Source organism: Acetobacteroides hydrogenigenes (assembly GCF_004340205.1).
Taxonomy (GTDB): Bacteria; Bacteroidota; Bacteroidia; order Bacteroidales; family ZOR0009; genus Acetobacteroides; species Acetobacteroides hydrogenigenes.
On sequence record NZ_SLWB01000007.1, the window covers coordinates 57,672 to 114,645 of the forward strand.

The 56,974-nt window shown below is 41.7% G+C and carries 57 protein-coding genes (1 of these 57 running past the window's edge); 38 read left to right on the plus strand and 19 right to left on the minus strand.

Going from position 1 to position 56,974, the window contains the following annotated elements:
- Together CLV25_RS08570 and CLV25_RS08575 are read left to right on the plus strand one after the other, a co-directional pair.
- Positions 1-1,381, plus strand: partial view of a M3 family metallopeptidase gene (locus tag CLV25_RS08570; RefSeq protein ID WP_243649610.1) — the 3' portion only. 689 nt of this gene lie to the left of the window's left edge; 1,381 of the gene's 2,070 nt are visible here — the last part of the coding sequence; the start codon falls outside the window, past its left edge; its stop codon occupies positions 1,379-1,381.
- Positions 1,382-1,629: 248 nt separating this feature from the next.
- Entirely contained in the window at positions 1,630-2,067 is a 438-nt protein-coding gene (locus tag CLV25_RS08575; protein WP_131839232.1) for a hypothetical protein, read from the plus strand.
- Here the strand turns inward: CLV25_RS08575 and CLV25_RS08580 are convergent, their stop codons facing one another.
- Both CLV25_RS08580 and cas6 read right to left on the minus strand, forming a co-directional pair.
- Entirely contained in the window at positions 2,068-2,850 is a 783-nt protein-coding gene (locus tag CLV25_RS08580; protein ID WP_131839233.1) for a sulfite exporter TauE/SafE family protein, read from the minus strand.
- Between the two features lie 102 nt (positions 2,851-2,952).
- Positions 2,953-3,798: a CRISPR-associated endoribonuclease Cas6 gene (gene cas6 / locus CLV25_RS08585; RefSeq protein ID WP_131839234.1), complete on the minus strand. Its 846-nt coding sequence runs from the start codon at positions 3,796-3,798 to the stop codon at positions 2,953-2,955.
- A gap of 255 nt (positions 3,799-4,053) precedes the next feature.
- Here cas6 and CLV25_RS08590 point away from each other — a divergent pair, with 255 nt between their 5' ends.
- The 3 genes from CLV25_RS08590 to CLV25_RS08600 all read left to right on the plus strand — a co-directional run bounded on the left by CLV25_RS08590 (position 4,054) and on the right by CLV25_RS08600 (position 6,633).
- Complete coding sequence (locus tag CLV25_RS08590) at positions 4,054-4,395, plus strand: hypothetical protein (protein ID WP_131839235.1); 342 nt, start codon at positions 4,054-4,056, stop codon at positions 4,393-4,395.
- 7 nt (positions 4,396-4,402) lie between these two features.
- Entirely contained in the window at positions 4,403-5,437 is a 1,035-nt protein-coding gene (locus CLV25_RS08595; RefSeq protein WP_131839236.1) for a CobW family GTP-binding protein, read from the plus strand.
- 275 nt (positions 5,438-5,712) lie between these two features.
- Positions 5,713-6,633, plus strand: a complete 921-nt coding sequence (locus tag CLV25_RS08600) for an RluA family pseudouridine synthase (RefSeq protein ID WP_131839237.1) — start codon at positions 5,713-5,715, stop codon at positions 6,631-6,633.
- A 130-nt stretch (positions 6,634-6,763) separates the two neighbouring features.
- Here CLV25_RS08600 and CLV25_RS08605 read toward each other — a convergent pair whose 3' ends face one another.
- On the minus strand, positions 6,764-8,167 hold the full coding sequence (locus CLV25_RS08605; protein ID WP_131839238.1) for a DUF3858 domain-containing protein: 1,404 nt from the start codon (positions 8,165-8,167) through the stop codon (positions 6,764-6,766).
- 1,108 nt (positions 8,168-9,275) lie between these two features.
- Here CLV25_RS08605 and CLV25_RS08610 point away from each other — a divergent pair.
- The 9 genes from CLV25_RS08610 (at position 9,276) to CLV25_RS08650 (ending at position 16,510) form a co-directional block, all read left to right on the plus strand.
- A complete protein-coding gene (locus CLV25_RS08610; RefSeq protein WP_131839239.1) occupies positions 9,276-9,902 on the plus strand; it encodes a hypothetical protein in 627 nt (208 codons plus the stop codon).
- A 426-nt stretch (positions 9,903-10,328) separates the two neighbouring features.
- Complete coding sequence (locus CLV25_RS08615; protein WP_207895610.1) at positions 10,329-10,874, plus strand: tyrosine-type recombinase/integrase; 546 nt, start codon at positions 10,329-10,331, stop codon at positions 10,872-10,874.
- A gap of 12 nt (positions 10,875-10,886) precedes the next feature.
- The gene (locus CLV25_RS08620; RefSeq protein WP_131839241.1) at positions 10,887-11,384 is read left to right on the plus strand and encodes a hypothetical protein; all 498 of its coding nucleotides are present in this window, start codon (positions 10,887-10,889) and stop codon (positions 11,382-11,384) included.
- A gap of 149 nt (positions 11,385-11,533) precedes the next feature.
- Positions 11,534-12,235, plus strand: a complete 702-nt coding sequence (locus CLV25_RS08625) for a hypothetical protein (protein WP_131839242.1) — start codon at positions 11,534-11,536, stop codon at positions 12,233-12,235.
- A gap of 165 nt (positions 12,236-12,400) precedes the next feature.
- Positions 12,401-13,510, plus strand: a complete 1,110-nt coding sequence (locus tag CLV25_RS08630) for a tetratricopeptide repeat protein (RefSeq protein ID WP_131839243.1) — start codon at positions 12,401-12,403, stop codon at positions 13,508-13,510.
- 218 nt (positions 13,511-13,728) lie between these two features.
- Positions 13,729-14,064: a hypothetical protein gene (locus CLV25_RS08635; protein WP_131839244.1), complete on the plus strand. Its 336-nt coding sequence runs from the start codon at positions 13,729-13,731 to the stop codon at positions 14,062-14,064.
- Between the two features lie 201 nt (positions 14,065-14,265).
- Positions 14,266-14,967 (plus strand): hypothetical protein, encoded by a 702-nt coding sequence (locus tag CLV25_RS08640; RefSeq protein ID WP_131839245.1) that lies wholly within the window; start codon positions 14,266-14,268, stop codon positions 14,965-14,967.
- A gap of 167 nt (positions 14,968-15,134) precedes the next feature.
- The gene (locus CLV25_RS08645) at positions 15,135-15,758 is read left to right on the plus strand and encodes a hypothetical protein (RefSeq protein ID WP_131839246.1); all 624 of its coding nucleotides are present in this window, start codon (positions 15,135-15,137) and stop codon (positions 15,756-15,758) included.
- A 167-nt stretch (positions 15,759-15,925) separates the two neighbouring features.
- The gene (locus CLV25_RS08650) at positions 15,926-16,510 is read left to right on the plus strand and encodes a hypothetical protein (RefSeq protein WP_131839247.1); all 585 of its coding nucleotides are present in this window, start codon (positions 15,926-15,928) and stop codon (positions 16,508-16,510) included.
- A gap of 341 nt (positions 16,511-16,851) precedes the next feature.
- Here the strand turns inward: CLV25_RS08650 and CLV25_RS08655 are convergent, their stop codons facing one another.
- From CLV25_RS08655 to CLV25_RS08665, 3 genes are all read right to left on the minus strand, one after another.
- On the minus strand, positions 16,852-17,106 hold the full coding sequence (locus CLV25_RS08655; protein WP_131839248.1) for a hypothetical protein: 255 nt from the start codon (positions 17,104-17,106) through the stop codon (positions 16,852-16,854).
- Positions 17,106-17,471, minus strand: a complete 366-nt coding sequence (gene trxA, locus CLV25_RS08660; protein ID WP_131839249.1) for a thioredoxin — start codon at positions 17,469-17,471, stop codon at positions 17,106-17,108. Before trxA (CLV25_RS08660) ends, CLV25_RS08655 begins: the two co-directional genes overlap by 1 nt.
- 254 nt (positions 17,472-17,725) lie before the next feature.
- A complete protein-coding gene (locus tag CLV25_RS08665; protein ID WP_131839250.1) occupies positions 17,726-18,739 on the minus strand; it encodes a dipeptide epimerase in 1,014 nt (337 codons plus the stop codon).
- 406 nt (positions 18,740-19,145) lie between these two features.
- On the opposite strand from CLV25_RS08665, the gene CLV25_RS08670 reads away from it, so the two are divergent.
- Both CLV25_RS08670 and CLV25_RS08675 read left to right on the plus strand, forming a co-directional pair.
- Positions 19,146-21,761: a sensor histidine kinase gene (locus CLV25_RS08670; protein ID WP_165877040.1), complete on the plus strand. Its 2,616-nt coding sequence runs from the start codon at positions 19,146-19,148 to the stop codon at positions 21,759-21,761.
- Positions 21,762-21,819: 58 nt separating this feature from the next.
- Positions 21,820-22,467: a response regulator transcription factor gene (locus CLV25_RS08675; protein ID WP_131839252.1), complete on the plus strand. Its 648-nt coding sequence runs from the start codon at positions 21,820-21,822 to the stop codon at positions 22,465-22,467.
- A gap of 842 nt (positions 22,468-23,309) precedes the next feature.
- Here CLV25_RS08675 and CLV25_RS08680 read toward each other — a convergent pair.
- On the minus strand, positions 23,310-24,005 hold the full coding sequence (locus tag CLV25_RS08680) for a Crp/Fnr family transcriptional regulator (RefSeq protein ID WP_131839253.1): 696 nt from the start codon (positions 24,003-24,005) through the stop codon (positions 23,310-23,312).
- Positions 24,006-24,162: 157 nt separating this feature from the next.
- Between CLV25_RS08680 and trxA (CLV25_RS08685) the strand changes: the two genes are divergently transcribed.
- The 6 genes from trxA (CLV25_RS08685) (at position 24,163) to CLV25_RS08710 (ending at position 27,963) form a co-directional block, all read left to right on the plus strand.
- Positions 24,163-24,462 (plus strand): thioredoxin, encoded by a 300-nt coding sequence (trxA, locus tag CLV25_RS08685; RefSeq protein ID WP_131839254.1) that lies wholly within the window; start codon positions 24,163-24,165, stop codon positions 24,460-24,462.
- A gap of 4 nt (positions 24,463-24,466) precedes the next feature.
- A complete protein-coding gene (locus CLV25_RS08690; RefSeq protein ID WP_131839255.1) occupies positions 24,467-24,865 on the plus strand; it encodes a DUF302 domain-containing protein in 399 nt (132 codons plus the stop codon).
- A 522-nt stretch (positions 24,866-25,387) separates the two neighbouring features.
- Complete coding sequence (locus tag CLV25_RS08695; RefSeq protein WP_131839256.1) at positions 25,388-25,762, plus strand: hypothetical protein; 375 nt, start codon at positions 25,388-25,390, stop codon at positions 25,760-25,762.
- A 355-nt stretch (positions 25,763-26,117) separates the two neighbouring features.
- Positions 26,118-26,951: a metallophosphoesterase family protein gene (locus tag CLV25_RS08700; RefSeq protein ID WP_131839257.1), complete on the plus strand. Its 834-nt coding sequence runs from the start codon at positions 26,118-26,120 to the stop codon at positions 26,949-26,951.
- A gap of 14 nt (positions 26,952-26,965) precedes the next feature.
- Positions 26,966-27,583 (plus strand): hypothetical protein, encoded by a 618-nt coding sequence (locus CLV25_RS08705; RefSeq protein ID WP_131839258.1) that lies wholly within the window; start codon positions 26,966-26,968, stop codon positions 27,581-27,583.
- A gap of 101 nt (positions 27,584-27,684) precedes the next feature.
- Positions 27,685-27,963 carry a putative quinol monooxygenase gene (locus CLV25_RS08710; protein ID WP_131839259.1) on the plus strand — a complete coding sequence of 93 codons (279 nt, stop codon included), beginning with the start codon at positions 27,685-27,687 and terminating at the stop codon, positions 27,961-27,963.
- A 95-nt stretch (positions 27,964-28,058) separates the two neighbouring features.
- On the opposite strand, the gene CLV25_RS08715 is transcribed toward CLV25_RS08710, so the two are convergent.
- Together CLV25_RS08715 and CLV25_RS08720 are read right to left on the minus strand one after the other, a co-directional pair.
- Positions 28,059-28,541, minus strand: coding sequence for a ferritin (locus CLV25_RS08715; protein ID WP_131839260.1), 483 nt, complete (start codon positions 28,539-28,541; stop codon positions 28,059-28,061).
- Between the two features lie 185 nt (positions 28,542-28,726).
- Positions 28,727-28,915, minus strand: coding sequence for a hypothetical protein (locus CLV25_RS08720; protein WP_131839261.1), 189 nt, complete (start codon positions 28,913-28,915; stop codon positions 28,727-28,729).
- Between the two features lie 360 nt (positions 28,916-29,275).
- Here CLV25_RS08720 and CLV25_RS08725 point away from each other — a divergent pair, with 360 nt between their 5' ends.
- Together CLV25_RS08725 and CLV25_RS08730 are read left to right on the plus strand one after the other, a co-directional pair.
- The gene (locus CLV25_RS08725) at positions 29,276-30,496 is read left to right on the plus strand and encodes a metallophosphoesterase family protein (RefSeq protein ID WP_131839262.1); all 1,221 of its coding nucleotides are present in this window, start codon (positions 29,276-29,278) and stop codon (positions 30,494-30,496) included.
- Complete coding sequence (locus CLV25_RS08730) at positions 30,496-33,570, plus strand: AAA family ATPase (RefSeq protein ID WP_131839263.1); 3,075 nt, start codon at positions 30,496-30,498, stop codon at positions 33,568-33,570. The genes CLV25_RS08725 and CLV25_RS08730 overlap by 1 nt, the downstream gene beginning before the upstream one ends.
- A 491-nt stretch (positions 33,571-34,061) precedes the next feature.
- On the opposite strand, the gene CLV25_RS08735 is transcribed toward CLV25_RS08730, so the two are convergent.
- A complete protein-coding gene (locus CLV25_RS08735; RefSeq protein WP_131839264.1) occupies positions 34,062-34,547 on the minus strand; it encodes a hypothetical protein in 486 nt (161 codons plus the stop codon).
- Between the two features lie 14 nt (positions 34,548-34,561).
- Positions 34,562-35,095 carry a glycoside hydrolase family 108 protein gene (locus CLV25_RS08740; RefSeq protein WP_131839265.1) on the minus strand — a complete coding sequence of 178 codons (534 nt, stop codon included), beginning with the start codon at positions 35,093-35,095 and terminating at the stop codon, positions 34,562-34,564.
- Positions 35,096-35,431: 336 nt separating this feature from the next.
- Between CLV25_RS08740 and CLV25_RS08745 the strand changes: the two genes are divergently transcribed.
- The 3 genes from CLV25_RS08745 (at position 35,432) to CLV25_RS08755 (ending at position 38,117) form a co-directional block, all read left to right on the plus strand.
- The gene (locus CLV25_RS08745; RefSeq protein ID WP_131839266.1) at positions 35,432-35,995 is read left to right on the plus strand and encodes a hypothetical protein; all 564 of its coding nucleotides are present in this window, start codon (positions 35,432-35,434) and stop codon (positions 35,993-35,995) included.
- Positions 35,996-36,188: 193 nt separating this feature from the next.
- Positions 36,189-36,536 carry a hypothetical protein gene (locus CLV25_RS08750; RefSeq protein WP_131839267.1) on the plus strand — a complete coding sequence of 116 codons (348 nt, stop codon included), beginning with the start codon at positions 36,189-36,191 and terminating at the stop codon, positions 36,534-36,536.
- Positions 36,537-36,776: 240 nt separating this feature from the next.
- Entirely contained in the window at positions 36,777-38,117 is a 1,341-nt protein-coding gene (locus tag CLV25_RS08755; RefSeq protein WP_131839268.1) for an amino acid permease, read from the plus strand.
- 233 nt (positions 38,118-38,350) lie between these two features.
- Here the strand turns inward: CLV25_RS08755 and CLV25_RS08760 are convergent, their stop codons facing one another.
- Positions 38,351-38,719 carry a hypothetical protein gene (locus CLV25_RS08760; RefSeq protein ID WP_131839269.1) on the minus strand — a complete coding sequence of 123 codons (369 nt, stop codon included), beginning with the start codon at positions 38,717-38,719 and terminating at the stop codon, positions 38,351-38,353.
- A gap of 946 nt (positions 38,720-39,665) precedes the next feature.
- Here CLV25_RS08760 and CLV25_RS08765 point away from each other — a divergent pair.
- The 4 genes from CLV25_RS08765 to CLV25_RS08780 all read left to right on the plus strand — a co-directional run bounded on the left by CLV25_RS08765 (position 39,666) and on the right by CLV25_RS08780 (position 44,042).
- Positions 39,666-40,649, plus strand: coding sequence for a M28 family metallopeptidase (locus CLV25_RS08765; protein WP_131839270.1), 984 nt, complete (start codon positions 39,666-39,668; stop codon positions 40,647-40,649).
- A gap of 76 nt (positions 40,650-40,725) precedes the next feature.
- Positions 40,726-41,568 carry a hypothetical protein gene (locus tag CLV25_RS08770; protein ID WP_131839271.1) on the plus strand — a complete coding sequence of 281 codons (843 nt, stop codon included), beginning with the start codon at positions 40,726-40,728 and terminating at the stop codon, positions 41,566-41,568.
- Between the two features lie 18 nt (positions 41,569-41,586).
- On the plus strand, positions 41,587-42,555 hold the full coding sequence (locus tag CLV25_RS08775; RefSeq protein WP_131839272.1) for a hypothetical protein: 969 nt from the start codon (positions 41,587-41,589) through the stop codon (positions 42,553-42,555).
- 200 nt (positions 42,556-42,755) lie between these two features.
- Entirely contained in the window at positions 42,756-44,042 is a 1,287-nt protein-coding gene (locus tag CLV25_RS08780) for a DEAD/DEAH box helicase (RefSeq protein WP_131839273.1), read from the plus strand.
- Positions 44,043-44,211: 169 nt separating this feature from the next.
- On the opposite strand, the gene CLV25_RS08785 is transcribed toward CLV25_RS08780, so the two are convergent.
- Positions 44,212-44,886 carry a toxin-antitoxin system YwqK family antitoxin gene (locus CLV25_RS08785; protein WP_131839274.1) on the minus strand — a complete coding sequence of 225 codons (675 nt, stop codon included), beginning with the start codon at positions 44,884-44,886 and terminating at the stop codon, positions 44,212-44,214.
- A 329-nt stretch (positions 44,887-45,215) separates the two neighbouring features.
- On the opposite strand from CLV25_RS08785, the gene CLV25_RS08790 reads away from it, so the two are divergent.
- From CLV25_RS08790 to CLV25_RS08815, 6 genes are all read left to right on the plus strand, one after another.
- Positions 45,216-46,595, plus strand: a complete 1,380-nt coding sequence (locus CLV25_RS08790) for a tryptophanase (RefSeq protein ID WP_131839275.1) — start codon at positions 45,216-45,218, stop codon at positions 46,593-46,595.
- Between the two features lie 178 nt (positions 46,596-46,773).
- A complete protein-coding gene (locus CLV25_RS08795; RefSeq protein WP_131839276.1) occupies positions 46,774-48,156 on the plus strand; it encodes an MATE family efflux transporter in 1,383 nt (460 codons plus the stop codon).
- A 50-nt stretch (positions 48,157-48,206) separates the two neighbouring features.
- Positions 48,207-49,085 carry a YicC/YloC family endoribonuclease gene (locus CLV25_RS08800; protein WP_243649611.1) on the plus strand — a complete coding sequence of 293 codons (879 nt, stop codon included), beginning with the start codon at positions 48,207-48,209 and terminating at the stop codon, positions 49,083-49,085.
- A gap of 48 nt (positions 49,086-49,133) precedes the next feature.
- Positions 49,134-49,685: a guanylate kinase gene (gmk, locus tag CLV25_RS08805; RefSeq protein ID WP_243649612.1), complete on the plus strand. Its 552-nt coding sequence runs from the start codon at positions 49,134-49,136 to the stop codon at positions 49,683-49,685.
- 9 nt (positions 49,686-49,694) lie between these two features.
- Positions 49,695-50,273 (plus strand): nicotinate (nicotinamide) nucleotide adenylyltransferase, encoded by a 579-nt coding sequence (gene nadD, locus CLV25_RS08810; protein WP_131839278.1) that lies wholly within the window; start codon positions 49,695-49,697, stop codon positions 50,271-50,273.
- A gap of 24 nt (positions 50,274-50,297) precedes the next feature.
- Complete coding sequence (locus CLV25_RS08815) at positions 50,298-50,786, plus strand: flavodoxin domain-containing protein (protein WP_131839279.1); 489 nt, start codon at positions 50,298-50,300, stop codon at positions 50,784-50,786.
- Positions 50,787-50,795: 9 nt separating this feature from the next.
- Here CLV25_RS08815 and CLV25_RS08820 read toward each other — a convergent pair whose 3' ends face one another.
- From CLV25_RS08820 to CLV25_RS08845, 6 genes are all read right to left on the minus strand, one after another.
- Positions 50,796-51,344 (minus strand): 2'-5' RNA ligase family protein, encoded by a 549-nt coding sequence (locus CLV25_RS08820; protein ID WP_131839280.1) that lies wholly within the window; start codon positions 51,342-51,344, stop codon positions 50,796-50,798.
- A 97-nt stretch (positions 51,345-51,441) separates the two neighbouring features.
- Positions 51,442-51,618, minus strand: a complete 177-nt coding sequence (locus CLV25_RS08825; RefSeq protein ID WP_131839281.1) for a histone H1 — start codon at positions 51,616-51,618, stop codon at positions 51,442-51,444.
- Between the two features lie 245 nt (positions 51,619-51,863).
- Positions 51,864-52,484 (minus strand): TetR/AcrR family transcriptional regulator, encoded by a 621-nt coding sequence (locus CLV25_RS08830; RefSeq protein ID WP_131839282.1) that lies wholly within the window; start codon positions 52,482-52,484, stop codon positions 51,864-51,866.
- A gap of 95 nt (positions 52,485-52,579) precedes the next feature.
- Positions 52,580-53,176: a TetR/AcrR family transcriptional regulator gene (locus CLV25_RS08835; protein ID WP_131839283.1), complete on the minus strand. Its 597-nt coding sequence runs from the start codon at positions 53,174-53,176 to the stop codon at positions 52,580-52,582.
- Positions 53,177-53,428: 252 nt separating this feature from the next.
- Positions 53,429-54,316 (minus strand): uroporphyrinogen-III synthase, encoded by an 888-nt coding sequence (locus tag CLV25_RS08840; protein WP_131839284.1) that lies wholly within the window; start codon positions 54,314-54,316, stop codon positions 53,429-53,431.
- A 34-nt stretch (positions 54,317-54,350) separates the two neighbouring features.
- Positions 54,351-55,475 (minus strand): lipid II:glycine glycyltransferase FemX, encoded by a 1,125-nt coding sequence (locus CLV25_RS08845; RefSeq protein ID WP_131839285.1) that lies wholly within the window; start codon positions 55,473-55,475, stop codon positions 54,351-54,353.
- 904 nt (positions 55,476-56,379) lie between these two features.
- Between CLV25_RS08845 and CLV25_RS08850 the strand changes: the two genes are divergently transcribed.
- Positions 56,380-56,877, plus strand: coding sequence for a hypothetical protein (locus tag CLV25_RS08850; RefSeq protein WP_131839286.1), 498 nt, complete (start codon positions 56,380-56,382; stop codon positions 56,875-56,877).
- Positions 56,878-56,974 lie beyond the last annotated feature (97 nt).

Below are 56,974 nucleotides of genomic sequence, written 5' to 3' on the forward strand. Positions count from 1 at the left end.
GTCGATGCCCAGCTACATGGCTTTCATGAAGTATGCCGATAAGCGCGAGCTACGCGAAAAGCTCTTTAAGGCCTACGGATCGCGAGGTTTTCAGGATAACAAGTATAACAACCAGCAGATCGTTGCCAAAACGGTGAACCTTCGCCTCGAAATGGCGCAGCTGCTAGGCTATAAGAGCTATGCCGACTACGTTTTGGAGGAGCGCATGGCGCAAAGTGCCGATAAGGTAAACGGCCTGCTCAAGCAGCTGCTCAACGCCTCGCTGCCTGCCGGTAAGAAGGAGGTTGAAGAGGTTGCCCAATTCGCTAAGGAGAGCGGCGCCAGCTTCGAGCTGCAGCGTTGGGATTGGACCTACTACTCCGAGAAGCTAAAGGATAAGAAGTATAGCGTAAGCGATGAGCTTATCAAGCCCTACTTCCAGCTCGAGAAGGTTCGTGATGGTGTTCTAAACCTTGCTAGCAAGCTCTACGGTATTACGTTTAAGAAGAATGCTGGCATTCCTGTTTACAACAAGGATGTTGAAGCTTACGAGGTTTACGATAAGGACGGAAAGCTCCTTTCGGTGCTCTATATGGACTATTACCCTCGTGCCAGCAAAAACGGTGGTGCCTGGATGACCAACTACCGCTCGCAGTACAACGACGGTAAGAAGGATGTTCGTCCGGTGGTTTCGCTGGTGTTCAACTTCAACAAGCCAACCGAAAGCCGCCCATCGCTGCTTACCTTTGGCGAGCTGGAAACCTTCCTGCACGAGTTTGGCCATGGGCTGCACGGCATGTTTGCCAACGGCAAGTACGCAAGCCTTTCGGGTACCAGCGTGTACCGCGACTTTGTAGAGCTACCATCGCAAATCATGGAGAACTGGGCTGTTGAGAAGGAATTCCTTGATTCGTTCGCCTGCCATTACCAAACTGGCGAAAAGATACCTCAAGATCTGATCAATAAGATTAAGGAAAGTTCCAACTTCCAAGCAGGATACGCTTCACTTCGCCAGCTGAGCTTCGGGTTGCTCGATATGGCATGGCACTCGCAAGTAGCGGCTTTCACCGGAAGCGTGATCGACTTCGAGCGCACCGCAACAAGCGCAACCGATATTCTTCCTGCTGTTGATGGTACAGCCATTTCTTCGGCATTCTCGCATATTTTTGCCGGAGGTTATGCTGCAGGTTACTATGGCTACAAGTGGGCCGAGGTGCTCGACGCCGATGCCTACTCGCTCTTCAAGAAAAACGGAATCTTCGATACCAAAACGGCTCAGTCGTTCCGCGATAACATCCTTTCGAAGGGTGGAACCCTGCATCCGATGAAGCTTTACGTAAAGTTCAGAGGACAGGAGCCAACTATTGATGCTCTGTTGGAGCGAAGCGGTTTAAAGAACTAGAAGGCTTTTATTGCATAAGCTAGGCATCTGATGTAGTTCTACTTACATTAGATGCCTTTTTTGCGTATAATCAGTTACTAATTCTGCGAAAAGTGTTGGTTTTGCTAACAGCTTAACGTGTAATTTTTGGTTTCTGTCAATCTTCGTTAATATTGATGTTTTGCTGGTATTCTTAGCTTTTAATTTGATTGCCGATTCATTAATACTTCTTCCTTTGCATTAGATAATAAAAGAAAGGCGCTAAAATTATGAAGTGGTTTCTTATTCCTTTTCTAGCATCGCTCTTCAGCGTTTTTGTGCTGATGGCGCTTTTTATTACTAACGATGAAGAAATCTTACGTACATACGATAATCTTAGTAAAGCTAACGAGGATGGCCTAGTAAAAGATGGGCTAATACCAACTTCCATTAATCCTACAGCTACCAAAATCAGTATCTCTTTCATGCCCGATTCAACACGTGCCTATATTTCGTTTCGGTATAAGGGCAAGTATCCGCTCGATGCCAATAAGTGGATTTACAGCATAAACGAAAACGTTCAGAGCATGTTTTGTAAAGCCCGGCGGCATTTCAACCGGCAGGTGTTCGAGGGTTCCTTAAGCTACTTCGAGTTGCAGGATAACTGTGGACATAGAATGTATCTTGCAATTGATAAGGACTCCCGTGTTGCCTATTTGGCTCAGTAGCTACTTTACGATCTGAGCAAGAGATTGCAGGCTTACAATTCCGAATGTTTGAGCAATAGATACCGTTATAAGAATAATCATAATCCATCGTATAAAGTTTGAGCCATACTTAATAGCCCATCGCGAGGCAACGTATGCTCCAATTACATTTCCAATGGCATGTATTAGGCCGTACTTCCAATTTACCTGATCGTTTAGAATAAACACAACAAGAGAGAAGGGAACGTAGCAAAGCACAATTAGGTTTTTTATTCCGTTAGCCTTTACCAAATCGAGTCCAGAACCAAGCACAGCGGCTGCAAGAATAAAGTAGCCAACACCTACGTGCAAGAACCCTCCATATATGCCAATAAGGAAGAATAGCAAGTAGCTTTTAACCGATATGGGCTTATTGGTAAGGGCAGAATTTCCCTTTAGCCATTTTTCCGGTTTAAAGATTAGCATAATCAGCATTAAGAGCATGATTATGCCAAAGCTGATCTCAAAGATGTGCTGGTTGATATTGACCCCAATACTGGCTCCCACAATCGATCCGATAGTTGTGGGTATGGCGAGCTTTAATCCTTTGTCGGTGTCAATTATTTTTTGCTTGCGGAAGTTGCCTACGGCTACGAGGTTCTGAATAATTACAGCAATACGATTTGTGCCGTTTGCAACCGCAGGTGGTAGCCCCAAAAACATGAAAAGCGATAGCGAAATAATGGTTCCTCCACCTGCAAGCGTATTGATAAAACCAACAAGCAGGCCAGATGTAATAAGCGCTATGGCGGTCGTAATGCTCATCCTATTTTTGTTACTGCAAATTAGCAGAATTGGTGCTACGAAGAAACGAATATTGCGTCAAAAAAAGGTTGAAAGCATTATGGATGTGTGGCGCTTTTTGCATTAATCCAGCTGTGCCGATGCTTTTTTAAGTGGAGAGGCAACTTCCCCGTTCATGTCCAGTATGGGAGTTAGCTTCTTATCGGTGGCGTATAAAATATCGCAGAAACCAAATCCAAGATGATTCTTATCTCCAAATCCTATTTTATATCCAACCTCGAGTAGCTCTTTGGGGGCTTCGATGGTGAAGCGGTATAGGTAGCCCTTTACCAGCTCTCTTTGCTGCCCATTTATGCCAAGCAGCTTCGATTTTGGTTCGGTAAGGAGCTCGATGGAGGTGTATATGTTGTGATCTTCAAGGGGGTAATCTGTGTATTTCTGGTATTTGTCTATCAGATTCTTTGCAAACAGCTCGTTGTAATCCGTATCGACAGGCGATAGAAAATTTACATACCTAGAGTTTCCGTAGCTCCGTAGTACAATAGGCGATCGGGCAATAAACTGCATCTTATTGCTAAACTTGGGGCTAAAGAGCTTCTCGATTCCCACAACTTTAAGTCGGATTTTGGAAGCGGAATCTCCAAGCTTGAATATCAAATTTTCGAACGCGTAGTATACGAATTCCTCGGTACAGCAGTTGTACAGGAACGATATGGTTAGCTCTATTGTATCAGAGAGGATGAGCATCCTATCCCCATAAATTTTTCGATCAACAACGATTATATTCGAGAAATTAAAAAAAGGCGAATGGTTTTTGTAGGGGATGTCGTTGTAATTTAGCCATTTCTTAAAGTTGTAGCTGTCTTCTGTAAGAATGTCATATATCAACCGAGATACTTCTAGCTGGTAGTTGAGTGGAAGAATACTTCCGAAGTTGTGGTCTACTTGAAGTTTTAGTCTAAACCGCATTTTTTTGGTTGTAAGTGTATTTTTATAGCTTTAACGGCTGTATTCTTATGTTAAAGAATAATGCTGATTTCTGTTAATGTCACAAATCTAAATAAAATAAGGCTAGATTGGTTAAATGTCGTGGATAAATATTTCACATCTTTTCGATAAAATAGTGCTAAAGGCAAAAAAGTGCTGATGAGGATGGGTTATTGAGGATAATATTTTAGAGGCTTATTACCATTTGCTACATTTGTGGCACGAAATAGACGAATGATGAATAACGCTGATAAACTGTTGATTTATTGGATAGGGCTCGGGGTTCTTGCTTGTGGGGCTATTATGCTTTTCAGCACAACGGCAGGCCGAATTGCGATGAATTTCCTATTCCTTTTCTACGTGCTGGTAAGAGTTGGGTACTACCGAAAAATTTGGAAAGGCCCATTTAAAAGCGCCGACAAGCAGCGATTGGTACTTTTGGCAGTGCTGTCGGTATGTGTTCTTCTTAATTTCTTGGGCTTACAGGAATCCTACTTCTTGCTAATCTTCATTCTAATGCTGGAGTATCTTATAGTAGCTAGCAGAGATAGGCAGGAGAAACGAACCGACGAAAAATAATCAAAGCATGAGCAAAATCCCTGTTACCATTATATCTGGCTTTTTGGGTTCGGGAAAGACCACCCTTTTGAATAGTATCATTAAAAAGTATAACGACACCCGTTTCGCCATTATCGAAAACGAGTTTGGCGATATCAACATAGATGCCGAACTTGTTGTTGGTGCCGATAAGGGAAACGTTTTCGAGCTATCGAATGGCTGTATTTGCTGTTCGATGAACGACGATTTGTATACAACCCTAGAAGAGCTGCTACGTATTCGAGGCCGCTTCGACAGGCTGATTGTAGAGACAACCGGCATTGCCGATCCGCTCACCGTTATAAAGGCTTTTGTTGCGGCCCCAGAGGTAGCCGACAACTTCGACATTGATGCTGTAATCTGCGTAGTGGATGCGCCAATAATAGAGGAGCTGCTAGAAGAGCAGGAGGAGGCATCGCGCCAGCTGGTAATGGCCGATGTTATAATCATCAATAAGGTAGACTGTGTTACACCGGGCTATTTAGATTCTGTAAAGCTGGTTATGTCGCGTTTTAATCCATCGGCGTTGCTGCATGCAACATCGTTTGGCGAAATCGGCAGCATCGATATGCTCGGTATAAACGCTTTTACCGGGAGGCAGATTGAGCAGTCGACGCTTAAGTTTGCTAACGTAGTGCCCTTAAAGGGGCTCTCCAAGATGGGCGGTTTTACGGCAACCCTGGCCAAAAAGGCGTTGATGCACGATATCCAGTCGCATGCCTACTCCTTTGAGGGCAATTTCGATTTCGACCGATTCTCGTTGTGGATGGAGTCGTTCTTCTACTTTAGCAGCTCTAAGGTTTTTAGGGTAAAGGGGATACTCTCTTTTGCCAACCATGCCAATAGGGTGATCTTCCATTCGGTTCGTGGCGCCTTTATGCTAGAGGAGGGCGAGGCCTGGAAGGAGGACGAGGCAAGAGAAAGCCGCATTGTGTTTATTGGGAAGCATATCCAGAGAGAAGAGATAGGCGCAGCGCTTTCGATGCTATTGGTAAAGGAGGATTTGGCTTGCTCGAAAGAATGATGCTCCTCCTTTTTGGATGTGTAGCCTACTAGGGACTCCGATCGGATAGTCCTCGTTCTAACAGAACCGTGGCGAAGCCAATTTTTTTCAGCTTCGCTATGGTGATTATAGAAGATGGCTGCTAGAGGTTTTGGAACTTGATCGCCGTCGTTTAATCAGCGGATATGGGGGACGTTTCTTAAATCTTAAAGGTGAAATATTGGGAGCGACACCGAGTTTGAAGAAGTTGCAGCTTTTCTGCTACCTTTGTACCTTAAATAACATCAACAGCAAGTATGACAAGCAAGGCTCGTAAAAATCCTGCGAAGGACAAGGCAACGGCAAAATCCACCATTCAGGTTTACACGGTAAAGGAACCGACAAATATTCTTTCATTCATCCAGCAAATACATTCAGGGAAAAGCCGATCGGCGGTTAAGTCGATGCTCAAGCACCGTCAGGTGGCCGTAAACGATGTGCAGGTTGCTGTAGATACCACCCCGCTTTCGGTTGGCGATGTGGTTACCATTAACACCGGATTTGTACCCGAGAAGCTAACCCATCCCTTGCTAAAAGTCGTTTACGAAGACGAGCATCTTATTGTTGTCGATAAGAAAGCCGGGCTGCTTTCGGTAGGAACCGATCGTGAGCGCGAGCAGACGGCCTACGCTATACTAAAGGCTTACGTAAAATCGGCAAGTGAGCACAACAAGATATTTGTACTCCATAGGCTCGACAGGGACACCTCCGGGGTTATGATGTTTGCCAAGAGTAAGGAGGTTCAGGAGCAAATGCAGCGAAACTGGAACGATGCTGTTACCGATCGTCGCTACGTGCTGGTTGTTGGTGGAAAGGTGGAGAAGAACGAGGGCCAGATTACCACTTGGCTTACCGATGGTAATGCCTTTGAAACGAAGTCGAGCTTTACACCAAACGGCGGACAACGCTCTACAACCTACTACAGGGTACTGCACCGAGCATCTCAGTATACCATGCTAGAGGCAACACTCGATACCGGGCGTAAGAACCAGATCCGCGTTCATATGAAGGATTTGGGGCATAGCATTGTTGGCGATAAGAAGTATGGAGGTGTAAAAAGCCCTTTCGAGCGCCTTGGCTTACATGCACATATTCTAGAGTTTGTACATCCCATAACCGGTCAAAAGCACCGATTTGAGTCGCGTATTCCTCGTCAGTTTACCGATCTTTTTAGGTAGGGAGAGACTCTCAATACACAATACACAAGATACAGAAGACGATTGAGTATTGAATGCTTTGGGAAACGATAGTAAGAGGAGGGCCGCAAAGAATTACTTTGCGGCCCTCCTTCTATTTTGACGCTTATGGCTAGTTCTCCTCTTTTATTAGAATTGCTTTGCTATTATCGGCTGCGCTCATCTTTTTGTAAAAGTCGTACATCTCGTTATACCTCGATGCAGGAAACTTTCCTTCGTTTAGCTGTATGCTCCTTGTTACCCGAAGCACTCCATTTTCCGCTTTACAGCAGAGCTTGTAGCTGCCAAAGTCGGTTGCAACATTAGTTTCAGCAGGAAGCGCCTCAAGCTTAAAGCCGGAAGGTATCTTATATTCGAGTGTGTCTATGCTTGTAGAACCTATTCCTATCTCAATATCTGCCTGTCGTTTTTCTATTTTAGGAAGAATACTGGTCCTTTCGAGTGCAACTATAGGAATAAAGATACGCTTTCCAACAACAGAGCCGTACTTGTTGGCGCTAAGCGAGTAGCTCTCCTCTATATTCATCTCGGGCGTATTCGTATTCTTGTAGGCAATGTTGGTCAGAATAGGATTGGAGAAGGGTAGCTCTTCCAGGATATCCTTTCGTTGATCTTCGGCGCTTGCCTTTAGCCTTTTAAAGTATTGTTCGCCAATCGTATTCTTTGCCTCGGTTCTAATTTTTCCGTTGATATTTCCTTGGCTGTCGATGTCGAAACGGATGCTGCGTTGCTGCACGTTTTGGCGGTTGCTATACTTCGGCGTCCTAACCAGCTTTCCGCCTGCTTCTGATATAAGAAGAACATCGCAATCGCTATCGCCCGATGGGAGAAAGCCGAGATTCTTCTCCGGAGAGGTGCAGTCCATCCAAAGGGTATCCTTGTTGTTGGGGATGCAAAGAATAACGTGGTTGAAGTAGTTTTGTGGGAACGAGCGATCGATGTGCCCGTTGTTGCTGAATGCGTGTATTAGAGTTAGGTAGGCTGTGACCTCGGCCTGCTTAAAAAGAACATACGCAAAATTGGCGAGGGCCTTACAGTCTCCAAATCCGGTACGCTCAACCACCCCAGCCTTAAAGGGCTGCCAACCTCCAATTCCGAGCTGAATGCTCACGTAGCGGGTGTTTTTGTCGAGATAGCTACGAATGGCTTCTGCAACTTCGTTTAGAGGCTTACCGCGCAGCAGAGCAAGCTGTGCTTGAAGGGCGGGACTAATCTCATCGCGCCCTTTATAAAGGCTAAAGATGCTCGATCCGAATTCGTCCCATGTTGATTGCTTGCCGGTAAAGCCATCGTAGTTTAGCTTATCGGTGGCAAATCTTATCATGGGGGTATAGGATTCGAGTTCTGGCGATGCTATCTCGTGCTCTATTGGCCTAAGGTTGTTTACCGCGTAGTAAATTGTTTTTATGCCATTGGCTTCGTTTGCGATAACATTTCCCTTAATATTATAGGTTTTATAGCGAACGTCAAGGTTTGAAGGGTACTCGATTTTAACAGATGAATGCTGAACTGCCATTTCATCTTCGATTAAATGATTGGAAACACTTTGCGCTTTGCCGCATGGAAAGACGTATTTGGCAACTGTTGTGCGTATGATTTATTTTCAGAATAATACTGGATCGATGGCGTAGCGAAAGGATAGGCCAAAGCCAACATCTGCCATAAATCAGCAGCTAGCAGCTGTAATAATATGCATTAATCAATGTAGAATAACTATCAATACTAATGCAATTATATCGGATATAGTAAGGCAAATTACTCTACATATATTTGCCCTATACGATTGCATATATAGGCTGCTTAAGCCTAGAATATGCATCATGTTTATAACACTACTTATACTAGTTGCTAATAGTTAACATACGTTTAGCTAAATCATTTGTTGTTGAATGGTTTGATCTTTATAGTTGTATTAAAATGCAGTAATATAGCTATATGATAGCTTATTTAGTATTAACAGTAAGTAGCTGAATGGTTTTTGTAGGCAAAAAATGGAGCATTTTGTATTCATTTTGTTTCATCTTGTATTAAAGATGAAGCATATTGTATTAAAGATGCTCCATCTTGTATCCATTTTGTTCCATCTTGTATTCAAAATGCTCCATTTTGTATGCTTTTTATGGTATAAATGGTAAAGTTTGATATATTTTATGCTTGTGCATGCCTATATTTGACCTGGTTTGTGGCATTTTGTATTCGAGATGCTCCATCTTGTATCCAAAATGCTTCATCTTGGATACAAGATGAAGCACAACCGATACATTTTGCTCCATAATAAATCGATTTTATTACAAAACGTATAGGTTCTATTCCATTTATATGTCGAGATGCTATGTGTTGAATAAAAAACAGTAAAAAATGGTGATGGTTTTATCTTTTACCTTACCACTTATCCCTAAAAATCGACCACTTATCGGCAAAATTCGACCACTTATAAAAAAAGTTGTGCTTTTTTGAAAAAAATATAATAATTAGTATTTAACTTTATAGTGCTGATGCTAGCGTAGCATTATCTATGTAATTAATATGAGTTTTTATGATGCTAACATGTATTTTGATACTATAGCAAAAGAAAGTATAGTTTCAGAACATGCTGGTAATATCTAACCCTAAAATTTTTTCGTATGAAAAAAATTGAACTCATAATTAGTCATGGGTCCCTTAAGGATAACGACGTAATACCGTTTACCGAAAACGTACTACAAAACCTTAAGGGAAATGCGCTGTTTACGCTTACAACCGAGCGCTTGGATACGGTACGTGCTAAGCTTACCGACTACCAAACCAAGCTTGGTAAAAGCAAGGATGGTTCGAAGCTGGATACGATTCAGAAAAACGAATCGAAAGCCGAGCTAACATCGCTGCTCGACGATCTGGCTTTAGATCTGTGCATTCAGGCTAACGGCGACCGTGCAAAGCTGGCCACAACCGGCTTTACCTTGATTAAGGATCCCGAGAGGGGTAAGCAACCCGATAGGCCAACCGACTTTAAGGTTGAGTACGGCAAAAACGATGGGGAGCTAATCTTTTCGGTAGCGGCTTGTAAGGAAGCCCGCGTTTATGTGTTCTACTTTAGTTCTGCTCCTGCGGCGCAGGCCGATTCCGCTTCGTGGCAATCGGTAGTGTCGACTACACGTAAGGTAACCATTACCGGATTTACCCGTGGTGTTGAATACTACTGCCGATGCGCCTACCAGGGTAGCGATCAGAAGCCCGTGTTCAGCGAAACACTACGTATCATTGCCCGCTAGGGCATTGTAGCATTCTTCCACCTACTAGCATCAGCATTAAGGAGCGGGTACCCAACGGTATCCGCTTTTTTTTTGTTGGGTAGCTAGCTAGCCATTGCTTTGCTTACGAAGCTCCAATTTCTTTGGATGGTATTGCCTTGTTTGGTTGAGGCTGAACCCATAGCCGTCAAGCTGAGAGTTGTAAGTACTATGTTTTAGAAAGGGAAGCACAGATGTCAAGTGCCTTCGCATGATTGAAGCTGCTTATCTCCTCCCTTGGAGGGTAATGTCATTAAGTTAAGCATCTAACTTCCTTTATTACAATAAAACGTACTTCTCCTTACTTTTTTGCTCAAACAAAAAAGTAGGAATAGGCTGTTGTTTCAGCAATAAACCATTCGAGGCTCGAAGCTGGAGCGGCCAAGGCCCGAGCACAAGCTGCCCAACGTGCTGAGCAAGGAGGAGGTGGCGGCCATACTCAGCGCATCGCCCAACCTAAAGCACCGCACCATGCTTAGCCTGATATACGCCTGCGGGCTAAGGCGCAGTGAGCTGCTAGCGCTTACTCCTAGCAGCATCGACTCGAAGCGGCACATGCTCGTAATCCTCTATGCAAAGGGCAAAAAGGATAGGATGGTTCCCATATCGGATAAGGTAATTGGCATGCTCCGGGAGTACTACAAGGCGTATCGGCCAAAGGTTTGGCTGTTTGAAGGGCAGGAGCCTGGCGAGCCCTACTCGGAGACAAGCCTTCAAAAAGTGTTAAAGTTTAGCTTAAACTTGGCGAATGTTAACAAACCTGCTACCTTGCACTGGTTGCGGCACAGCTATGCAACCCATCTGCTCGAATCGGGAACCGACTTAAGGTACATCCAGGAGCTGCTGGGCCATAAGAGCAGCCGTACAACAGGCGCTATAAATCATTGCCGCATAGAGCCTAACGGCATGATGTGCACCCTGAATGCGGCAACAATTCATAGCGCCTACCGTTAGCGGTAAGCAAAGATGAAAAAACTTAGTTTGTTAATATTCGGATTGTCTTTTTTGCCTAGTCTTTTAATGTCACAAGACTTTGTTGGCTATTATTGGACACCGAAGTTAGAACTTAACTTTTTTAGGACAAAAATTGCTCTTTATAATGATTCAACATTTTATTGGAATTATTGTGGAGACTTAGTATTTGAGGAATTGTCAGGTAAATATCATAAACACAAAAACATTATAATTCTTGACATTAAACCAAAATATGACACAGTTAAATCTCCTAACGCTGAATTATATGCTCACGGGATAGATACCACATTTCTTCCATCATCTCCAATTATCTACGATAAAAATGAGAATATTACAAGGAGATATCTTATCAGAAGAAATTGTTTGATTCCAATTTTAAAAAACGGGAAAAGACAACGTAGAGCAAAACTAGTGAAAGTTGATAAAGAGAATTGGAAACATAGAGTTGGTGTATGGATTGAATATCCAGACAGCACAAAAAATAAATAGCCTACCGCTAACACACGGTATAGTCAACAAGCGGGTGAAGTGGTAAGTGATAGCTTGCTACGCCGCAGCAGCCGTAGTGCAGGCTGAGAAAACGGAAACCCGCAAGCGCTTGTTGCCCATACCGCCAAACGTTACAAGTAATTTTAAAAATGAAACACATAATTGTATTGATAGGATTTATTCTGAGTAGTAAAAGCTCTGAAATGTTGATTACCACAACGAAAACATATGGTTTAACAGGTAATGTTGAATATGTTTCTGAGAAAATAGAGAAAGTTACCCTTGCTAAAGATTGGAATTATACAATTGATACTAAAGAACCCTATTGTTTTATCTCGAATAAGTATTTTAACAGAAATGGGGTGGTTGATTCTGTTGTATATTTAAATAAGGATAGCATATTGCTTTCTAAGGTGTTGTATAATTATAATAATGATGATAATAAAGGAATATTTTCTATACAATACAACAATATAGGAAAGAAAATATATGAGAATATCTGTGTAAATCAAGAGGATAGTATTGCATATTTTAAAACAATAAATGCAGATAATAAAGATATTGAATCAAAATCATGGACGAAAATTGTAAACAATAAAACAGTTTGGCAGAAGTCTGAAAATGTAAAAAGTAAGCTCATCTCTGAGTGGATTTATAAAATCGACAATAATGGTCAAGATATTGAGATCAAGACGAAAAATAGTTTTGATAAAAAACAAAATATTAATATTGTAAAAATTAAATACATTGAATATGACAAATGTGGAAATTGGACGAAAAGAATTGAGTTTAACGATTCTGACAAGAATGCTAGTTTGGTTAAAACTAGACTAATAAAGTATTATGAATAAAAAACTACTTGTAACATACGGTATAGTCAATAAGCGGGTGAAGTGGTAGGCGGTAGTTTACTGCGCCGCAGCAGTTGCAGTGCAGGCTGAGAGAACGGAAGCCCGCAAGCGCTTGTTGCCCATACCGCCATACGTTAGCACCAATTTAAAAAAACGACGACAACTATGAATAAAATCATTACGATAATCATTTTGGTAATTTTTAAGTTGACAGTTTTTGCTCAAGATAAAATTACCGATGAACTAAAGACTTTATCGGACAGCAAACAGTTTGATAAGATAATTGAACAGTATGCTTCAAATGCTAAGGAGTATTCAGCAAAGGCTTTATACTACATTGGACAAGCATACTACATGAAAGAAGATGATAACAATTGCATTAAATTTATGGACTTGTCCATAACTAAAGATTCAACAGACCCAGCACCTTATTACATTAAGGCTTCCACATTAAACTATATGCGCAAATATAACGATGCAATAAAGTGTTTTCAAATAGCAATAAAATTAAAACCTAATGATGCCGAATTTTATAGTGGACTAGGCGACTCATATTATCAACTCGAAAATTATGATTTAGCAGTCGAATCATATAAAAAAGCTACAGAACAAAAAAATTGTCAAGAGAGGCCTTTTTCAATGATAGCACAAATCTATTATGATACAAAGCAAAATGAAAAGGCATTAGACGCATTTTACATTGCTAAATCAAAAATCGACAATGAATCCGATTTATACATTAATGCCCTATTTAATATTGGTCTACTTGAATCACTAAAAGGAAATTATGACAAAGCAGAGCCAGCCTTTATTGAACTTATCCAATTAGATTCAACTGATTATCATTCTTACGCAAAACTTATTCAAGTTTACTATCATCGCAAAGAATATGATAAGGCAAAGCTATACAAAGACAAACTATATAAAGCTCATGATAAAGGAGAACTAAAAGACAATATGAAAGATATGTTTTGCTTTGACCAATTTAAATGGGATAACTTTTTGATTCAGGTTTTTGAGCGTTATGAAAATGTCAATAAAGGTAAAATTTACAATAAACATCTATTTTATGTAATTAACAATGCGGGTGATATTATATTAAGAGTCCAAACGGAATTTTCTCCAATATCTATTGAATTGGGTGGCCCAAAATATTTACTGTGTGCTAATAAAGGGGATACACATTATAATTCAGGAATAGGATTCAGTGATGACTTAAAATATGATGACTTAAAATCGGCTGCAATTAAATTGTTTGAAAAGTACATGAAATAAAAACTGGTGCTAACACACGGTATAGTCAACAAGCGGGTGAAGTGGTAGGCGGTAGCTTACCGCGCCGCAGCAGCCGAAGTGCAGGTTGAGAGAACAGAAGCCCGCAAGCGCTTGTTGCCCATACCGCTAAACGTTAGCAATAACCGAATAGATAAACAAACAACCATCTATACATGAAGACAGAAATGAATAATTTTAAGTTCAACATCATTATTTTTATGATAATAGGACTAATTTCTTCCTGTAGCAATGACATTAGATTTGAAAAGCAAAGATGGGAGCAGAAAGACGATCTCGCTAACTATTCATACAGAGATAGAATGCTGAATGACCTGACACATAATTATAAACTTAAAGGAATTTCATTCAGACAACTCAGATCCTTAATTGGAAAACCTGATGGAAAAACGGTAGGAGACAGTTGTTTGTTTTATTATAATATCAGAGTTGATTACGGGCATGATATTGATCCTGTATATGTAAAGTATCTGGAGTTTAATATCAACAGTGATAGTCTTGTAACTGAGTTTGAAATTAAAGAGATAAAACATTAATGTGATAAAACGGCTATTGCTAACACACGGTATAGCCAACAAGCGGGTGAAGTGGTAGTCGGAAACTTACAATACCGCAGCAGCCGCAGTGCAGGCTGAGAGAACGGAAGCCCGCAAGCGCTAGTTGCCCATACCGCCAAACGTTAGACGTTATAAATGAAACTTGCTCCTAAGTGTAAAAAATGAATTAAAATAAGCTCTATGTTTGAAAGATTATTTGGTAAAAAGGACTCTAAAATGGACTCGACTACAACCTTGAAAAAAGGAGAGAAGTTTGTAGCATTTGAGGATAATACAGGTTATAAAATCCTTAGACAATTATCTCCTGAATTGCAAGATCTTCTTGATAAATCTCCCTTAAAATTAATGCAAACTCAATTGTTCATGCATTATTGGGATTCTAAAATGAAGGAAGAAAACATTAATGATCCGACATGGCAAAATCAAGCGATCTACTTTTGGAAAGCCGAGGAACCATTTGAAAAGAAATCTTTACCCCCTTTTTTCGAAGAATATGAAAAAAAATTCTTTGTAATTATTAAAGAGTCGCCGTACATTAAATTTATGAGTGCTAAAGCAATACCTTGGTTCGGAATGCCTGGTATGGGAGATAAGATTTGGGGAAACCGAGGTGGTAAGGATATTACTATTAAAGAATTGGCTAATGAGAATATTATTGAATTTATCAATTTTGTTGATTTAGTTGAGAATAATATTAGCATACTTAGTCAAAGTGGGGAATATTATTTTCTTGTCGATGATAGAATTGTAAGATTTGATAAAGGCGACTTCTTTATTAAGGACAAACGGATTCCACTGAGTCTTGCTTATAAGATTGGAGGAGTGCATATAGTTAAGAAAGTTGAAAATAAAGAGGATCATAGTCGATTTATGCCTAAATAATAAATAATTACAACGCCTAACACAGGCTCATAAGAAATTGGGGTTTAAGTGGTTGGGCGTGCGTCGCTCTCGCTTGCAAGCTTTCTGCACGGTTGATAGGGAAGCGTCCACGTAATCCCCAACTGCTTATAGCCTCGTCCGTTAGGGGCAATAAAAGAAAAGAAAAAATGAAAGTCATTGTAATACTTCTTCTCTTTCTTACAAGTGTTTCGTGTGAGACTCAATGTGAAAATAAGTATGATGAGTTTTATGCCGCATTAAACGAAGTTCTAAGAGTAAATTATAAAGGAAGGGTTATCATAAGCAATCTTCTAAAAACGGAGAGCAAAGATTATTTCGAGAAATACATTGATGATAAAGGAGATACTAATATAATACGCTTGCAAATACCTGAGTTTACTGTTTCGTACGGCGAATCATTTTTTTTAGATATTTATCGCAGGGGTATAATTGATAGTAATGATGTAGTTTATATGCATTCCCAAATTGACACATTAAAAAAAATCAAACTTGAACAGAAGATGGTGAAAAACATGCTAGTAGATGCAAAAGTCCTTTTCAATGTAATTGACAACTTTCATGGAGATGAAGCAATGGCAATGGAGAAACAATATAACACTTCTGGGTATGTAATGGTGTCTAAGCCTGTTTTTTCAAAAGACATGAACACTATATTATTTGATATAAACTATTATTGTGGAAATCTTTGTGGCCATGGTATAACATACATTTTAAAGAAAAAAAGGAATAAATGGACTATAATTGGAAGTGAAACAAAATGGATAAGATGAATTAAATTACTGCCCCTAACATACGGTATAGTCAACAAGCGGGTGAAGTGGTAAGCGGAAACTTAAAGCGCCGCAGCAGCCGCAGTGCAGGCTGAGAGAACGGAAGCCCGCAGGCGCTTGTTGCCCATACCGCCAAACGTTGTGTGGCATAAAAAATAGATGATGATATGAGACTTATTATAATAGTATTATTATCATTAATAATGATAAGTTGTACAGAAAAGGACAAGGATAAGTACGATGACTTATACGAAGTAATTGATGAAATGCTAAGATTTAACAATTACGATGCAGATATTGTGATCTTAGAACTTAAGAAAGTTCATAAGGGTAACGACATGGTTGCTCCTATGAATTTTATTACATATAATAAAGATTTTATAATTAGTTTGTATAAGGACAAATTACTAGACTCTACTGATATTGATTTTATGTATAACCAAATAGATACATTAAAAGATTACACTCTTGATTCTACTAAAATATTTAAACGTACATTAAGTGAGTCAGTCTTGATATCACTATTCAAAAAATATGGTTCTTATGGTACATATGATTACCTAATGGATAAGTACAATGCACGATGCTTCATGAGAATATCAATGCCGATCATTTCAAAAGACAGGAATAAAATGATATTAGATGTTGAAACTTATTGTGGACCCACAACTGGAGGCGGATTGACTTATTTATTAGAAAGGAAAAATGGAAAATGGAGAATTATATTTTGTAGAGGAAACTGGGTAAGTTGAAAAATTTACGCTACACAACACACGGTATAGTCAACAAGCGGGTGAAGTGGTAGGCGGTAGCTTACAGCGCCGCAGCAGCCGCAGTGCAGGCTGAGCGAATACAATATCAGTATCACCGATTATTCCGATTAAGGGATTTGCGGATAGGTTTTTCGGTTAGATCAACGTAATCCGATAAATTGGTGGTTTAAGCATGGTCGTAAATGGTAGAGGATGTGGTACTGCTAGGTTCTTTTGCCGTTTTGCTTACCTGTAAAATCCTTTTAAAGAATTGTTTTATAAAATAAGTAAAGGCCCCTAGCAAACGCTAGGGGCCTTTTTTACGAATGCTTTTCTGTCGGTTAGCGCTTGGGCTTGTACTTTCGTACCTCTATACGAGGTTTGCTGTCCGACGAATGCCTCGAAGGTGTTCCGCAACCGGCTGCTCCACAAAGTGAAATATTGAAGATAGCCTGCAGCAGAAGGATAAGGCCTACAAAGATGTAGATGCTATCCTTAATGTAGATGCCGTATGATAGGCTGGTAAGCCCCATTGCCAGCTGTAGCAGCCGGGCAATGTGCCAGTTTGTTAGAAGAAGCTTTGCTAGCCTATCCATTACTCTGCAACCTCTACGCTAAAGATTTCCTTAAACGCCTCCTTAAAGGAGTTCTTAGGGAGTGCCCCTGCAGCCATTTGGGGTTGTCCCTCTAGCGGAATAAAGAGGATGGAAGGGATGCTTCGTATGCCGAAGACCCCGGCAAGCTCCTGCTGCGCCTCTGTATCTACCTTGTAGAAGTCTATTTTACCCTCGTACTCTTTGCTCAGCTCTTCGATAATGGGGGCAACCATGCGGCAGGGTGCACACCAATCGGCGTAGAAGTCTATTACTGCCGGACGCTCTCCCTTGAATTTCCACTCTTTCGATTCCTCGTAGTTAAAGACCATGTCTTTAAAATCTTGGCTGGTGATGTTCTTTGCCATATTCTGTTTTTTTTGATTGTCGTTTTTAATGTTTGTCTACGGCTACAAAGATAGGGCCAGCCGAAGGTTCCTGTAAGAATATAGGGTTGACATGCATCAGCTTTTTGGGTGATGTGTGCTAATAGGAGATGTGGTGTGCCTTGAAAGAGGGAGGGCCGTTGTCTGCTACGTGTTCCTTTTCTTTATACGATGAAGTAAGAAACACCTATTGAAGATTAATCGCATACCATCGGAGGGGGCTTACTATAACCGATCTAAAGGCAAGTAACCCCAATTCCGGGTTGGTCGTTCAGCGTAACCTTTCCGTTGGTAAAGGTTACCCCTTCGAAAGCATCGTTGCTTATTAGCAGCGCGCCATCCAGATCGGCAAAATTGGTTACAATGCTAAGATGGGCTGCGGCCGATATGGCGCAGGAGGTTTCGGTCATGCAGCCAATCATTGTCTTCATGCCTACAGCCTTGGCAAAGCTAATCATACGCTGTGCCTCGCGCAGTCCTGTGCATTTCATAAGCTTAACGTTCACGCCGGAGTAGGCGCCTTGGTATTTTACCAAATCGCTTAAGCGTTTTATACCCTCGTCGGCTATAATGGGAAGCGGGCTATGCTGGGTTAGCCAGGCAATATCATCGACCTGTTCCTTTGGCATTGGCTGCTCTATCAGCAGGGCTCCCATTTCTTTAAGCCAATAGGCCATTTCCAGCGCCTCGTTTCGATCGTGCCATCCCTGGTTGGCATCTACGTAAAGCGGCTTATCGGTAACCGAACGTATGGCTTGTACCATTTCGGTGTCGTTATCGCGACCGAGCTTAACCTTAAGGATTTTGTAGGGGGCTGCTTCGCGAGTTTTCTCTATAACAACTTCGCGGTTATCAATGCCTATGGTATACGATGTAAAGGGCGACTGTTGTGGGTTGTATCCCCACAGGCGGTATAACGGTTGATTAAGCAGCTTTCCAACCAGATCGTGAAGTGCAATATCTACCGATGCTTTAGCAGCAGTGTTCCCCGGCTCTATAGCGTCAACGTAGGTAAGTATATCGTCGATGCAAAAGGGATTGTTAAACTGCTCAACATTTACCTTCGATAGAAAGCGGATTACAGATTGGGGATCCTCTCCTAAGTATGGTGGCATGGAGGCCTCGCCGTATCCCGTGTAGCCTTCGTAGGTTATTTGGGTCAGAACCGCTGGTGTTGTTGTTCGCGAGTTGGCTGCAACTGTAAATACATGCTTCAGCTCGAGGGTGTAAGGGCGATAGGAGAGCTTCATTGTTGTGCTTCAAACGGGTTGAGAAAACAGAGAATTAGGTGCTTTGCTTTTAGCGTTTAAATTTCTTCGCTTACGGCTTCTAAAAATAGGTAAAATACCTGTTGAACCGTGTGCTATGACAAAATCCCTGCTCGATGAGGCGTAATTGGGAAGGTGTGTAATGCGATGGAATGGGGAAATTCGATTTTACTGCAAAAAAGAACTAATAACATTAATGGTAATGTTAACTTGTATTGATTTTTTTACTATTATTAACAAGCTGAAATATGCATTACATTGCTAAATCCAACTAGGAATCGTAATGGGTAAACTGAGAAATTATGTTGCGTTGAATCTGCTGGGAATCATAGTTTTGTTGCTATTGTCAACAAATACTGGTGCATTTCCTAGGAAACAAAAGGTCCTCGTGATCCATTCGTACCATCAAGGGCTGAACTGGACCGATAGCATAACTGCTGGCATTCAATCAGTATTGCTGAAACGAAAGAATGTCGAGATACACTTTGAGTACCTCGACACTAAGCGTAATTTCCATCCAGAGTACATGAAAGAGCTGCTTTCGCTATACAAGCGTAAGCTCTACAATATCCCGTTTAAGGCCATTATTGTTTCCGATGATATAGCCTTTAACTTTATAACGCAGTATAGAGATATCTACTATCCGAATATTCCGGTAGTCTTTTGTGGTGTAAATCAGTACACCCCCGATCTGTTAAAAGGGATGCACAATATTACAGGGGTATCAGAAGAGGTCGATTTTTATCATACAATTAAGATGATGCTGAAGCTTCATCCTAAACTTGATACCGTTTTAGTTGTTGACGACAACTTCTCGATTGTTTCTGAAACCAATAAGAAGAGGACTTTAGAGGCAATAGCAGCCTTAAAAACAAAAGTTAAGTTTTTGTTTCTTAAAAATGCTACGCTAAACGAGATGCTCGATAAGGTAGCAAGCCTTAGAGGATCGAAGGCAATTCTATTGAACAACTATACGCAGGATAAGAACGGAATCTATATATCGTTCGATGAGAATATTCAGCTTATTAGAGAAAGAGCCAAAGTGCCAGTATATTCTACCTGGAACTTTTATCTAGGAGATGGAATTGTTGGGGGGATGCTAACTAGTGGCTTTCAACAGGGACGCCTTGCTGGCGATCTTGCTCTTAAAATACTAAATGGCGTTAAAGCTGATAGCCTACCCGTTGTGCGAACTGGCTATAACTTTTACGAGTTCGACTACAACCAGCTTAGCCGGTTTGGTATAAACCTAAAAGACCTTCCGTTAGGGAGTAATATAATTAATAGGCCGCCAACTTTCTTTGAACGGCATCGTATTTCTATTTATACTTCGCTGATTTTACTGTTGCTATTGGTTGGTTCGCTACTAGTAAGCTATACGAAGAGAAAAAGGCGCGAACGAGAGCTAATAAGGCAAAATGACGAGTTGGAAAGGCGGGTTGAGCAGCGTACCGTAGAGGTACAAAAGGCAAACGCAGTGCTGGAGGAGCAAAAGGAGCAGATTGTACTCCAAAACGTTGAGTTGGAAAAGCATAGGCATCATTTGCTCGAGCTGGTTCGCGAACGAACCAAGAATTTGGAACACGCGCACCAAATGCTTCAGGCAAGCCATCAGCGTCTTATTAATATGCTGGATGCAAGTTCCGAAGGCTTTTGGGAGTTTAATGTTAATACAAGAGAAATCTTGTTTAGCTCAAAGTTTTGGGATCGGCTGGGCTACCTTCCCCATGAGATAGAGAATGAGGCTAGTTTAATCAGCTCCCTTATTCATCCCGATGATTTACATCGCATAAATAGTTCGATTAGAGATTGCTTAAATAACAAAAGGCAGCTATTTAAAGAAGAGTATCGAATTAGAGCAAAAGGGGGATTTTACCAGTGGTACTTATCGCGTGGTAAAATAATGGAGAATGGGAAAGATGGTGTGTTACTCTTTGTTGGAACGCATACGGATATTACTCAGCAAAAAATTGCCGAGCAGCAGCTTGTAGAAGACGAGCGAATACTGAGGGCTAGCGAGCTGCGCTGGCGGTCGTTGTACGAGCAAGCAGCAGAGGCTATAGTTCTTCTTGATGATAATGCCGATATCATAGATTACAACTCTTCGGCAAGGATACTCCTAGGTCTTAATGACAATTCTGACATTAGGTCGTTTAAGGTTTTTCTATCATCAATTGAGCGCTTGTTGCCGCTCAAACGTGACTTGGAAGACGATGTCCTGCTCATGAATAAGTCGGAGAATACGCTTTCGCTACCTGATGGGCGAGAGATCCCCGTAGAGGTAACGATCAGCAATATTATTATTGAGGATAAACAGGTTAAGATGGTCTTTTTAAGAGATATAACAGATCGTCAAGTTGCTGAGAGAGAGGTGCTGAATGCAGTTATTGATGCAGAAGAGCGAGAGCGCCATCGGTTCTCTAAGGACTTGCACGATACTATTGGTCCGCTACTTTCGGCGCTTAATTTATATATAACGGCACTAGGCAAAGAAGGAAGCAAAGAGCGCCATGAGCAAGCTTACGCGCTGGCTAAAGAAACAATAAGTGAAACGCTTAAAAGTATTAGAGAAATATCGAATAATCTCAGCCCTCAGAGTCTGACCGATTTTGGCTTGCAAGTTGCCTTAAAGAGCTTTGTTCAGCGTTTGCAAATTAGCGATTCTCCAAGCATCGAGTTCGATCTGAGGCTTGGTGCTAATCGTTATCCAATTCCTGTAGAAGTTGGAATTTATCGTGTTGTAACAGAGTTGATAAATAATACGCTTAAGCATGCGGCTGCAACGAGTATCTCTATTGAAGTGTTGGAGTTGAATGGAAGCCTAAGGGTGAACTATCTTGATGACGGGATGGGATTTTCTATTGCCGACATGGCCGGCAAAGGGGGGCATGGTTTGTCGAATATCTCCAGTAGAGTTCGATCAATAAATGGGGTTGTTCGTTTCTGGTCAAAAGAGGGCAAAGGCGTTAAGGTTACAGTAGAGGTGCCAATCAAGACGTCTTGAGCTACTATGGTGTAAATAAAATTATTAGGTTAACATAAGTTGCTATTAAACAAGTGAAATGGAACGGATAAAAGTTATTCTGGTTGACGACCACACGCTCTTTCGTAAAGGGCTAAGGATGCTTCTTGACGAATCAGAGGAGATAGAGGTTGTTGATGAAGCATCCACAGGTAAAGACTTTCTTAAAATTCTAGAAAAAGTGCAGCCAGATGTTGTGCTGATGGACATAAATATGCCACAGATGAACGGAATGGAGGCCACTAAAGAAGCTCTAAAGCAACACCCTTCGCTCCCCATACTAATGCTATCAATGCATGGCGAGGAAGAGTATTTTGATAAAATGGTTGATGCAGGTGTTAAAGGATTTCTTCTAAAAAATTCGGAAGTCGAAGAGGTGATAAAGGCTATTTGCACTGTTTTTCGCGGTGGGAGCTACTTTTCGCAAGAACTTCTTCTTGGGGTTATTTCTGGGAGAAATAGGAGGAATAATGAAGAAGCTAAAGACCTAGCGATTACCGAAAGAGAAATAGAAGTTCTTAAGCTTATATGCTTGGGGTATTCGAATGCCGATATTGCAGATAAGCTCTTCATAAGCCATCGTACTGTCGATCGGCATCGGTCCAATTTACTCGAAAAAACCAGCAGCAGGAATTCTGTAGCATTGGTTATGTATGCCATTAAGCATAAGCTGGTTGATTTGGATTGACGATTGGCGTAAAACACCCACTTTGAAAATGGGTGTTTTGTCTGTTTTAAATGAGCTTTTGCACTATTTTATTTGCGTTGTGAATGAGGTTATTTTGCTCTTGAAGATTGAGCCATGCATGATAGCCTCGTTTGGGTATTGAGCAACATCCCTGCATGCTTTTAGGCTTGCGGTTGGAGGGGATGAACGGCTGGTTAGTGAAGGATACTGAGAAAGGTATTCCTGTTATTAATCTTCTCTTGTAAGGTTGTTTGACGTAATGGAAGATTATCTTTAAGTACTTTGTGCTTTAAAAAGGTACACAGGACTTTACATTTGCGATTTTTGGTTTGGCATATTTATATTGGCTGTTGGAAGTTTTATTTTCGTTTTCTATGGGAAAACTATCTCGGAGCTATTGTTAGCTGGTATAGTTTGCACAGTAGCTCCGAGAGTTATCCGAACCTTTAAGAAATTTATTTAGCATAGGCTGGCGGATGCTAGAGCATTGAGGGGATTTAGTATAAAAAGTGCTTTTCAGGGGAATTCTTTTTTTAGTTTAAAAGTTTTAAGTAGACTTCACTTATAATTTTAGCAACATAATTTCATAACATCCTGGCAAGCGTTGATGCTACTCAGGCTGTTCGTTTTGAATCATTAAAGATGGCTCCTCGATATGTCAAAGATTATCGAGGATATTGAGGAGCCCTCATTTTTTTGTTACTAGTTATTGTTTTGGTCAATTTGGGAATTCAATATATAGTAAAGTGTCAAGATCACAGAAAAGAGGATATTGGCTTGACTGCTGATTTAGAGCCGTTCTATTAAGAACGGCTTTTTTATTTGTAGTTGTGTACTTGAAATTAACCATGCTTTGAGATTTCTTCTAATGCGTCAATTTTTAGCAGGGTTATATTTTTGTCATCTAGGGCAATAAGCCCTTCTTTTTCGAAGGTCTTGAGGATTTTTACGGCATTCTCGGTAGAAATTCCTGCGAATTCGGCGATATCCTTTCGGGTAAGAAGGGTGAAGACCTCTGCATTGTCAACTCTTATGCCGTTAAGGTAAAGAAGTGTTTCGGCCATTCTTCCATTCATTTGCTTGTACATAAGTGTTCTAATAATGTCGAAGAGCATAGCGTTTTGTTCGGAGTACCTTCTCATTATGCTTATGGCAAATTCTCCATTACTTTGAGATACCTTCATAATGCTGCTATTTTCTATCAAAAATGCCTGCACGTCGGTAATGGCAACTGTTGAGTAGCTGTATATGTTTTTTGTGAAAACAGAAGATAGTCCTACAAATTCTCCGGGAGTTACCATTCTTAGACTATAGCTTTTATTACCATCTCCCTCAATATGTTGCTTGGCAATTCCGCTTATAATAAAGAGAACGTAAGAGGCAAAAGCACCCTGTTTGGTCAGGTTCTCTCCTTTACGAAATAATACTTGTGTTTTGCTACTTCTAATTAGGTCTATCTCTTCGTTGGCAAGTCTCTGGAAGCACGGAGCCTGTATGTTGCATATGAACTCGTTGTCGTTTTCTAAGATAGTTTTCATTGTAGGTTCTTTTTGACTTTGTAAATGTACAATAAATCAGTAAAAAGGTTGATCCATATCAGCTTTGGAAGTAACGAATAGCAGGGGCTACTTTTTGCATTCAGCATTGTTGAATCTATACCTTTGTACTAAAGGATAATCCTATTAATGAAAAACTATGAGGACGAATTTTGAAACTATTATAGGGTCTGAACGACCAGTATTAGTAGACTTCTATGCAGAATGGTGTGGCCCATGTAAGATGCAGGCTCCTGTTCTTAAGGATATTGCTGCAGAAGTTGGAGACATGGTTCGCATTATAAAAGTCGACGTAGATAAAAATCCTAAGGTGGCTGCAGAATACCAGGTAAAGGGAGTTCCAACGCTGATATTGTTTAAGAATGGGAAAGTGCAGTGGCGTCAATCGGGGATGCTGCCCAAACAACAGCTTTTAAGTGTTATAAACCAGTATAAGTAGCTTTATGAACTATGCATTTCAAACAAAAGTAAGCGCCTCTTTTAGTGATTCGATGCAATTAACAATAGAGGCTCTAAAGGCAGAAGGTTTTGGTGTTGTATCTCAAGTTGATATGGACAAAAAGTTTAAAGAAGCACTAGGTAAAGAGTTTAAGAGATACACAATATTAGGAGTTTGTATGCCATCATACGCTTATCAGGCAGTTGCTGAGGAGGAATTGATAGGACTTCTGCTTCCATGTAACTTAGTAGTTGTAGAAAAGGAAGAAGACGTAACGTTTGTAGCCGCAGTTAACCCCATGGTCACCATGCAATCGGTAAGTAATCCTGCTCTTGCTCCTCTTGCCAATGATGTTGCAGAAAAGTTGCAACGGGTGATCCGTACTTTAGCAGAAAAGCAGTAGAAGTTTAGGAATCAAATGAGAAAGAGAATGTCTGCTATCTTAGGCGGGCATTCTTTTTTTTGTGTGTGCATATCTTTTGGTTGAGATTTAAGAGCGCAAAGGGAACTCGTGTGAAGGTGGTTCGCTATTTTGTGGACTTGTAATTATATTCTTATGAAGAGCTTAGCTTTGGACTACTCTTTTATGTTGAAATTATTGTTAAGAAGGATTGCTGTTCGGGTGGATATTGGTTGGTTTTGGTAATAGTATGACGTTAAATTAATGCTCTGACTTAAAAATTATTATGAAGACATTTTTGCTGTTTGTTAGGGTTTTATGAGGTTAAATAGCAGTATTAAAGATTATTAATCCATAGTTGTTTGAGTTTTAGATCGAAATAAAAACTGTTTCTTTGCATTGCAATATAAAACAAAAAGTTCTGTAATGCCTTTTGAAGTGTAATTTTTTTGCTTGAGTTTTTATTGCATGACAGTAACGAAATAGATAAGGTTTAGCAACGTTTTTTTAAGCTTAAGTAGTGTAATGAGAAAGATAGTTTTGTTAGTTGCTGTAGCGTTGATGTCTTTGGTTTATACAGCAAAGGCGAACAGCAATGCGTTGGAAGGTCACTTGGTGCGTCAGGTTCTTCTTGCCGAAGATGTTAAAGCATTAATGGCATCTGATCAGGACGGAAAATCGCTACCCCTTCGTATCCTTTACCAAAAGGAGGTTGAAAATACTTTACAGGTTTTTGACCCAACTCAAGAAAACTTGGTGATAGTAAAGGATGTAAATGTAGAAATGGTAGATGGTGCACTAGTTGCAACTGTTAAGTTAAATGTAAATGGAAAGGTGAAGGTTGATAAGGTTTATACTAAAAATGGTGTAAAAGCGCCATGGAATCTGTCAACCATATAGTTTGAGAATACAGGTTCTGCAACGGTAACGTTGTTAGAAACTTATTCATATATTCATAATAGATTTGTTTGTAGTAGTTTGTAGGGTAGGGACCTCGGGAGAGGTCCCTATTCTTTTTTATATTGAGGCTACTCTTGCTGTTTTGTTGTTTCCGAATTTTCTACGTTCAAAAGTTCCATTGTTTTACTTTTTATGATGGTAAGTGGATATTTTCTAGAGAATTAAACCCTTGTCCCGGTAAAGTGTAGGTAAAGGCAAAGTTGGATAGGAAATTTAAAGATGCCTACAAGTCTTGAGGTTTTATGTAGAGTTTACTTTGTATTAAATCAACGAACCGTAAAGATCAAAGTAAGCTATGCTGTATTCTAAAACACACATTAGAATAGGATATGCAGCAATTTGTTTGGCTGCTACCTTTTTTATTGGCTGTGATATGATTGAATATCACCCATACGATGTTTCTCTAAGCCAAAAATACTCCAACTTAAACAAGAAAAGCATTGAGCGGATAGCCTCCTTAGGGCAATCATCTTGCGATGATACTATTCGGTTTGCCTTTATAGGGGACACTCAGCGATCGTACGACGAAACTAGAGATTTTGTAAAAGAATTGAATAAGAGGGATGATATTGATTTTGTAGTACACGGTGGAGACATCACCGATTTTGGGATGACTAAAGAGTACTTGTGGATGCATGATATATTAAAGACGCTAAAGGTGCCCTATGTAGCGATACTTGGCAATCATGATATTCTAGGACATGGGAAGGAGGTATATCGATCAATTTATGGGGATTATAATTTTTCATTTGTTTTTAAGGGAACCAAATTCCTTTTTCTGAATACCTGTGCGCTTGAATTTGACTATGCTACACCAATTCCCGATTATGAGTTTCTTTTAAAAGAACAGCAAAGGAAAGATGGGGTTTATGATCAAACCGTTGTTGCAATGCATGTTCAGCCATTTGATGTTCAGTTTAACAACAATACTGCTAGTTATTTCGAATCCCAAATCCTAAAGTTTAAGAATCCTCTCTTCTGCATACATGCTCATGCACATGTTTTAATGTCAAACGACTTCTTTAGCGATGGCCTTATTTATTATGGGTGCGACGATATTCATGACAGAAGCTATATGGTTTTTACTGTTGCAAAGGGATTTTATACGTACAAGGTTGTTCGTTTTTAGCCTAGTGTTGGATAATGAAAAGGATTGTATTATTAGTAGCTATAGGTGTTCTTATAAGTGCATCTTCGAGAGGACAAATCGATAAGGATCTTAAGCAGAGCTATGTTTCTGCATGGAGTAAACTTATTCCAACTCAACTAAAAATTCAGTATGCTGGCGATATGGGCTTTTTGTCATTGGGTCCTGGATGGGATTTAGGGAAGAAGCGTCGGTGGGAGATAAATACTTTTGTGGGATTTATCCGAGAAACTAACGTTAGTCCAACTCATATTACTTTCACACTCAAGCAGACCTACAAGCCTTTTCGTGTTTCGTTGGGAGAAAAGTTCGAATTAGAGCCTCTTACTGCGGGATTTTATATTAATAAAGTTTTTGGACAGTATTTTTGGCAAAGGCTCCCAGACCGTTATCCTAAGGGCTACTATTTTTGGGCCTTAAATACACGGTTTAATGTATTTTTAGGAGAAGCAATTACGTTTAGATTCTCAAAGTATCTTAGTGGAGATACTTTATCGTTATTCTACGAGTTTAATACAAACGATTTGTACATAATAAGTGCTATAAATAACGATTACCTCAACATAATGGATATTATCAATCTTTCGTTTGGGGTAAAATTCACCTTTTTGTAAGATCAGAGCGCGAAACTCCCATCTATTTTATTCTTTGTTAAAGGACTATATATGGTAAAACTTGTTTTGATATATTTCCTTTTTAATAAAAACGGAAAGCTATGATAAGAGTAAATGTTCAGGTGATTGTAGGCGAGGAGAATAGGGCTAAACTTCTTGAACAGCTAATGTATTTGTCTGTAAACTCTCAACTCGAGAAAGGCTGTTTTGCATACGATATTTACGAATGCGCTAACGATGATGAAAAGTTGTTGATTTTTGAAACATGGGAGAGCGAAGCTGCTTTAAAGGCTCATCAACAAACCGCTCATTACAAAAGTGGTAGCCCACGGATGCGAGAATTAGCAAAAGATGTTAAGGTAGAGCGTTTTGTTTACTGATTTCTGATCTTTAATTTGAATGGATTACATAATAAGGTAGGTAGATTTCTTTTGGAAAAGAGTTCTACCTACCTTACATATAGGAAGCATGTAGGTTACCGTTTTTTTAGTTCTTTATCGATATATACAAGTCCACCTCCATCACCAACTCGTTTAAGCTTTTCAATTATCGCTGTTGCATTCTTTTCTTCCTCTACTTGTTCATCGATATACCACCTTAGGAAGTTTTGGGTTGCGTAGTCTTTTTCTTGTACGGCAATGTCCATCAAATTATGGATTAGGCTTGTTACTTTTAGCTCGTGCGTTAGCACGTCTTCGAATGCTGCTAGTGGTGTTGGCCAAGTTTGTGTAACCTCTTTAATGGCGTGAAGCCTAACCGTTCCTCCTCGATCGTTAATGTAATCAAAAATTTTAAGAGCGTGCTCTGATTCCTCTTTGTATTGAACCCTAAACCAATGAGCAAAACCCTCAAATCCTTTGCTTTCAAAGTCCGCAGACATGGAAAGATATAGGAATGCAGACCAAAATTCGGCATTGATTTGGTCGTTTAGTGCATCTAACATTTTGTTGTTTATCATAGTCGTAGATTTTAATAATTATACTACGTTTAACTTGGCTAAATGTTTAATATGATAGGTTTGTGTTTTGCTATTCGGCATTGATGTGGTGGTTGTAAAAAGAAAAAGGGAAGATTCACATCTCCCTTAACCTGATTAACAAACTGCTACTAATTTTTATTTCAAACCAGTATTCATAATTCTTTTTAGAGATCTTCGAGTATAGCAAACTCGAAAGATGCCGCTTCTTCTACGTTAACAAGGCCGTATATCCATTGAGGTTCGAGCCTAGGTATATACTTCGATATATTCGATTGAAGATTTCCAAGATTTAGCTGCAAATTGTTTTCTACAATTGCCTCTTTAATTCGTAATGCAGAATAATTGTTGCCCATAGTCTTGTTGTTTGTAGTTAGTTGCTCTTAAAATTGTAGTGCTGATCTCAAAAAACAGTTTGGCAAAACTATCCGTAAAAATGAATTGACCAAAATAAAAATGTTAAATCAACGTTTTGCTAATCAATTTGTTGTATTTGATTTGATGTGACTTTAAAGTGTATGAGAAAACGATGTTTGAGGTTTTAAATTGTAATCGTTTTTCTTTAGATGCTTTTTAAATGGCTCTAATTGATGTGTGTTAACAATTTGTTGGTTGAGCAGAAACTTCTGTGAGTTAGATAATTCTTTATTCGATAAATGGAAGCAGTAACGATATAATTATTCGTTAATTTAGAGGCTTCTATTTAGAGATAAGAAATGCGTATACTTCATACTTCTGACTGGCATTTGGGAAAGCGCCTCGATGATTTCTCTCGTTTAGATGAGCAGCGAGAGGTTCTTAATGAAATTATTGAAATAGCCAACGAGCAAGACGTTGATGCGGTGCTTATTGCAGGCGATCTGTTCGATACTTACAATCCTCCAACCGAAGCTGTTGATCTATTTTACCGATCTCTTAAGAGGCTTACCAATAATGGTTCTAGACCTGTTATTGCTATTGCAGGTAATCACGATTCGCCCGATCGTATCGAGTCGCCCGACCCTTTGGCAAGGGAGTGCGGTATTGTTTTTATCGGATATCCCAATACTGTTGTGCCTTCTTTCGAATTGGAGTCGGGATTTAAGGTGCTAAAGTCGGCAGAGGGATTTGTTGAGCTGCAGCTACCCCGATGCAACGAGCCTCTTCGAATACTGCATACCGCTTACGCCAATGAGTTTCGGATGAAGACATATCTTGGGTCGGAAAACAATGAGCAGCAGCTGCGCGATATGCTAGCCACAAAATGGGGAAGTCAGGTCGCTGACTATTGCGATAGTCTGGGGTGCAATCTTCTTGTAAGCCATCTCTTTTTTATAAAGGAGGGGGCGGATTTACCAGAAGAGCCGGAAGATGAAAAGCCAATTCTGCATGTTGGAGGAGCGCAAGCCATCTTTTCGGGAAACGTCCCTGGTGGATTACATTACGTTGCTCTTGGTCATCTACACCGCAAGCAGATTGTTGATAGCGCTCCTTGCCCGATAGTTTATTCGGGTAGCCCATTATCATACTCTTTTTCAGAAGCTAATCAAAGCAAGTATGTAATGATAGTTGATATGGAGGTTGGAGGAAACGTTGCTGTAAAGGAGATTCCGCTAGCGAAGGGTAAACGATTGCTTCGGTACAGGGCTGATGGAGTTGAAAAGGCTATCGAGTGGCTACAAGATAATACAGATGCGCTTGTGGAGCTTACGCTTGTCTCCGATACCTACATTACGGCGCAGGAGCGAAAACAGCTACTCGAGGTGCATCCTAATATAATAAGCATAATACCCGATATAAAATCTAAAGAGTTGATGGCTTCGGAAAAAAGCATGGCTGATCTTAGCAAGAATACTGAAGAACTCTTTAGAGACTACTTTATAAAGGAGAAGGGGCAAGAGCCTAGCGACTCGTTGATGACCCTATTTAAGGAAATGTTGGCAGAGGAGGAAGCGTAATGATACCAGTAAGACTAACCATAGAGGGATTATACTCCTACCAAAGAAAACAAACCATCGACTTTACAAGGTTAACTGCCGCCAATATCTTCGGAATCTTTGGGCAGGTGGGTAGCGGGAAGTCGTCTATCCTGGAGGCCATCAGCTATGCCATTTATGGCGATACCGAAAGGCTAAATAGCAAGGAGGGTAGGGGCTATAATATGATGAACTTGAAATCGGATAGCCTGCTTATCGAATTTGAGTTCGTCTCTGGAATCAACCATAAGAGCTATTTGGTTATAGTTTCTGCTCGACGTAATTCTAAGCGGTTCGAAGATGTAAAGACGATTGAACGTAAGGCTTTTGTTGATGATGCAGGTGACTGGAAGCCTGTAGAGTTGTCATCTTTAGAGGAGGCAATTGGATTAAGCTACGCCAACTTTAAGCGCACCATCATCATACCGCAAGGAAGGTTTCAGGAGTTCTTGCAGCTCGATAAGAAAGAGCGTACCAACATGATGAAGGAGCTCTTTAACCTCGAGAAGTACGATCTCTTTAGAAAGGCTGCTTCGTTGGATAAGCGCAATAACGATAAGCGTCAGTTCCTAGAGGGGCAGCTGTCGTCGTTAGGTGATGTTAGCGCTGAGCAGATTGAACAGCTAAAGGAGCTGCTAAGCCAATATCAGGATCTTGCTAAGGAACTATCTGCCGAACTCGAGCAAAAGCGTAAGGAACTTGAGGCGTGGAAGAGGCTAAAGGAGCTAAACATCAAAAAGGAAAAGCTTTTAGCCGACAGAAAGGAGCTAGCGGAGAAGACTGCGGCAATTAGCCGCTTGGAAGATCAGCTAAAGAAGTACGAGTACTGCCTAGTTCACTTTAAAGGGTTGATGGAGCAGGAGCAACAGGCTCAAAAGAGCATCAATTTGCTAAATGAGGCGCTTCGAATCGAAAAGCAATCGCTAAAGAAGACGCTAGATGAGCTCGCCGATAAGCAGCAACAGCAGGTAACCCTTAAAGCGGACTACGATCAGCGTGATCGGCTTAATGCGGAGGCTGACGATCTTGACCGAATCGCTAAAGCAAAGGTGCTAATCGCTGAGATTGAGAGTCTGATAAGCAGAACTGCCAAGGGCGAGGCGGTAATTAAGGCGAATGAGGCTAAGGTAAAGGAGCTAAAGGATGTTCAGGAGAAGCAAACGAGCAATCTGAAAAACCTAAAGCAGCAGCTCCCGGATGTTGCCCTACTATCGAGGGTGCGAGAGTGGTATACCTATAATAAATCGTTATCCGCCCAGCATGCCGAGGCTAAACAGGAGCACGAATTGGCTCTAAAGGAAAAGCAGAGCGCAGATGGTGAACTTGTTTTGCTGCTCGATGGAAAGGATTTTGCAGTAGGCTTGCCTGTTGCTTCACCTGCTCAGGCGCAGGAGAAGATTCGTGAGGAGGTTGTTCGGTTAACCGACATCGTTAGGCAAAAGGATAAGGAGCTACAGCATCTGCTGGTTCAGCAAAAGCTGGGGCAGTACGCCGATGAGCTTAAAAGCGGTGAGCCTTGTCCTTTATGTGGTTCTACCCATCATCCGCAAATTCTCAATATCGCCAATGTTGCTGAGGCAATCAGCACTACCCGCAGGCAAAAGGAGAATGCCCAAGCTAGTATTGACCAATGCAACGTGCTAGATAGAAAGCTGGTTGAGCTTGGTACAAAGCTTAAAGGAGTAAACGAGAAATGTGGTAGGGCTACCGAGCGGGTGGCTAAGCTGGAGGCTGATATTAAGCAGCATCAGGATAAGTTCGAGTGGGAAGCGTATAAAACCGAGGAGTCGTTAAGCAAAGCCTTTGCCGCAGCCGATAAGCTGGGTAAGGATATTAAGCAGCTGGAGGACGCTATCGAAAAGGCAGCGAGCAATCTTCAAGAAGAGGAGAAGAATACCGAAAAGTACCGAAAGGCGGTTGAGGCGTTTAAGCTCGAAATGGCTTCGAAGGAGGGGCAAAAGCAATCGCTGATTGCCGGATTGCGCCATCTTCAGCTATCTCAGCATGAAGGTAAGGCTCCAAAGGAACTCGAAGATATGGCTATCGCTATGCGCAACCATGTAGGCAGCGTTGTTGCTAAGTTCGATAAGCTTTCTACCGAGATTGCCGATCTTCGGCAGCAGGAGGGGAAGAGCAGCGGAAGCATTGCGGCAAATGAGGCTAACCTACTTAAGGAGCAGCAGAGCCTAGATTCGATAACCCAAAGCATAAGCCAAAAGCTAGAGGCTAACGGGCATTTATCGCTGGAGGAGGTGAAGCAAACGCTTGCCCTTGGCTTAGATGTTGACGGCGTTCGTAAGCAAATTGCCTACCATAATCAGGCAGTACAAACCGTTGTGGCACAAATCATCGAGAACGAGAGGGAGTTTGCCGGGCGTACCTACAATGCCGAAGAGCATTTGGCTTTGGATGCTGTGGTTGTCGAGCTAGCCAATAGGGAAGGTGCCAACCGTAAGGACATTGGTCGTGTAGAGAACGAGATTGCCACCAAGAATGCCGCCCTAGAGCAGCAGGCTGCCATCCGAAAGGAGCTAGACGTTGTGGTAATGCGCGCTTCGGAGCTCGCTACCTTAAAGAACATGCTCCAGGGGAATAAATTCATCGACTTTATTAGCACTACCTACCTGCAAAACCTGTGCAGCGCTGCCAACGATCGATTCTACAAGATGACACGTCAACGGCTGAGCCTCGAATTGACCGAAGACAACAGCTTTCAGGTACGCGACTACATGAATGGCGGCAAAACCCGAAGCGTTAAGACGCTATCGGGCGGGCAAACCTTTCAGGCATCGCTGTCGTTGGCGTTGGCGCTATCCGATAACATCCAACGGATGCAGAGCGCCGATCAAAACTTCTTCTTCCTCGATGAAGGCTTTGGCACGCTCGATAAAGATTCGCTCGGAATCGTGTTTGATACCCTTAAATCGTTGCGGAAGGAGAACCGTATCGTTGGGGTGATATCGCATGTTGATGAAATGCAGCAGGAAATCGAAACCTACCTGAAGGTAGTGAATCACGATGATAGGGGAAGCATTGTAACCGCGAGCTGGGAGTAAATATCGTTTTCGGATTAACCACAAAGGGCACAACGGATTTAGTTAGATCGCATAAGAGGTAAATTAACTTGAACTCGATCTAAGACGATAATGATTAAAATAAAGCTTTCCAAGGGTGTATTCCCCTCCTTTTCAAGGAGGGGTGCCCGAAGGGTGGGGTGGTTTAAGTCAAAACAGTAAAGAATCACTAAATGTTTTGACTATAACCACCCCCGGCTACGCCGACCCCTCCTTGTAAAGGAGGGGAATCGCGCTGATTATACCTTTTGCTAACCAAATAAAGTTAGTTCAATCCTTACATCGAACTCACGTTAATTGGCATTTATCTTTAGTGGTCTTTGTGCTGTCCTTCGTGGACTTTGTGTTTATATTTTACCACAAAGGGCACTAAGAATACGCCAAGATCGAAAAGTTGGCAGGTTAGGTTCTGGCTTTAGGACTTCCTGCGCTGTGCTTTGCGATCTTGGCGCTTTTATTTTCGTTTAGAACGACTACTTTACCTCAGTAAGGTTCTGTATGGTTTGATTCTTGTCCTTGCTACTTTGCGATGATCCGAAGTAGAAGCTAAAGATTTGCGTTACAATGGCGCTGAGCACGCCCAATATGTAAAGCACAATCTCCTTTGTGTTACCCTTCTCGCAGAAACCAAAGATTAGCGCGAAGAATAGGGCAAAGGTTAGCAGCGTTGTTCCAAGAGCCAGGTACGGACCAACATTTTTCGAAAGCTTAGTTGAGTTGGCGCTGGTTTGTACGGTACTTGCCATGGCACGTGCATCCTTAACATCGGCAAATACCTGTCCGGTTTCTTCGAGGTTAAGCTTGCGCATCTCTATTTGGTACTGCATCTCTGCCTTCTTTATCTCGTTTTCGAGCTGCATCTTCTCTTCCTTGGTTGTAACAATATTGTCTACAACCCCACCAACGGCGCTAACAATGTTTGAAGCGCCGCTGCTAAATATTGAATCGAGGAATCCCATGTTTTCTGCTTGTTTTAGTTTTCACCCAATGCTCGGCGCACCCAACCGTAGAAGTACTTCTTGCTAGTTGGACGATTCTTTACGATGTTGACATATCGGGCAATCTTTGCCACGGTAAACGATGCGATAAAGTGATCGGGGTCGAAGCTGTTGATCATTTGTACCGACTGATTGCCGATAACTCCGTCTTTATCGGCACCAACAACCAGCTGTGCTAATGAAGAGCTGGTGCTAACTCCTGCATTTACGGCAAAATCGAAAATAGATGTTGCCACTTCCTGATTGGTGAGCTCATCACCCTTAATTCTATCCCAGTAGTTAACCTCATAGAATGACCGTACCGCTTCTTGCAGATCTGAATCCTTATCGAGGTTCGCCGGAAAGCCCGATTGCTTCTTCAGCATATCAATATGAAGCCAGCCATCCCATTTGCTGTTCATCTTTCGGGCTACTCCCTTGTAGGTTTCGCCACCTGGATCGTCTGGATCGTTGACATATCCGCCTTCGTGGGATAAAACCCACTGTAGAGCCTGTTCGTAGTTTGCCATAGTTAGGTATATTTTATCTAGATTTGATATGTGTTAAAGTTAGTGAATAGTATTAAACAAAACAAATTGATGTATTTATGTTTAAGTAGATGTGGTAATGGCTATTATTTACCTATGTTGTCGTATTTCCAACTCTAGCTTTTATTGCTACTTTTGGCATGTAAGCATTTTTGAAATTCTATTTTAATCTTACAGTATAAGCGTTCTCGGGTATCCTTTTTATCTCGAGATAGGATTTGGAGTTCAAGGGTGCTTAAAGCTATTTTTTGTTTTACTTAAAGAGGATGCTGTTCTGCCGTTTGCGGGTGGGCTGCTTACCTGATATGCGATAAAAATATGAGGCTATTCTTAAGGGCTAGGCATTGGATGCTATTCCTGATGCTGATTGCCCCTTCGCTTATATGCGAAATGCTACCGCTTAACGAACTCGACTATAAATTTTCTAAGTCTATAGTACAGTCTGTTTTCTTATTGGTGATATCCTTATGGTGCTATAGCATAGCTTTATTCTTCAGAGGATATCTCGGTAAGAATGGCTTGAAGCAAAAGACCATTGTGGATTCTGCATTTGGCGTTTTGCTGCTATTTTTACTCTTTTACCCGTTAAGCCGCTTATACAATACCGAGGTTGAGGCAATATTGCCCTGGTGGCTTCTTGTTGGCTTTCAGATTTTACTGATAGCGCTATTCCTAGCAATGGTTTTCTTCGGAGCAAGAACGTTGGTAGCCTTAAGAAAAAAGGGGCGCGAAAATATCTTCGACATACTGTCGGAGATGCTCAACATTATATGGTTTCCCATTGGCATTTGGTGGATGCAGTGTAGGGTTAACCGCTACTACAGCGAGAAATGCGAAAAGCAGCAGGTTAACGAATCGGCTAGTAGTGGCTGTTGTATGTAGTATTTGCCGATGTTTTGATGGCTATGTTTTGATGCATGGCAATCGAATTATTCAAACACAGGGCGCTAATCGTATTAAACGTTACTATTTACATTTTATAGAGGGTATGAGGAACGAATTTTTGACGCAAAACGGCAAAATACACTTTTTAGATAGCCATATCGATATTAGCTATAGGAAAAGAGATGTTGTAATGCATATTACTCTGATTGTAGTTTATATTCTTTGGGGGGTAACTAAGCTTCTAGACTACCTAGATAAGGGAAGGCTTCTCGATTTTGTACTAGCGATCATGCTTTTGGCTGTAGCTATTGCTTTTATTATTCGTGTTTTTGCTCAAAATCGAAATAGGAATATTCCATATAGTATAGTAAAGCAAGTTGTTGTAAAGCTGCAGCGGTTTACTAGCAGGATAAAGCTTCGAATTGAATTAGACTGTTCGTTAAGTAAGATTGTTTACTTCGATTTGCACGAGTACACCCTAGTGGATATTAAGGATAACTTTATGGAGAAAGAAATTCCTGTTACTATTAAAGAATAGGTTGCCGAGTTGTTCCTATGCATCTATCCGATTAGCTTTTGCTGCAAGCTATGCTAGCTCGTTATGCTGCAAATGGCATATATCTCCCTTCTAAAAAGCCATAAGCGTAGCAGGTTGCTTGCATTTCTTTGTCTACTATCATTTAATGGCGGCTTTTGCGTACCATTTTGCCGCCCCATGGCTATTTGCTTATCCATGTTTTATCGCTTATTTTGCACAATATCTTAACCATTTAAGCATATGAATGAGCAGCAACCCCATACGGGCAATGGTAAGCTTAAGCGCGATTTAGGCCTTTGGGCAGCCACTGCAATTGTCATTGGGAATATGATAGGTTCGGGCATATTTACTGCGCCCCAGTCGCTAGCGGCAGCATCCAATCCCACATCGTCTATTATTGCTTGGCTAATCACATCTGTTGGATCGCTATTCCTTGCGCTTGTCTTTGGAAAGCTCGGAGCCCTTTACCCACGCTCGGGAGGTCCTATCGTTTACACCCGACTTGCTTATGGAGAGTTTGCCGCCTTTCTTATTGCGTGGACTTTCTGGATTGGAATGTGGGTAGGTAACGCCGCAATCATTACTGCCGTTGTCCGATACCTTACCATCTTCTTTCCTGCTTTAGGGACTAATGGCCTACTGGCATTTATTGTCTCCTCATCCATTCTATGGCTGTTCACGCTCATCAACCTGAAGGGCGTAAAGGAAGCCGGCTTTGTTGGAATCGTTACTACCGTTGCCAAGATCAGCGTTCTGATCGTTGTTATCGCTGTAGCCTTCTGGGGATTTAGCTTCGATAACTTCTATACGGTATCAGCTGCTGAGCTTAGCGGGTTTGGCTCTATCCCTGTTGCTGTTGCCATTACCTTATGGTCGTACATCGGGCTCGAGAGCGCATCGGTTACGGGGGGAGAGATAAAGAACCCGGCGCGGAATATTAAGCTGAGCACCATTCTCGGATTCTCCATAACCGCCGTTATCTACATTCTTACCAGCTTTGCCGCCATGGGGGCGATGCCTCAAAGCGAGCTGGCCAATTCTACTGCCCCCATGTCCGATATCATCAACCGCATTAGCGGAGGAACCTGGGGCGGATGGTTTATGGCGTTGGGCGTGATTGTTGCTGCTGGTGGGGCAACCTCGGGATGGATTCTCACCACCGCACGAAGCTCGTTTGCAGCAGGAGAGGAGAAACTCTTTCCTTCGTTCTTTGCGAGGGTTCATAAGCGCTATTCTACGCCTTCGGTATCGCTCATTGTTTCGGGCGTATTGGCCAATGTGCTGTTGAGCCTTAACTACGTGCTCTCGCTTACCGATGCGTTCAACTTTATGATACTACTGGCCACGCTTGCCTTTCTTCCTGCCTACAGCTTTAGCGCTGCTGCTCAAATTCTTCTTACGAATACCGAGGAGAAATCGTGGCGAAAGCTGCTTAAGGCTTCCATTATTCCGCTCTTAGCCTTTATCTACTGCGTTTATACCACCTATGCCGCGGGCGCCGAAGTGGCCATGTACACCTTTATTCTTATGCTGCTGGGCATTCCTGTTTTTGTTGTGATGCGATTGCAGAATAGGAGGTAGCTGCTTGCCATGTCAGGAAGCAGCTTTTGCCCTATTCGTGCTGGTATTGATTAACCCCTAAAGAAAGATCTTTTAGGGGGCGCTGATGAAGTATCTGTCTCAAACTTCTCTTTAGGGATGTTTGTGAAAGCTCTGCTGTCATGGGCATAAAGACATGTTGCTGCTATAAAAAAGATAAAGGAGGTCGTTTACAGACCTCCTTCTACTGCTTTTAGCATTTAAGCAACAGTATCCTATTGTGCTGCGCTCTTTGCTTTAGACTTACGTGGACCACTGTGCTTAATGTCGCTCTTGCGCTTACCTCCAGCTTTCTCGTACTCGTTGCTGTCGTTACCATACTTTGCTGCAACGGCAATAAGAATCTTCTCGCTGAGGTTGTTGGCTGCTTCCTCCATCTGCTCTACAGAATTCAGCTTCGAATCTACATTACCTAGGAAGATGTTGTAATCTTCGAGCTCTGAATTGTAGGTTAAAAGCGTCTGCGAAATAGCCTCAACCGTAAGGTTATTCCCTAAGTCGAGCTTTTCGTCGATAGCCTTTAGCCCCGAAAGACGCTGAGCGAGCTTCTCGAATGCTGGAGAAGTCCTCTTCTTTCTAGCCATAATATTCCTCCTTTCTTCTTTAAAAGGGTGATACGTATATTAACTGTTGACTGTTGTTTTGTTATGCTTTAATTGGTTAATGATTAAAGCTGTAACTGTGTTATAAATATAGAGAATATATGTTAGTTTAAAAATGTACGTTAATGCGCGGGCTTGCTCTAATTGTGCTCTGGTTGGAGTAGAAAGCTGCGTGGAAGCCTTGCTATTCCTAGCTTTCTTAGCTTTTTTACACTTATAGCTATTTTATTAAAACATGCTATAAAACATATAAATCAAAGGTGTTTTTCTATTTTTCTTCATTCGGTTTTATGGCAAAACGGGCTAATGGAGTGGGGGAATGCCCATGGGAATAATGGCTTACTACGGAGCTGAAAAAGCTAAAGCTTAGTTAGATTAGGTTAGAGCATTATTAGATAATGTTGAAGCTTTATTTGATTAGGTCGAAGCTTATGCTAATAAGATGAGAGCTTTATTTGATTAGACTTTAACCTATGCTGATTAGGTCGAAGCTTACACTAGTAAAGCTACAACCTAAATTGATTAGGTTATAGCTTATATCGATTAGGTTATAATGCTACTTACTTACATATCGGTATATCTATGTTTGCTTAGCGCTCGGTTTGCTGTGTTTGCTGCTTTGTCTCGGTGATAAATGGCTCGAAAAAGCATTTGCGTAAGGTTATTTAAGCTACATTCGCAGCCAATCCTTTAGCCGTAAATCTATGTAAATAGTTAGGGTATTACCTTCGTTTATGAGGATTTTACTACAGCTTTTTGTTTGGCAAAAGTTGCAATATGGAACTCATATTCTGCTTTGCCGTTATTGTTGTTGATTAGGCTAAGGTGGCTGTTGGGGAAACTCGTTTATTAGGTAGCTTAGGCTGTACGTCTTTACCTTTTATACGCTATTCCTATTACCTGTTCAGAAATAATTTATACAAAAATTATGGGAAAACGTATTATGTTGGCAGCCTTTGTTGCTGCTATCAGCGCCTGCTCGGCATACGCGCAGAGCAAGAGTGCCGATTCTTTAAGATGCTGGATGAAGGCTCTTTCATCTGATGAAATGAAGGGAAGAAGATGCTTTTCTGCCGAGCTGGATAAGGCTGCGCTTTGGATTTCGGAGAAGTATAAGGAAAACGGAGTTGTTCCTTTGAAAGGGAAGAGCGATTACTTTCAGGAGTATGGCCCTTACGAAGAGAATAAGATGCAAAAGAACGTGGTCGGCTATATTCCCGCTCGGGAAAAGTCTAAGGGTTATGGCTCCTTTATTCTTCTCTCGGCCCATTACGACCATATTGGTGTCGAAGAAGGAAGCACGGGCGACATCGTTTATAATGGGGCCGATGACGATGCTTCTGGAATTGTAATGCTACTTGGAATTGCCAAGGAGATTAAAGATCGGAAGCTCTTCCCCGATTGTGCAATCGTCCTAGTTGCCTATAGCGGAGAGGAGATTGGGCTCGAAGGCTCAAGAGCTTTTTGTGAAAGCAAGCTTTTACCCTTTAGCAAGGCCCGAATTAACATTAACTTCGAGATGGTTGGCCATTCCACTCAGTTTGGTAAGCATAAGTTCTACATTACTGGACAAAAGGAGTCTAAATTTGGCGATTTCCTTAACCAGTATAACCGTAAGCAGGAGTGGAAGCTCGTTGATTTAGGAGATGAGGGCGATTACCTGTACACCTTAGCCGATAACTACTCGTTTGTAGCCTTTGTAAACAACGATAAGGTGCATATCCCGGCACATACCCTAGCAACAAGTACGGGGGAGGAGCATATGCACACGGTTAAGGACGAATGGCAGTATGTCGATTACGATAACCTACAATCGTTGGTACGCTACATGGCGAATCTGGTTGTTAGCCTTTCGAAGAGCAACGTTAGGCTTAGCAAGTATGCGAAAGGTAGCGCATCGACCAAATATTAAATAAGGCTATAGCTGTATATAAAGGTGCTATAACGTAGTAGGCTTTGGTGTTGCTTGCCATAAAATCAATTGTTCAATGAAAAGTTTTCTGCTAATCTCGTTACTGTTGCCATTATTGGCTTTTGGAGAGAGGCATGAGAAGGTTGCTTCGTGCCTAGACTCTACAGAGCATGTGGAAATAGCCTTAATGCTGCTTTATAGCAATGTAGAGCTTGTGCCTACGTGTAAGTATCTGGATGTTTACCGAAAAGGTAGACTGCTAGATCGAATTAATGTAAGGAAAACCCTTAAATCGCTTCCTACTATTGCCAATCTCTTTAGCCAATTCGATAGCGTTGAAAGAAATAATCAAGTACGATACTACAGCCACGAAAATGGGGAAAAGAATTTGGCGTATGTAAAGACGCTTAATCAGAAACGAAAGCCCATATTGCTTGTAGGCTATGTTGAGGATAGCATTTCCTGGGGGAAAACCTTTTACCGCTACGATAGCAGCGATAAGCTGATTGAGGAAACGGACTATAAGTTCTATAAATACTCACGCGATTCGACCCTGCTGCAAACAAACCGCAACATATACCTTGATGGTAAGCTAAAGGAGACCCATTTTACGCAGTATGTCGAACTCTCTGATCTAGTTTCTACGACCGACTGCTACTTTAACAGCAGCGGCGATCCCGTAGAGCAGCATCATAAGCTGCAAACAAAAAAGGGCGAGCAGATAAATCAATCGAGTACCCGATATGGGTATCAAAAGGATAGGCTATTGTCGAGTGTTGTAAAGACAGGGGAAAAGAATGATGCGCTATATTTTGAATATCGTGGTAGTAGAATACTTGCCTATAGGATGAAGAATGGAGTTCGAAAGCTTATTTATACCTTTGTACAGGTAACGGCAAAAAATAGACAACGAGATTAATTACTAAAAACGTTATAGATGAAAATTACGGGTAGAATTGGATTAGGGGTGATGCTTGGCATCTTATGCCTAAGCGGAAATGCGCAAAAAAAACAGGCTGATTTCATAAAGGATCTTCTTTACGCCCAGTGTAAGGGTGTGTTTAAGCCAGCTGACAAGCCCAGTACGATAACCCAGAAGGAGTACGCTTTTCCTTGGAGCAAAACCGCAAAGATCGAAAAGACTTCGTTAGAAGCAGCGCTCGATTCGCTTATGGGTGGCATCTCATGCAGCAAAAGCGGCGACGAGCTAAAGGTTCAGTCGAAGTTTCCTGCAAATATTGACGTAGATTCTAAGCTGTTTTCGATGAGCATTCGTAGCATCAGCTTGCAAAACGAAAAGGGAATGGCTGTAAGCCTTGACACCAGCATGAATTTCGTAAGCTTTGGGAGCGAATTTCACTCGTCTTTCGAAACGGATAGCAGCGGCAATACCATTTCAACGAATACGAAAAGGCAAACAGTAAGCCGTTCTGTTGGCATTAAGAATGCTGCTAAAAGCATAAAGGGAAGCCTTGCCATCACCTGTTGTATTGTTGATGGGTACGATTACGTTAGAATTCAGCCTTCTGATGCCGGAAAGGAGATCAGCTTTGGCGGGATTAAGCTAAAGGTGCTTTCGGTAAAAGGGCAAGTTGCTGCAATCAAAGTAGTAGAAGGCAGCATTAACTTCGACTATCTGGTTGCCGATTCAAATAACGAACCCTACATGGGCATGTCCTCTAAGCTAAGCTTCGCCCAGCAGGACTACGATTTCTTTTCGATGCCCAACGCCTTTGATAAGGCTACCTTCGATGCTTACTACCTAAGCAACAAGGAAAGAATGCTTAGTAAGGATGCCGTGCGCGATGTGATTGTTGTAAAAGGAGCCGGCTCCATTGGCAATCTTTACCTCTACAAGCCTGCTAGCAAGGTAACCCGTAGGGCAGAGGTTGCTGTAAATCTTTAAATAGCTTCGACCTATACTAAATAGGAAAGGGCATTTGCTAATTTGCTGCTGGCCCAAACGCAAAATATAGGCTGCCATCGAGCTTCGATGGTGGCCTATTTTATTTCAATAGGCGCATTGCTTACAGCTAATTAGTTGCCAAGAGCTTTTATGTGTCGCTATCCTGAGTATCTTTGTGGCTTAATAATTTACGACAACGAATGAAGTTTGAGGATTACCACATATCCGACCAGATAAAGAGAAACCTTAGCGAGCTAGGGTTTAAAAGGCCTACCGATATCCAGCATCGCTCAATTCCTCCAATACTAAAGGGCGAAGATGTGCTTGCAATCGCACAAACTGGAACCGGAAAGACGGCAGCCTTTGCCATTCCCGTCATAGATATTCTGCATACGTCAAAAGCCTCGACCCGAACCGATGGAATTCGCTGCCTAGTGATGGCGCCTACGCGCGAGCTGGCCATTCAGATCTCCGAAGTCTTCAAAAAGCTTGCCCAGTTTACGCGGGTTTCAACCTTTTGCGTATTCGGTGGTGTTGAGCAGGATGCACAGATTGCCCGTCTCGAAAAAGGTATCGACATACTGGTTGCAACACCTGGTCGAATGTTCGATTTGGTGAGCCAAGGCTACATAAAGCTCAACAAAGTCGATATGCTGATACTGGATGAGGCAGATCACATGCTCGATTTGGGCTTTGTTCGCGACATACAGGATGTAGTTAAGTTTCTACCTCGAAAGCATCAAACGCTATTCTTCTCGGCAACCATCAACGAGTATATAAAGAACATCGCCTACTCGTTAGTTCGTAACCCAATTCGAATACAGGTTTCGCCTAAGGATCCGGTTGCAAAGAATATCACCCACTCGGTTATTTTTGTCGAGATGGACGATAAGCGATTCTTCCTAGAGCGCGTGGTAAACGAAAATCCCGAGAGCAAGATTCTTGTATTCGTTCGTACAAAGGTACGCGCCGAGCGCGTTTGCAGCGCAATGGAGAGGGTAGGCATTAAAACCATCACCATTCATGGCGATAAGGAGCAGCAGCAGCGTAACGATGCCATGGCAAAGTTCCGAATCGGCGAGGTAAAGATCCTAATTGCAACTGATGTCAGCGCTCGCGGCATCGATATCCCTGATGTCGACTACGTAGTTAACTACGACTTGCCCGATAAACCCGAAAACTACGTCCATCGCGTTGGTCGTACCGGCCGTGGTAAGCAAAAGGGGCTTGCGGTTTCGTTCTGCAGCACCGAGGAGAGGAATACCCTAAAGGAAATTGAAGCATTCTTAGATAAACCGATAACCGTTAAGGAGGTCACCCGTAAGGATTACGTCGAAACCATCGACTTCTCGAGCGATGGCAATGATGACTGGCGCGGATTGCTGCGCGAGGCTAACCAAATGGATGCTGGTAAGCCCGTAAAGGCAAAAGGAGGCTCAAAAGCAAAGGCTGCTAAGCCTAAAAAGAAGGATAAGAATAGCTGGTAAAGCAAAATAGAGCGAGATCGTAAGAAAAGGTCTCGCTCTATTCTGTTTTATCTCGGATATAATAGTGTATCCTTTGGGAAATTCTTTTAGGCCTTTAGCCTAGAGTGTAGTATTGCTCGCTATTTTAGCAGAGCAGGTAACCTGGTACGATTTTTTTCTTGTCGTATTGCTACTTTCTAGCTGTAAGCTTAAAAGGAATGCCGTACTGTGAAACTCCCTTTACCACAAAATCAAATTTCTGTCCTGGTTCTTTAAATAGGGTGTAGCTGTCACCGTTAAGAAGAAGGGCTCGTCCCTCGCTCTTTACGTAGTATTTAACCATCTTAGGCTCTGGTGAAACGCTAAAGTAGTAGGTGCTCCTCGAAACCATGCTGTTGTCATGAACCTTGATGTTAAACCTATACTTAACAGGATTCCCTTTGTGATACTCTGTGAGGCTAACCATTTCGTTGTTCTGGTACTCGATTTCGGCAATTTTCGATCCATCAAAACTATACCTGATGGTTGTTCCTACTGAGTATCCATCCTTAAATAGGCCTTTCTCGAAGAGTTTTCCTGTTTTGTAGTACATTCTGGACGGACCATCAACTTGTCCGTTCTTATGGTTGTACTCTCTTTTGATCTTACCATTGTCGTAGTACTCTACGTATTTACCATTGAGCATGCTGTCGGAGACTTCGGCATAGGCCTTAAGCGTTCCGTTCTTGTAGTAGCATTTCGCGATGCCCTTTTCCATTGTTCCTTCAACGTCGAACTTAACCCCATTAATAGTAAGGGTACTATGAGGCTTGTTGCAGCTGCAAATGATTAGGAGTAGGCTACAAATGATAGAGGTAATCTTCATTAGATTTTTGTGTTAATGTGATTTAAAAATAGCGATTGTTGTTCAAATTCCAAGTTTTGCCCCAGTATTCTTCATTTTTTTGAGAAGCAATGCTTGTTAAAGCTACTTTTTTTCTATTTTTGGCCGATCAGAATGGAAATATGAAACTGAACACGACTTCAAAGCTGATATTCCGTAATCTGAAGAACAGAGACGCTTTCTGTTCCTAATCTCCTTTTAAGGTGTGCTCTCTAGCACCTTCCCTTTTCCTATTTGCTTGTTAATTCAGCTGACGTTGGCCTAATGCTAACGCGTTTTGCTGTATTCGTTAATCCAAATAAAATATACTTATGGAACTTCCATTTGCAGAATCGTACAAAATTAAGATGGTAGAGCCTATTCGTCGTTCTACCCGCGAAGAGCGTGAGCGCTGGATTAAAGAGGCTCACTACAATTTGTTTAACCTTAAGAGCGAGCATGTTTTTATCGATTTGCTCACCGACTCGGGTACTGGCGCCATGAGCGACAGGCAGTGGAGCGCAATGATGCTTGGCGACGAAAGCTATGCAGGTGCTAGCTCTTATTTTAAGATGAAGGAGGCTATCTATAACATCCTTGGCTTCCCTTATTTTCTTCCAACCCATCAGGGACGTGCTGCCGAAAATGTTCTATTCTCGGTGCTTATTAAGGAAGGCGACTTCATTCCTGGTAACTCTCACTTCGATACCACCAAGGGGCATATCGAGTTTCGTAAAGCCCATGCGGTTGATTTGACCATTGATGAGGCTGCTAACACCCAACTCGAAGTGCCATTTAAGGGGAATATCGACATAAATAAGCTAGAGCGTTTCCTTAAGGAGCATCCGGTAAGCAAGGTGCCATTCATTTGTATGACCGTTACCAACAACACAGCTGGAGGTCAACCCGTATCAATGGAGAATCTTTGTGGCGTTAGCAAGCTCGCCAAGAAGTATGGCATTCCTGTTCTATTCGACTCTGCTCGCTTTGCCGAGAATGCCTACTTTATTAAGATGCGCGAGAAAGGCTATGCCGATAAGACCATTAAGGAGATTGTAAAGGAGATGTACCAGTACGCCGACTACATGACGATGAGCTCTAAGAAGGATGCCATTGTTAACATGGGTGGCTTCATAGGATTTAAGGATGAAGAAACCTTTCAGAAGGCAACTGTTTTCAATATCATGTACGAAGGCTATGTAACCTACGGTGGAATGAGCGGTAGGGATATGAATGCTCTTGCAGTTGGCTTAGACGAGGGCACCGAATTCGATACGCTCGATAATCGTATTCGTCAGGTTGCATATCTTGGTCAAAAGCTCGATGAGTATGGAATACCATACCAACGTCCAGCTGGTGGTCATGCCATATTTGTAGATGCAAAGAGGGTTCTTCCAAACGTGCCTCGCGAGGAGTTCCCTGCTCAGACATTAGGTGTAGAGCTATATCTCGAAGCAGGAATCAGAGGCGTTGAAATTGGTGCAATACTTGCCGACCGCGATCCTGAAACCCGAGAAAATCGCTATCCCGAACTAGAGCTGCTTCGCCTTGCTATTCCACGTCGCACCTACACCAACAACCACATGGATGTTGTTGCTGCAGCGCTGAAAAACGTGTTTGATAGGCGCGATAGCATTACCCGTGGTGTTGTAATAACCAAGGAGGCTCCAATTCTTAGGCATTTTACAGTAGAGTTGGAGAAAGCAAAGTAGGCTAGACAAGTCCTTTCATCTATTATTTTATATTATTTTGTTCGAGGTAGGGCCCGTTGGGCTCTGCCTCTTTTGCTATTTCCGGATTCAGGAAAGGTTGAGGTGGGCAATGTTTAATAATAATTTGTTTACTCCTAATAAAAATTAGATTTTTGCGATTCATTTCAACCAACCCTTGATGAAAGATTTTACCGAAGGTAAAGTATCAAAGCTAATATTCAACTTTTCAATTCCGCTGCTACTTGGGAATGTTTTCCAATCGTTATACAGCATTATAGATAGCATTATTGTAGGTCGATATCTTGGTGCAAAAGCCCTAGCCGCTGTTGGCGCATCGTATCCTATTATATTTTTCATTATAGCGTTGGTTATTGGAATTGGAGGTGGTGGTTCAATTATTATTGCACAATATTTTGGGGCAAAGCAGTACGATAAGGTAAAGCGGACTGCGGATACCATTAATATCTTCTTGCTTATATCCGGTTCGGTAGTCGCTATCTTAGGATTATTTCTTGCAAAACCCATTTTACAGCTAATTATGCTGCCCGAAGAGCTGCTCAACGATGCCGCGCTATTTTTAAAGATATACTTGGGCGGGATGGTTGTTTCTTTCGGTTTTAACGGCGTTATCTCAACCCTAAGAGGCGTTGGCGATTCGAAAACGCCGCTATACGTATTGGCGGTATCTGCAGTAGCAAACATTTTTCTTGATATACTATTTATTGGTGTTTTTCACTGGGGCATTGCAGGTGCGGCTTGGGCAACAGTTTTAGCTCAGCTGGGAGCCTTTATTGCTGCGGTTGCCTACATAAATCGTAACCATAAAATATTTAGGTTTGCAATAAAGGGGATGGTTTTTGACCGAGAAATTTTTCGACATTGTATAAAGATTGGTCTACCATCTGGGTTTCAACAAACCTTTGTTGCCTTAGGAATGACGGCCCTAATGGGAATCGTAAATACGTTTGGGACTAACGTTATAGCAGCATATAGTACAGCTTCTCGTATCGATTCTTTGGCAATGATGCCAGCAATGAATTTCTCGGTTGCCTTATCGACCTTTGTTGGACAAAATATTGCTGGGGGAAGGATGACCCGTATTACCCAGGGGCTTAAATCGACATTGATAATGTCGTTGATTATAACGGCAATAGTTTCGCTGGTGGTTATCATTTTTGGGCACAGCATGATGCGGATGTTTACAACAAATGAAGAGGTTGTTGCCATTGGGGGAGAGTATCTTACAGTTGTTTCCATCTTTTACTGGATGTTTACCATTATGTTTGTTGTAAATGGACTATTGCGAGGGGCCGGAGCTACAATGGTTCCAATGCTAACAACGTTGGTGTCCCTATGGGCTGTTCGCGTTCCAGCAGCCTTCTTCTTGTCGAAGGTAATAGGGGAGGATGGCATTTGGTGGTCTATCCCCATTGGATGGGTTGTGGGTATGCTTGGCGCTTTTATTTACTACAAAACGGGAAAATGGAAGGGGAAAACCGTATTCCACCGATCTGGAATTACTCAAGCCGAAGAGGCAATGAGGGGAGAAATAGAGATTTAGAGCGCATTGTAGATGAAAAAGAGTTACCTTTATCCAAATTTATATAGAACATGGTAAGATCAATGACCGGCTATGGCAAAGCCGAACAAGAAATACAAGGGAAAAAGATTACTGTAGAGATTCGCTCGCTAAATAGTAAGCAGCTCGATTTGAATGTTAAGCTGCCGATGTCGTATCGCGAGTACGAGTTGGAACTTCGTGCAGAGATTGCCAAAAAGTTGGTAAGAGGGAAGTCCGATCTTTTTGTTTTTGTTGAAACAGTAAAGGAAGAAGCGCCTGCTACCATCAACAAAGAGGTATTTGGGTGCTACTACGATCAGATAAAGCAAGTTTCAGAGCAGCTTGGAATAAGCCTTGCCAACGAGCCTGTAGTGCAAACAATACTTCGTATGCCGGATGTTCTACACGTAGAGCGTCAGGAGGTAACAGAAGAGGAGGTTGCGGCACTTAAGCAATCAGTTCAGGGTGCTCTTAGAGAACTAGAGAAGTTTAGGGCGCAAGAGGGTGCTGCATTAATCGCCGATATCCTTCATCGAGTTGAGAAGATTGAGAACCTCGTTACGACTATTGAGCCTTTTGAAAAGGGACGAATTGATGTTATAAAGAATAGAATAGCCAGCAATTTGGCCGAGTTTGTTCCTCAGGCAATCATCGATCAAAACCGATTCGAACAAGAGTTGATCTTCTACGTTGAAAAACTTGACATTACAGAAGAGAAGGTTCGCCTTCGTAACCATTGTAAGTACTTCCGCGAGATATGTGATGCAGAAGAAGCACCCGGACGTAAGTTGGGCTTTGTTGCTCAGGAAATGGGCCGCGAGATTAACACGCTAGGGTCGAAGGCTAACGATGCCGACATTCAGAAGATGGTGGTTCAGATGAAAGATGAACTTGAAAAGATCAAGGAACAGGTTCTGAATATTCTATAATCCCACTTTTTAATTGTTTTTGTACATCAAACGAGCATGGTTGGTAAAATGATAATTTTCTCAGCTCCATCGGGGGCTGGGAAAACTACTATAGTTAAGCACTTACTCTCTAAGTTCCCTCAATTCGAATTCTCTATTTCGGCAACTTCTCGTAAAATGCGCGATGGCGAACAGCATGGAAAAGATTATTTCTTTCTTTCGGTTGATGATTTTAAACGCCGCATTGCTAACGATGAATTTGTGGAGTGGGAAGAGGTGTACGCCGATAACTTTTATGGGACGCTAAAGTCTGAACTCGAAAGAATATGGGCTAAGGGGAATGTTGTAATCTTTGATGTTGATGTAAAGGGTGGGGTCAATCTAAAAAGGATGTTTCCCGATAATTCTCTTTCGCTGTTTGTAATGCCTCCTTCGGTAGAAGAGCTTCGCAATAGGTTAGTTGGACGCGGAACAGATAGCGCAGAAGCCATCGAACGTCGAGTTGCTAAGGCTCAAGAAGAACTCTCATATTCCAGCAAGTTTGATGTTGTTGTGGTTAATGACAACCTCGAAGATGCTAAGAGCAAGGCAGAAGATGCTATCGCTTCATTTTTAAGATAGACTTTACCTATGTTTATCGGGCTTTACTTTGGGTCGTTTAATCCTGTTCACAATGGGCATCTTCAGATTGCAGGGGAAATGCTTTGCCAGGTGGGGTTCGATGAACTTTGGTTTGTGGTAAGCCCTCATAATCCACTAAAAGAAGCGGCTAACCTTGCTTCGAATTTTGACAGGCTGGCTATGCTGCAACTTGCCCTTTCCGAGGTTAGCCTTCCTATTAGGGTTTCCGATGTGGAGTTTAATCTTCCAACCCCTTCGTACACCTACAAAACGCTAGAGGTGCTTGCAAAGAGCCATCCCGATGACCGTTTTGCGCTAATTATGGGAAGCGACAACCTTGCTGTTATTGAGAAGTGGAGGGAGTACGAGCATATTCTTGAGAAGTATCCTATTTACTTCTATCCCCGTAAGGGTGACGATGCGGAGGGACTAGTTTCTGCCTATGGAGCTCAAAAGGTTGATGCGTTGTTGCTCGATATATCATCAACGCAGGTACGCCAAATGGTACTGCAATCTCAGCCTATCGATCATTTGGTGCCTTTGTCTGTGGCTGCGTATATTCGAGATAAAGGCCTATACGCAGAGTGAATACTTTCATAAAAAATTAGCGATATGGAACAAAATGCCAAGAACGTTGCGGTAATCTACTCATCGAAGCATGGAACTACCGAAAAGGTTGCCAAGCAAGTAGCACAGTTTCTGAGTATGAATGCTACGCTAATCAATTTAAAGGAGGTTAAGCAGCCCAACCTAGCGTCGTTTGATTGCATTGTTATTGGGGGATCGATCTATGCAGGGAAGGTACAACCCAAGGTGGCCGAATTCTGCACTCGCTACATGGAGACTTTGCTTCAGAAAAAGGTAGTTCTATACCTATGTGCGATGAACCATAAAGAGTATGATATAGAGTTGCGTAATGCTTATCCTGAAGCACTTCGGAACCATGCCGTAGCGGCAAGTGTGGTTGGTGGAGAATTCCTTTTCGAGAAGATGAATTTTATTGAACGCTTCTTGGTTAGAAAGATATCAGGAGTAAACTCTTCCATCTCGAAACTTGACGATGAAAAGATTGAAGCACTTGCTAAAGCAGTGATGGAGTAGCAGCTACTGTTATGCATTAAAGCAAAACTCCCGGTAGATATCCCAGCATTTCCCATTATGCTTTAGTAGGAAAATGCTATTAACCGTAAAAGTATTGTTAAATGCCTGCTCTTTATATTTATCCCACGCCAAATGGAACTTATGTGATGTTAAATCGCGTGTAGCAAGTGTGACGTGTGGATGTACTTCTTTTGTTATCTCCTTGGGGTCGAAATTCACCTTTTCTTCGAGTGTTTTTTCGAGCTTTGCCTGAAGTTCGGTAATGGGGGCGTGGTTTACAACTTTTATGTATAAAACACGGGGTGCGAAGCAGCCGAATCCCAAAAGATCAACGTTAAAGGGGGGCTGTTCTGCTGCAAATTGGGCTAACTCTTGAACCAGTGCTCGCTCTATGCTTTCGTCCTTTTTAAAAGGCATTTGGAGGGTTATATGAGGCGGCAATTTTAGCGCATGCTTGGCTTTATAGCGCATGCTTACCTCTTCCTTAATTTTCTGAATTTTATCTCTTAGCTCCAGATTAGGAATAATGGCAATAAAGTAGAGCTTTTTTTCGTTCATGTTTCCTTTTAAATGTACGTGTAAAATACATTATTATAGGGTATAAAAAAAGACCATTCTTGCTTTAAGAATGGTCTTCGTATTTCCTGTAAGCTCCTTACTTCTTCGAATCTTCGATCGAAAGCTTTCTGAACTCCTTGAAAAGTTTAGTAAGCTCTAAAGTAGCTTTTCTTGCGCGAGCACCTGCAGCCTTGCTGTTCTTAGTAGAATAAGCCTCTGCGTTTTCAGAGTAAAGTGCAATTTGCTCCTTGATTTGGTTAAGTAATTCTTGCATGGCAATAAATAATAGTTGGATTAGTAATGAAGTTTACTTCGTATTCATCAAATGTCGAGTTGCCATTTGGTGTTTACAAAAGCTAATATACAAAAAATATAATTGCGCAATAGGCCAGAGGCTGCATTATCACTGAGTTTTCGACTTTTTTATTGGATAAACAGCACTTTTTTTTGGTTTTTCTACATTTTGGGGTATAAAGTCTACAAAAAACTCATAACCTAAGCTTAGTATTAGTGGCTGTTTTAACTTGCCGTTACCCGTATGTCGAACGATTCTCTCAAGTGCTCTAATCCTTTTGGGGTGCAATTACCCTTCATATAGTAGTACAAAACTTGCAGAAGCCGTTGGTCGCTTATCATCATTTCTGAGATGGTCTCTTTTCGTGCGAATAGGTTTTCGAGTTGAAAGATGTAGTATCGGCTGGCAAGTTCTACATCTAGGTCTGCTTCGAAGAAGCCAAGGTATACCCCCTTGTTGAAATGGAAGTTCACAATATCAAGGAGTTCGTTGCGCCTTTCCTTGAAGATGTTTTTAATAACAGGCGAATTTGCATAGTTAACTTGTGGCTCGTCGAAGTTGCATAGAGCTTTCGATGTGCTGAACATTGTTTTGGCAATATATACAAGTGCATCTATAGGAGATGTTTGTTCTCCTAGTCCTTGTTTTATTTCTTGCATCTTTCTTCTAGAGATATAGTCTACAACGCTTTCGATCATTTCCTTTTTGCTTTCGAAGTAGTTGTAAAGTGTCTTTTTCGTTATCCCTATTTCTTGTGCTATCTCTTCAACCTTAACGTTTGCGGTTTTCTGCTTGTGGAAAACCTCTGCAATTTTGTCTGTGTAGTAAAGTCTTTTTGATTTCATAAAAATAAAATCGTTTAATGTTCGGTTGTAACTACTGGTACTAGACTTTAAACTCGTGGTAAATCTCTTGGGACGGTTGTTTTTCGGTTTAAGCTTTAGGTACTTTTTTTAAGCATCTTATAGAATTCTAGAATTTGACTTCGAAGAAGTGAGAACGACTTGTCGACATCCTGCGAGTTTACAATAAGGTTGCCAACAAGGCCCACATATAGTGATATAATTGTGTAAGCTGTAATGGCAACATTGATGTCGCTTCGTATTTCCCCTCGTTTTATAGCGTTCTCGAGTACCGTAACTATCTTTTTTTCCTCATCCTTTACATATCGTTCCGTTTTTTCGATAAATCCTTTGTAATGGCGCGATGCATCTCCAAATAGTGAGACAAAGTTTAACGGAGTAAATAGGTTGCTATACGATAGGTAGCTATCTAGTAGCTCTCGTATACATCTTATGTTGTAGTCAAAAAGTTCCTTGAGGGATACCTGGTCTAAATTGCATGCAACCGTGGGTAGTATAAGGTGCTTATCTACAACTGCCTTAAAGAGTTCTTCTTTATTCAAAAAATGGTGATAGAGTGCACCCTTGGTCATGCCAATTGCCTTGCTGATATCGCTGATAGAAACAGCCTCGTAGCTATGTGAAAGGAATAGCTCGTAGCTTTTATCTATTATATGCTCTTTAGTTTCACTCATGAAAAATAATACTGAACGATCGGTATGTAAAAGTATAATGTTTTTTTACTGCTGAATTTGAACACTTCCTTGTTTTTATCAAAGGTGTGTTAAAGTACGCTTGCTAAATGGCTCACCTCCCTAAGTCAATACCCGTATTGTGTGGGGGTAAAGCATACTCGGTACAAGTTTGTAGTTAATGAATTTGGAGTTGTTCGTTCAGGCTCTCGATACATGCATATTGGCAGTGTTTGAGGCTTCTAAAGGCGACCCTTAGTTTTGATGGTTTATGAAGGTGCAGAGTTCATCAACAAAAGCCTCAAAAGAGCTGTAGTTTGTTCCTACAAATGCGACTTTTACGCCCATTTTCTTAACATTTGCAGCCGTATATGGGCCAAAACATGCTACCATAACGGTGTTTAGTTGATCATTTCCTCCTACAAGCTTTGCTAGTCCTTCGGCTTCGGTTGCGCTGGAGAAGATAATAGCGTCAATCCTTCTTTTATGAAACAATGCTTCTATTTCCTTCTTGCTATGAGCCGTTGTTGGTCTTGTAATGTAACCTTCAATTTTTACAGGCTCCATACCTATGTCCTTTAGCCTGCTTAAAAAGTTGGGAATAACATCGGGTTCTGTCAGGTTCTCGATATTAGGCGCTACAACGGCAATTGTTTGCCCATTAGTGCCGGGTATGGTGGCAAGCGCTTTTACAATGCCTTCGGGGCTTGGTTCTTTAGGCGTAATTGCTGCCTTTACGCGATATTGCTGCTGCATGTATTCCGTGTCTTTGCCCATGGTACACACTTTTAGGCTATCTATACTATACCGATGCTTAATAGCACATCCGCAAAAGGCATCGATAGCTTTTCTGCTCGATAGCGCAACCCACCCATACTTATTCTGATTTTGTAGCACCTCTAAGATGGCCGAGTCGTCAGGATTTATTGTGGTTTCGATGGTCGATAGGGGGATAGGCTTTCCTCCCTTTTTCTTTATGGCATCACAGAGCCTTACTGAATAATTCTCAGGTGCTGTGACTAGTATTGTTCTCCCTTTCAGCGAGCATTCCTTTAGGTGTTTGTTTGGAATGGCTTGTGCGTCACAGACGCTCGATAGGGTTGATAGTAGCAATGTGAGTACCGATACTGCTATGTTTTTCATTGTTTAGCCGTATAAAAGGTTCTTGATGGGGGGGCTAGTTCATATGGTAGCCTTGCTCCTTAAGTTCAAGCGATGAGTAGTAGGCGTACTTTTGCGAATCGAGCGGATAGTCCCAGCATCCAAGGCTGTGGTAGATTTCCCCTCCAAATCCGGTTTTAAAGCGGTATAATCCGTAGAGAGGGTGAGATGGCTCAGGTCTTGGCGCCACCCCAAACATATCGTACTCGGTACATCCACGTTCACGGGCAATATTTATTGCGCTCCACTGTAGGGCGTAGGTGGCCATTGCGTTTCGACCTGTCGAAGACGACGCTCCGTAGAGGTATGAGCCTCTGCTACCCGTTATCACAAGAAACATTGCGGCAAGAGGTGCACCTTCTGCTTCGGCAATAAGCAGGATAACATCTGCTGGCGATTGCATATTGTTGGTTTTGGCCGATAGCACCGCCTTAAAGTACTCTATATCGTGAAGGTAGATGCCATTTCGTGCTGCAGTTTCCTGGTATAGCTGATACCATATGTTGATGTGTTCTATACCTACCGATCTCACCGATACCCCTTTTCGTTCCGATAGCCCAATGTTATACCTCGTTTTGGGTTTCATTTGCTCCAGCATTGTAGTTAGATCGTTTTTAAGATCGAGGTATATGGTGTTAGATGGTAGAATGTTGGAGAACGATTTCTTGAATTTCCATCCTACCGTATTCATGTTGAAGCGCAACTCTTGAATGGGGTTTTCCGGTGGCCCAGCCCAATGTCCGTTTTCGTCGAAGTAGCTGGTGTCTTTTGCCCAGTACGACTCCCAGCATAGATCGTACCTAATCATTATACAGTTGGACGGGATATAGGTGCGGAGGCACTCCGAGAGTTCCTCCAGAAATTGTCCTTGAAGATCCTCTTGGGGTTCTAACTCTGGGCCGTAAGGCACATAGGCAATGGAGTGATTTCTATCGAGATGCTGAACAATCACCAAAAGATCGGACTCAACAATACGCTCCTCAACTGCAATGTTGTTAAGGTTCAAACGGTTAATCTTAAAGTTAAGAGCAATAGTTTCAACTCCTAGCATCGTTTTTACAACCGACCAGAATGCTGTTTGCTGGACAATTGAGGTTTTAAATAGTTGGTCCGTTTCTTTGCTGTGTATGTCTGTTAGCATCTCTCTGCATTTAGTTTCAAGCCAAACATAGGCCTAATTTCCCTCGTAAGCAAACCCATCTCCATATTCCATAGCATCCCAAAATATTAGGGATTTTGCATTAAAATACTTCATATTCGAATTGGACAGGATTGTAAGCCGTCCTGTTTTTTCTTAACATTCAAACAAGGGATAAAAAAGGATATACGCTGTAAGACCATAGCTGCACTTCAGGCGAAAAGTCCGATTCGGCCTAGTATGTAGAACAAAGGTGGCGAGACTCTATCCGTAGATAACAGTGGCCTTGGCCACACAGCGTAGGCGAAAATCGCTGAGGTCTTAAACAACCACAAAATGGTAGTCCAACAAGTAAAATACAGTCTTTTCATTTCTTTGGGCACAAAGAAACGAAACAAAGAAAGGCTGTCGTGGCTTAACTCGCAGACTTCGGTGTGGGGCGTTTATCCACAATAAAGGCTTGCTCTCGCATTGGCACTTTACGCTTTTACGAGTGTTGTGGTTGCTTCGTCCGCTTCGAACGGAACCCACAACGGAGATGGTGTGGCCAAGGTCACCGTGTTTATGGAGGAAGGCTGAACTTCGAGGTTGGGTTGCTTGCCGTTTGGTGGTTCTAGTGGTATTATCGAAGCTCCGTAAGCTTTTCTCGAAATAGCTGATGCTATAATTGAAAAGAATAAAACGTTATACGAAAGGCTGTTCCATCAGTTTTCAACTTTTGAAGAAGAACTTGTAAGGAAATCCGCATTTACGTGTGCTACATTATTTCTGCTCCTACGGCACAGGCAAACATCTCCTTTGATGGTATATATAAATTAGTTTTCTTTGATAGGCGTATAAGAGTAACAGAAGTTGCGCTTATAAACTAGTAATATAGAATGCAAAAAGATAAAAATGTTCATTAATAATGAAAAGAAGAATTGGGTTAATAATGGGAGTATTACTTACATTGATAACTCTTACTATGTGCGATAAAAAAGAGTATAATATTGACAATGTTAAGTTTGAACTGATTCATTCAAAGAGAATCCCCAATAATAAAGTAACTGTAGAGATTAAGAAATCAAATTCTGAACATGTACTCCATTTACATTCAGAACCAATGCAAGGGGAGCAAGGCTGGGAGAATACTCGAATTGACACTTCGTTTACAATTGAAATTAAAATATTTAATAAAATAAGTAGAGACCTTACAAACCTTATAAATAGCGATTTCTCAAAATCAACAGATAGAGGTTTTGATGGAACTGAATGTTCAATAATGTTTGAATATGATAACCAAAGGAAGGAATACAACTTTTGGACACCCGATTATGATACTGAAAAAAGGGGATTAACTGAGTATCTTAAAGTTTGTAAACTAATTATTGAAACCGCAGGGTTGAAAACAGAAGGAATATTATAGTTGGACAATGCTTGACACTGTATAGTCAACAAGCGGGTAAAGTAGTAGGCGGTAGATTGCTACTCCGCAGTAGCCGCAGTGTAGGCTGATTGAGTAA

What these genes read in the sequence shown, in the direction of transcription:
- CLV25_RS08590 (WP_131839235.1), top strand. Translation starts at nt 4,054, where the DNA reads ATGAATAACGCTGATAAACTGTTGATTTATTGGATAGGGCTCGGGGTT.
- CLV25_RS08735 (WP_131839264.1), bottom strand. Translation starts at nt 34,547, where the DNA reads ATGGGATTCCTCGATTCAATATTTAGCAGCGGCGCTTCAAACATTGTT.
- CLV25_RS08640 (WP_131839245.1), top strand. Translation starts at nt 14,266, where the DNA reads ATGTTTGAAAGATTATTTGGTAAAAAGGACTCTAAAATGGACTCGACT.
- CLV25_RS08795 (WP_131839276.1), top strand. Translation starts at nt 46,774, where the DNA reads ATGAAAGATTTTACCGAAGGTAAAGTATCAAAGCTAATATTCAACTTT.
- cas6 (WP_131839234.1), bottom strand. Translation starts at nt 3,798, where the DNA reads ATGCGGTTTAGACTAAAACTTCAAGTAGACCACAACTTCGGAAGTATT.
- CLV25_RS08725 (WP_131839262.1), top strand. Translation starts at nt 29,276, where the DNA reads ATGCGTATACTTCATACTTCTGACTGGCATTTGGGAAAGCGCCTCGAT.
- CLV25_RS08575 (WP_131839232.1), top strand. Translation starts at nt 1,630, where the DNA reads ATGAAGTGGTTTCTTATTCCTTTTCTAGCATCGCTCTTCAGCGTTTTT.
- CLV25_RS08820 (WP_131839280.1), bottom strand. Translation starts at nt 51,344, where the DNA reads ATGAACGAAAAAAAGCTCTACTTTATTGCCATTATTCCTAATCTGGAG.
- CLV25_RS08835 (WP_131839283.1), bottom strand. Translation starts at nt 53,176, where the DNA reads ATGAGTGAAACTAAAGAGCATATAATAGATAAAAGCTACGAGCTATTC.
- CLV25_RS08655 (WP_131839248.1), bottom strand. Translation starts at nt 17,106, where the DNA reads ATGGATAGGCTAGCAAAGCTTCTTCTAACAAACTGGCACATTGCCCGG.
- CLV25_RS08730 (WP_131839263.1), top strand. Translation starts at nt 30,496, where the DNA reads ATGATACCAGTAAGACTAACCATAGAGGGATTATACTCCTACCAAAGA.
- CLV25_RS08845 (WP_131839285.1), bottom strand. Translation starts at nt 55,475, where the DNA reads ATGCTAACAGACATACACAGCAAAGAAACGGACCAACTATTTAAAACC.
- CLV25_RS08765 (WP_131839270.1), top strand. Translation starts at nt 39,666, where the DNA reads ATGGGAAAACGTATTATGTTGGCAGCCTTTGTTGCTGCTATCAGCGCC.
- CLV25_RS08665 (WP_131839250.1), bottom strand. Translation starts at nt 18,739, where the DNA reads ATGAAGCTCTCCTATCGCCCTTACACCCTCGAGCTGAAGCATGTATTT.
- CLV25_RS08595 (WP_131839236.1), top strand. Translation starts at nt 4,403, where the DNA reads ATGAGCAAAATCCCTGTTACCATTATATCTGGCTTTTTGGGTTCGGGA.
- CLV25_RS08760 (WP_131839269.1), bottom strand. Translation starts at nt 38,719, where the DNA reads ATGGCTAGAAAGAAGAGGACTTCTCCAGCATTCGAGAAGCTCGCTCAG.
- CLV25_RS08600 (WP_131839237.1), top strand. Translation starts at nt 5,713, where the DNA reads ATGACAAGCAAGGCTCGTAAAAATCCTGCGAAGGACAAGGCAACGGCA.
- CLV25_RS08755 (WP_131839268.1), top strand. Translation starts at nt 36,777, where the DNA reads ATGAATGAGCAGCAACCCCATACGGGCAATGGTAAGCTTAAGCGCGAT.
- CLV25_RS08625 (WP_131839242.1), top strand. Translation starts at nt 11,534, where the DNA reads ATGAAACACATAATTGTATTGATAGGATTTATTCTGAGTAGTAAAAGC.
- CLV25_RS08635 (WP_131839244.1), top strand. Translation starts at nt 13,729, where the DNA reads ATGATAATAGGACTAATTTCTTCCTGTAGCAATGACATTAGATTTGAA.
- CLV25_RS08840 (WP_131839284.1), bottom strand. Translation starts at nt 54,316, where the DNA reads ATGAAAAACATAGCAGTATCGGTACTCACATTGCTACTATCAACCCTA.
- CLV25_RS08715 (WP_131839260.1), bottom strand. Translation starts at nt 28,541, where the DNA reads ATGATAAACAACAAAATGTTAGATGCACTAAACGACCAAATCAATGCC.
- CLV25_RS08630 (WP_131839243.1), top strand. Translation starts at nt 12,401, where the DNA reads ATGAATAAAATCATTACGATAATCATTTTGGTAATTTTTAAGTTGACA.
- CLV25_RS08700 (WP_131839257.1), top strand. Translation starts at nt 26,118, where the DNA reads ATGCTGTATTCTAAAACACACATTAGAATAGGATATGCAGCAATTTGT.
- CLV25_RS08690 (WP_131839255.1), top strand. Translation starts at nt 24,467, where the DNA reads ATGAACTATGCATTTCAAACAAAAGTAAGCGCCTCTTTTAGTGATTCG.
- trxA (WP_131839249.1), bottom strand. Translation starts at nt 17,471, where the DNA reads ATGGCAAAGAACATCACCAGCCAAGATTTTAAAGACATGGTCTTTAAC.
- trxA (WP_131839254.1), top strand. Translation starts at nt 24,163, where the DNA reads ATGAGGACGAATTTTGAAACTATTATAGGGTCTGAACGACCAGTATTA.
- CLV25_RS08645 (WP_131839246.1), top strand. Translation starts at nt 15,135, where the DNA reads ATGAAAGTCATTGTAATACTTCTTCTCTTTCTTACAAGTGTTTCGTGT.
- CLV25_RS08620 (WP_131839241.1), top strand. Translation starts at nt 10,887, where the DNA reads ATGAAAAAACTTAGTTTGTTAATATTCGGATTGTCTTTTTTGCCTAGT.
- CLV25_RS08830 (WP_131839282.1), bottom strand. Translation starts at nt 52,484, where the DNA reads ATGAAATCAAAAAGACTTTACTACACAGACAAAATTGCAGAGGTTTTC.
- CLV25_RS08695 (WP_131839256.1), top strand. Translation starts at nt 25,388, where the DNA reads ATGAGAAAGATAGTTTTGTTAGTTGCTGTAGCGTTGATGTCTTTGGTT.
- CLV25_RS08770 (WP_131839271.1), top strand. Translation starts at nt 40,726, where the DNA reads ATGAAAAGTTTTCTGCTAATCTCGTTACTGTTGCCATTATTGGCTTTT.
- CLV25_RS08750 (WP_131839267.1), top strand. Translation starts at nt 36,189, where the DNA reads ATGCATATTACTCTGATTGTAGTTTATATTCTTTGGGGGGTAACTAAG.
- CLV25_RS08680 (WP_131839253.1), bottom strand. Translation starts at nt 24,005, where the DNA reads ATGAAAACTATCTTAGAAAACGACAACGAGTTCATATGCAACATACAG.
- CLV25_RS08780 (WP_131839273.1), top strand. Translation starts at nt 42,756, where the DNA reads ATGAAGTTTGAGGATTACCACATATCCGACCAGATAAAGAGAAACCTT.
- CLV25_RS08675 (WP_131839252.1), top strand. Translation starts at nt 21,820, where the DNA reads ATGGAACGGATAAAAGTTATTCTGGTTGACGACCACACGCTCTTTCGT.
- CLV25_RS08825 (WP_131839281.1), bottom strand. Translation starts at nt 51,618, where the DNA reads ATGCAAGAATTACTTAACCAAATCAAGGAGCAAATTGCACTTTACTCT.
- CLV25_RS08650 (WP_131839247.1), top strand. Translation starts at nt 15,926, where the DNA reads ATGAGACTTATTATAATAGTATTATTATCATTAATAATGATAAGTTGT.
- gmk (WP_243649612.1), top strand. Translation starts at nt 49,134, where the DNA reads ATGATAATTTTCTCAGCTCCATCGGGGGCTGGGAAAACTACTATAGTT.
- CLV25_RS08705 (WP_131839258.1), top strand. Translation starts at nt 26,966, where the DNA reads ATGAAAAGGATTGTATTATTAGTAGCTATAGGTGTTCTTATAAGTGCA.
- nadD (WP_131839278.1), top strand. Translation starts at nt 49,695, where the DNA reads ATGTTTATCGGGCTTTACTTTGGGTCGTTTAATCCTGTTCACAATGGG.
- CLV25_RS08745 (WP_131839266.1), top strand. Translation starts at nt 35,432, where the DNA reads ATGAGGCTATTCTTAAGGGCTAGGCATTGGATGCTATTCCTGATGCTG.
- CLV25_RS08800 (WP_243649611.1), top strand. Translation starts at nt 48,207, where the DNA reads ATGGTAAGATCAATGACCGGCTATGGCAAAGCCGAACAAGAAATACAA.
- CLV25_RS08740 (WP_131839265.1), bottom strand. Translation starts at nt 35,095, where the DNA reads ATGGCAAACTACGAACAGGCTCTACAGTGGGTTTTATCCCACGAAGGC.
- CLV25_RS08610 (WP_131839239.1), top strand. Translation starts at nt 9,276, where the DNA reads ATGAAAAAAATTGAACTCATAATTAGTCATGGGTCCCTTAAGGATAAC.
- CLV25_RS08605 (WP_131839238.1), bottom strand. Translation starts at nt 8,167, where the DNA reads ATGGCAGTTCAGCATTCATCTGTTAAAATCGAGTACCCTTCAAACCTT.
- CLV25_RS08785 (WP_131839274.1), bottom strand. Translation starts at nt 44,886, where the DNA reads ATGAAGATTACCTCTATCATTTGTAGCCTACTCCTAATCATTTGCAGC.
- CLV25_RS08850 (WP_131839286.1), top strand. Translation starts at nt 56,380, where the DNA reads ATGAAAAGAAGAATTGGGTTAATAATGGGAGTATTACTTACATTGATA.
- CLV25_RS08710 (WP_131839259.1), top strand. Translation starts at nt 27,685, where the DNA reads ATGATAAGAGTAAATGTTCAGGTGATTGTAGGCGAGGAGAATAGGGCT.
- CLV25_RS08790 (WP_131839275.1), top strand. Translation starts at nt 45,216, where the DNA reads ATGGAACTTCCATTTGCAGAATCGTACAAAATTAAGATGGTAGAGCCT.
- CLV25_RS08775 (WP_131839272.1), top strand. Translation starts at nt 41,587, where the DNA reads ATGAAAATTACGGGTAGAATTGGATTAGGGGTGATGCTTGGCATCTTA.
- CLV25_RS08720 (WP_131839261.1), bottom strand. Translation starts at nt 28,915, where the DNA reads ATGGGCAACAATTATTCTGCATTACGAATTAAAGAGGCAATTGTAGAA.
- CLV25_RS08815 (WP_131839279.1), top strand. Translation starts at nt 50,298, where the DNA reads ATGGAACAAAATGCCAAGAACGTTGCGGTAATCTACTCATCGAAGCAT.
- CLV25_RS08580 (WP_131839233.1), bottom strand. Translation starts at nt 2,850, where the DNA reads ATGAGCATTACGACCGCCATAGCGCTTATTACATCTGGCCTGCTTGTT.